The following is a 48,601-nucleotide window of genomic DNA, read 5'->3' as shown; positions in this document are numbered from 1 at the left end:
TACAGTTGGTCAAATATGGGCAACTCTGTTGAAGGTTCTACAGATTTAATGGATTTAAGTGCTGGTATATATACGTTAACTCTTGAGGATGCTAACAACTGTGAGCGTCAATTTGATATAGAGGTTATTGAACCGTCAGCATTAACGGCAAGTTTTTTAGTTCAAGACGTCAAATGTAATGGCAGTGATGATGGCAGTGCAACGGTATCTATAGCTGGAGGAGTATCTCCTTATTCTATAAATTGGCAAGGGGCAGATTCTACATCTTTGTCAGCAGATACTTACGAGGTGTTAATCACTGACGCAAATAACTGCCCTGGATCGATCGAAGTTGAGGTAAATCAGCCAACAGCCGTTGTCGCAAGTTTTAATGCAAACCAAGTTCCATTTACGGCTTCTGCAACTGGAGGCACACCGCCTTACACTTTTGAATGGTTGTATTTTGGAAATTACCAATCAAGTGGAACTACTTTCACACCTACTCAAGATGGAGAGTACACTTTAGTAGCTATTGACAACAATGATTGTGAAGGACGATTGGAAGAAATGTACAATAAGGTTGGGGTTTCAGAATTAGATGGTTTAGAAGTGTTAGTTTACCCTAATCCAGTTGAAGACCATTTTGTTGTCGAAGTAATATCTGATAATAACTCTGAAGATTTTAATTTCAAACTATTGGATACACGAGGTAGGGTTTTGAGAGATGGAAATTTCAAAAAACGAGTTAAAATTGATAGGCGTGATTTAGCTTCAGGTGTATATTTTATTCACTTGCATTCCGACTCACAATTTATGCAGCGTAAAATTATTTTTTCAGAAAAAAAATAGGGCTGAAATTATAAATAATATAGTCTAGTGGCACCCATATTTAATTGTATGGGTGTTTTTTTTTGTAAAAAAGCTGTAAATACTATTTGATAGTTAATAAAAATGATTAGATTTGCGCCCCCAAAATAGGGTAGAAACACAATAAAAAAAGAGAAATAGTATGCCAACTATTCAACAATTAGTAAGAAAAGGAAGGACTAAGATTACCAAAAAGTCCAAGTCAATTGCTCTAGCAAGTTGCCCTCAAAGAAGAGGCGTTTGTACAAGAGTTTATACAACAACACCAAAAAAACCAAACTCAGCGATGAGAAAGGTAGCTAGGGTGAGGTTGACCAATGGTAATGAAGTGAACGCCTATATTGGAGGTGAAGGACACAATCTACAAGAACACTCTATTGTTCTTGTTAGAGGTGGTAGGGTAAAAGATTTGCCAGGTGTTCGTTATCACATTGTGAGAGGAGCTTTAGACACTGCTGGTGTTGATGGCAGAACTCAAAGAAGATCTAAGTATGGTACTAAACAACCTAAAAAATAATTTTAGCTTAAGTATATAGAACAATGAGAAAAAGTCCAGCTAAAAAAAGAAGATTATTGCCTGATGCTAAGTTTAACGATACTATGGTAACACAGTTCGTTAATAATATGATGTATGATGGTAAAAAATCAACCGCTTTTAAAATATTCTATGACGCTCTAGAGATTGTTGAATCTCGTGTCGAAGACACTTCAGCCTTAGACGTATGGAGAAAAGCCGTTCAAAATATAACTCCAGCTGTCGAGGTTAGAAGCCGAAGAATAGGTGGAGCAACTTTTCAGATTCCTCAACCAATTAGAGATGCCCGTAAATTATCTATGGCAATGAAATGGATGATTGGTTATGCAAGAAAAAGAAACGATAAAAACATGAGTCACAAGTTGGCTGCTGAAATCGTTGCCGCTTTCAAAGAGGAAGGAGCTGCATACAAGAAAAAACAAGATACTCACAGAATGGCTGAAGCCAACAAAGCATTCTCTCACTTTAGATTCTAATAAAAATGGCAAAAAGAGATTTAACATTTACAAGAAATATTGGTATTGCAGCGCATATTGATGCTGGAAAAACAACTACCACAGAAAGAATCCTTTATTATGGTGGAGTAAGCCATAAAATTGGTGAGGTACACGATGGTGCAGCTACAATGGACTGGATGGAGCAGGAGCAAGAAAGAGGTATTACTATTACTTCAGCAGCTACTACTTTGAATTGGAATTACAGAGATAAAGATTATCATGTAAATATTATCGATACACCAGGTCACGTAGATTTTACCGTTGAAGTAAATCGTTCTCTTAGAGTATTAGATGGTTTAGTATTCTTGTTTAGTGCTGTAGATGGTGTTGAGCCACAGTCAGAAACAAACTGGAGATTAGCTGATAATTATAATGTGCCTAGAATTGGATTCGTTAATAAGATGGATCGTCAAGGTGCAGATTTCTTAAATGTATGTCAGCAAGTAAAAGATATGTTAGGAAGTCACGCACTTCCGCTTCAAATTCCTATTGGAAGTGAAGATAAATTTAGAGGAGTTGTTGACCTTATCAATTTCAAAGGCATTGTTTGGAATGAGGATGATATGGGAATGACTTACGAAGAGGTTGAGATTCCAGCTGATATTATTGATGAAGCAAGAGACTACAGAGGAAAGCTTCTTGAAGCAGTAGCTGAATTCGATGATAACCTACTTGAAAAATACTTCGAGGACGAAAACTCTCTTACTGAAAGAGAAATTCTTGATGCATTAAGACAGGCAACAATAGGTGGTAAAGTAATCCCTATGATGTGTGGTTCTGCATTTAAAAATAAAGGTGTTCAAGCTATGCTTGATATGGTAATGGAAATTCTTCCATCTCCAATTGATACTGAAGCTATTAAAGGTACTAACCCAAGAACTGATGCTGAAGAAAGTAGAAAGCCTTCAATAGATGAGCCTTTTGCTAGTTTAGCATTTAAGATTGCTACTGACCCTTATGTAGGTAGATTATGCTTTACAAGAGCTTATTCAGGTGTTCTTGATTCAGGTTCTTATGTTTTGAATACACGTACCAACAAGAAAGAGCGTATTTCTAGAATATTCCAGATGCACGCTAACAAGCAAAACCAAATTGAAAGTTTACAAGCTGGAGATATTGCTGCACTTGCTGGTTTTAAAGACATTAGAACTGGAGATACTTTGTGTTCTGAGAGTTCGCCAATAGTGTTGGAATCTATGGATTTTCCAGATCCAGTAATTGGAATTGCTATTGAGCCTAAAACTCAAAAAGATATGGATAAATTAGGCGTAGCTTTAGGTAAGCTAGCCGAAGAAGATCCAACATTTACAGTAAAAACAGACGAAGATTCAGGTCAAACAATTATCTCAGGAATGGGTGAGCTACACTTGGATATTATTGTTGATCGTTTAAAAAGAGAATTTGGAGTAGAATGTAACCAAGGTGCACCAAAAGTAGCATACAAAGAAGCTATTACATCACCTGTTTCTACTCGTGAAACATACAAAAAACAATCTGGTGGACGTGGTAAGTTCGCTGATATTCAATTCGAAATGTCTCCTGTTGATGAAGATTTCGAAGGAGAAGGATTGCAATTTGTAGATCAAATTAAAGGTGGATCTATTCCAAAAGAATTTATTCCATCTGTTGAAAAAGGATTTAAACAAGCAATGCAGAATGGTATTTTGGCTGGTTTTGAAGTGGATTCATTAAAAGTTAGACTTTTTGATGGTTCTTTCCACGATGTCGATTCAGACCAATTATCATTTGAGATATGTGCTAAGTTAGCATTTAAAAATGCTTGTAAAGAAGCATCTCCTGTACTTCTTGAACCTATTATGAAAGTTGAAGTTGTTACTCCAGAGCAAAATATGGGTGATGTAGTAGCTGACCTTAACAGAAGAAGAGGTATCATGCAAGGAATGGATTCAAGAAATGGTGCAGAAGTGGTAAAGGCACATGTGCCGCTTTCTGAAATGTTCGGTTATGTTACAACATTGAGAACAATTACTTCTGGTAGAGCAACTTCTACTATGGAATTTTCTCACTTTGCAGAATGCCCTAAAAACGTTTCTGATGCAGTAATTACCGAAGTAAAAGGATTAAAACAAGCATAAATTCATTAAAGTAATGAGTCAAAAAATAAGAATCAAGCTTCAATCGTATGATCACAATCTAGTAGACAAGTCTGCTGAGAAGATTGTAAAAACTGTAAAATCAGCTGGTGCTGTTGTTAGTGGTCCTATACCACTACCTACTCACAAGCGAATTTATACTGTTCTTCGTTCTCCTCACGTAAACAAAAAGTCTAGAGAGCAATTTCAATTGTGCGCTCATAAGAGATTGATGGATATTTATTCTACATCTTCTAACACCATCGATGCATTGATGAAGTTAGAGCTTCCAAGTGGAGTTGATGTTGAAATAAAAGTGTGATAGTTTAATTATAAAACTAAAAGACAAATAAAATGTCAGGAATAATTGGAAAAAAAGTAGGTATGACAAGCTTTTACGATGACAACGGAAAAAACATTCCTTGTACCGTAATCGAAGCTGGACCATGCGTAATTACTCAGGTTAAGACGCCTGAGACGGATGGTTATAATGCACTACAACTTGGTTTCGAAGACCAAAAAGAAAGTAGAGTGAACAAACCTAAAATGGGTCACTTTAAAAAAGCTAAAGTCTCACCAAAGAAAAAATTGGTTGAGTTTAGAGATTTTGAAGGTGAATTTAATTTAGGAGATTCAGTAACGGTTGAAATCTTTGAAGAAGGCGAATACGTTGATGTTGTTGGGACTTCTAAAGGTAAAGGTTTTCAAGGTGTTGTTAAAAGATACAACTTTAGAGGTGTAGGTGATGCTACACACGGTCAGCACAACAGAATGCGTGCCCCTGGTTCTATTGGTGCCGCTTCATACCCTGCTCGTGTATTCAAAGGAATGAGAATGGCAGGTCAAATGGGAAATAAGAGAGTTAAAGAAACTAACTTACAAGTAATGAAAGTTTTCCCTGAGAAAAACATAATAGTAGTGAAAGGTGCTATTCCCGGAGCTAAGAACTCATTTGTAATTGTAGAGAAATAATGGAATTAGCAGTATACAATATAAGCGGAAAGAAGACTTCTAAGAAAGTCAAGCTTAATAAGAAAGTTTTTGGTGTAGAGCCCAATAACCATGCTATCTATTTAGATGTAAAACAGTATTTGGCTAATCAGCGTCAAGGTACTCACAAATCTAAAGAGCGTGGAGAAATTACAGGTTCAACTAGAAAAATTAAAAAGCAAAAAGGTACTGGTACAGCTCGTGCTGGTTCTATCAAGAATCCATTATTTAGAAGTGGTGGTCGCGTTTTTGGACCACAGCCAAGAGATTATGGTTTTAAATTAAATAAAAAGGTCAAAAGAGTGGCACGTGCTTCAGCACTTACTCTAATGGCAAAAGATAAAAATATTACGGTATTAGAAGACTTTAACTTCGATGCTCCTAAGACAAAGCAATATCTTGAGATATTAGCTAATTTAGAGTTAAGCGGTAAAAAAACCCTACTAATATTAAATGAGCCAAATCAAAATATCTATTTATCTGCTAGAAATTTAGATAGAACAAATGTTGCCACATCTGCTAATTTGAATACGTATCAAATTATGAATGCAGGTAATATTTTAATGGTGGAGAGTTCAGTCAAAGAAATTGAAAACACTTTAAGTTAAGACGATGAGTATTTTAATAAAACCAATAATAACTGAGAAAATGACTGCTGCTAGCGAGGAGTTTAATCGCTATGGATTTGTTGTTGACAGAAATGCTAACAAAATCCAAATTAAGGGAGCCGTTGAAGAAGCCTATGGTGTAACCGTAGATTCAGTTAGAACAATGAATTACGCTGGTAAATCTAAGAGTCGTTTCACAAAAGCTGGAGTGATTAGTGGAAGAACAAGTCATTTTAAAAAGGCTATTGTTCAATTAGCAGAAGGAGATACAATTGATTTTTATAGCAACATCTAATTTTTAGAAAGATGGGATTAAGAAAACTAAAACCAACAACACCAGGACAACGTTTCAAAGTCGTAAATGATTTTGAACAATTAACAACGGGCAATAACCCTGTTAAGTCGCTTATTTTGAAGAAGTCAAAATCTGGTGGTAGAAATAACACTGGTAAAATGACAATGCGCCACACTGGTGGTGGTCATAAGAAAAGATACAGAGTTATCGACTTTAAAAGAAATAAGTTCGGTATCCCTGCAGTAGTAAGCACTGTAGAGTATGATCCAAACAGAACAGCTTTTATTGCTCTTTTGAACTATGCAGATGGTGAGAAACGATATATTATCTGTCCTAACGGATTAAAAGTTGGTCAGACTATAGTATCTGGAAAAGATGCAACACCTGAAGTTGGTAATGCATTATACCTTGCAGATATTCCGCTAGGAGCTACTATCCATAATATTGAATTAAGACCTGGTCAAGGTGGAGTTATGGTTAGAAGTGCGGGTGCTTATGCACAACTTATGGCGCGAGACGGCAAGTATGCTATCGTTAAATTAGCTTCAGGTGAAGTAAGAATGATTTTACAAACGTGTTTAGCTACAATAGGTACTGTTTCAAATTCGGAACACAGTTTACAAAACTCAGGTAAGGCTGGTAGAAGTCGTTGGTTGGGTAGAAGACCAAGAACAAGACCAGTAGCGATGAACCCTGTTGATCACCCAATGGGTGGTGGTGAAGGTAGAGCATCTGGTGGTCATCCAAGATCAAGAAATGGTATACCTGCTAAAGGCTACAAGACACGTGCTAAAAAGAATAATTCTAATATATACATTGTCGAAAGACGTAAGAAATAAGAATAAATTATGGCTAGATCATTAAAGAAAGGTCCATTTATACACTTTAAACTTCAAAAGAAAGTTGAAAGTAACATTGCTTCTGGTAAAAATAACGTAATCAAAACGTGGTCTCGTGCCTCAATGATTTCACCAGAATTTGTTGGACAAACTATTGCAGTTCATAATGGAAGACAATTTATCCCTGTTTTTATCACTGAAAACATGGTAGGTCACAAATTAGGCGAATTTTCTCCAACTCGTACCTTTAGAGGTCACGGTGGTAACAAGAAAAAATAATAACAAATGGGAGTTAGAAAAAGAAATACTGCTGAAGCATTAAAAGAGGCTCGTAAAAATATAGCCTTTGCAAAACTTAACAATTGTCCTACATCTCCAAGAAAAATGAGATTAGTAGCCGATATTATCAGAGGCTTAGATGTTGAGAAAGCACTCAATATTTTGAAGTTTAATTCGAAAGAAGCATCAGGTAGGTTAGAGAAATTATTACTTTCTGCTATTGCAAATTGGGAATCTAAAAATGAAGGTTCTAAAATTGAGGATAGTAATATATATGTAAAAGAAATCACTGTGGATAGTGGAAGAATGCTTAAACGCGTTCAACCAGCTCCTCAAGGTAGAGCTCACAGAATTAGAAAAAGATCTAATCATGTAACAATTGTATTAGGTAGTAGAACACAAGAAAACCAAGATTCATAATGGGACAAAAAACAAATCCAATAGGTAATAGATTAGGATACATCAAAGGATGGGATTCTAACTGGTATGGTGGAAGAAATTATGGTGACAAAATTGCTGAAGACAGTAAAATACGTCAATACATTGGTGTTAGGCTTTCTAATGCAAGTGTAGCAAGAGTTGTCATTGAAAGAACTCTTAAGATGGTAACCATTACTATTCATACTGCAAGACCAGGTATTATTATCGGAAAGGGTGGCCAAGAAGTTGACAAATTAAGAGAAGAACTTAAGAAAATTACTAAGAAAGAAGTTCAAATCAACATCTTTGAAGTAAAACGTCCTGAGTTAGATGCCAATCTTGTTGCTGCTAGTATTGCACGTCAAATTGAAGGCAGAATTTCTTTCCGTCGTGCTATTAAGATGGCTATTGCTAGTACTATGAGAATGGGTGCTGAAGGAATTAAAGTTAAAATCTCTGGCCGTTTGAATGGTGCTGAGATGGCACGTTCTGAACTCTTTAAAGATGGAAGAACTCCACTACATACTTTCAGAGCTGATATAGATTATGCTTTGGAAGAAGCTCACACCACCTATGGAAGAATTGGTGTTAAGGTGTGGATTTGTAAAGGTGAAGTATATGGTGCACGTGATTTATCACCAAATGTTGGTTTAGGCAATAAGCCTAACGGACCAAAAGGCGGAGGTAAGTTTAAAAGAAAAAGAAAGTAATTAGTTAAGATAAAAGCGTAATAAAGATATGTTACAGCCAAAGAAGACAAAGTTTAGAAAAATGCAAAAGGGCAAAATGAAAGGTTATGCCCAAAGAGGTAGCCAATTATCTTTTGGTTCTTTCGGAATAAAAGCATTAGAAGAAACCTGGATTACTGCTCGTCAGATTGAAGCTGCTCGTATTGCGGTAACTCGTTATATGAAAAGACAGGGGCAAGTATGGATACGCATTTTTCCAGATAAACCTGTTACATCTAAACCTGCCGAAGTAAGAATGGGTAAAGGTAAAGGTGCTCCTGAATATTGGGCTGCAGTTGTCAGACCCGGTAGAATGCTTTTTGAATGCGACGGTGTTTCTAAAGAAGTAGCACAAGAAGCACTGCGTTTAGCAGCTCAAAAGTTACCAATTAAAACAAAATTTGTCGTTCGTAGAGACTACGTTGAGGCTTAATAGTATAGAATTATGAAACAGTCAGTTATCAAAGAAATGGCAACTAATGAGCTTGAAGCTCTTCTTGAAACAGAGCAAGCTCGTTTAGAAAAAATGAAAGTAAACCATATGGTATCTCCATTAGAGAATCCTAAGCAACTTACTTTCGCTAGGAAAACAATAGCTAGAATTAATACAGAATTGAGATCTAGAGAATTAATTGAAGCACAAAATTAGGAACGAAATGAGAAACCTAAGAAAAGAAAGAATCGGTGTTGTAACAAGTAACAAAATGGATAAGTCCATAGTTGTTTCTGTTGTAAGAAAAGAAAAACACCCACTATATGGAAAGTTTGTTATGAAGACTAGTAAGTTTACTGCTCATGACGAAAAAAATGACTGTAATAGTGGTGATACCGTTAAAATTATGGAAACTCGTCCAATCAGTAAGAACAAATGTTGGAGATTAGTTGAAATTATAGAAAGAGCTAAATAAGATGATACAACAAGAAAGTAGATTAAAAGTAGCCGATAACTCCGGAGCCAAAGAAGTTCTTTGTATTAAAGTTCTTGGTGGCACAAAAAGAAGATATGCTTCTATTGGTGATACTATTGTAGTCACAGTAAAAGATGCTATTCCTTCAGGAAATATCAAAAAAGGAACAGTAGCTAAGGCCGTTGTCGTTAGAACAAGAAAAGAAACACGTCGACCAGACGGTTCATACATACGTTTTGATGACAATGCGTGTGTATTATTGAACCCAACAGGAGAGATGAGAGGTACTCGTATTTTCGGGCCTGTTTCAAGAGAATTGAGAGATAAACAATTCATGAAAATTGTATCATTAGCACCTGAGGTGCTTTAATATAAATAGTATTATGTCGAAGTTACACATAAAAAAAGGAGATACTGTAAAGGTTATTGCTGGAAACTCAAAAGGTCAAGAGGGAAAAGTAATAGAAGTAATTATTTCTAAGTCTAGAGCACTAGTTGAAGGAGTAAATATGGTATCTAAACATACGAAGCCCAACGCTGCAAGTCCACAAGGTGGAATTATCAAGAAAGAGGCTTCTATTCATATTTCTAACCTTATGCTTGTTGATCCTAAATCGGGAGATGCAACTCGAGTAGGTAGAAAGATGGATGATAAAACAGGAAAATTAACACGTTATTCTAAAAAATCAGGGGAGGTAATTAAGTAATGTATACACCTAGATTAAAAACAAAATATTCAGAGGAAATTGTAGCAAGGCTACAAGAAAAGTACTCTTACAAGTCAATAATGCAAGTGCCAAAGCTCCAAAAGATTTGTTTAAATCAAGGTTTAGGTGACGCTGTTACTGATAAGAAAATGGTTGAGCATGCTTGTGATGAGATGACTTTAATCACTGGTCAGAAAGCAGTTTCAACGAAATCTAAAAAGGATATCTCTAACTTTAAATTAAGAAAGGGAATGCCTATCGGTGCTCGTGTAACATTAAGAGGTGATAAAATGTATGAATTTTTAGATCGTTTTATTACATCTTCTCTTCCTAGAGTACGTGATTTTAGAGGTATTAATCCAACTGGATTTGATGGACGAGGAAATTATAATTTGGGAATTAAAGAGCAAATTATATTTCCAGAAATCGACATCGATAAAGTGAATAAAATTACGGGTATGGATATTACATTTGTAACATCGGCACCTACGGATGAAGAAGCAAAGAGTCTATTAACAGAATTTGGTTTACCATTTAAAAAATAAGTTATGGCTAAAGAATCAATGAAGGCAAGAGAGGTTAAGCGTCAAAAACTTGTCGAAAAATACGCAGAAAAAAGAGCAGCTTTAAAAGCAGCAGGTGACTATGAGGCTTTACAAAAGCTTCCTAAAAACGCTTCTCCTGTACGTTTGCATAATAGATGTAAACTAACTGGTCGTCCAAAAGGATATATGCGTCAGTTTGGTATCTCTAGGGTAACCTTTAGAGAAATGGCTAATCAAGGCCTTATACCAGGAGTTAAAAAAGCAAGTTGGTAATTAGAGAAAATTAAAAAATGTACACAGACCCAATAGCAGATTATTTGACGCGTATTAGAAACGCAGCAAAAGCAGGACACAAAGTTGTTATGATTCCTTCTTCGAATACAAAGAAGGAAATGACAAAGATCTTAAAAGACAAAGGTTATATTTTAAACTATAAGTTTGAAGAAGATAACAAACAAGGTATGATTAAAATAGCCTTAAAATATAACGGTTCTACTCCTGCGTTTAAGAAAATTGAACGAATCAGTAAGCCTGGTTTAAGAAAATATGCTAATAAAGCGACTATGCCTAGAGTTCTTAATGGTTTAGGTATTGCAATTCTTTCAACTTCAAAAGGTGTTATTACTGATAAAGAAGCTAAGAATTTAAATGTTGGTGGCGAAGTATTGTGCTACGTTTATTAATAACAGAATAATTAAGATAAGAAATGTCTAGAATAGGAAATAACCCAATCGAATTACCTCAAGGAGTAACTATTACTGTAGGAGATAACAATTCAGTTCTTGTTAAGGGTAAACTTGGTGAATTATCAAAAACTTTTCATGCAGATTTGACCATGAAAGTTGAAGAAAATTCTGTTGCCGTTGAACGTCCTTCTAATAGTAAAGAACACAAATCTTTTCATGGACTTACAAGATCTTTACTAAACAATATGATTATTGGAGTTAATGAAGGTTTCAAAAAAGAATTAGAGTTAGTTGGGGTAGGATACCGTGCAAGTAACTCAGGGCAAAAATTAGAGTTAGCCTTAGGGTTTTCACACAATGTTATATTTGAAATACCTACAGAAGTAAAAGTAGTAACACTTTCAGAAAAAGGTAAAAATCCAATCATCACATTAACTTCTATGGATAACCAATTATTAGGAGCTGTTGCTGCCAAAATTCGTTCCCTAAGAAAGCCTGAGCCTTACAAAGGAAAAGGAATAAAATATGTAGGTGAGCAATTAAGAAGAAAAGCTGGTAAAACTGCTGCTAAATAAAAATTAAAAAGTTTATAGAAACATGGCGTTTTCAAAAGAATCAAGAAGAAATAAAATTAGAACAAGAGTAAGAGCTGCTATTTCTGGAACACCAGAAATGCCAAGGCTTGCCGTTTTCAGAAGTAATAAAGAAATCTACGTGCAGCTAATCAATGATATTGATGGTAAAACTATTGCAGCAGCTTCTTCTAAAGACATTAAAGGAACAAAAATTGAACAAGCGGGTGCTGTAGGTAAGGCTATTGCTGAAAAATGTATTGCTGCTGGTGTATCAAAAGTTGTTTTTGATAGAGGTGGCTACCTTTACCATGGTAGAGTTAAGGCTTTAGCAGAAGGTGCTCGTGAATCAGGATTAAAATTTTAAGAAATAATATATGTCAGACATTAAAAGAGTAAAAGCAAGCGACATTGAGTTAACGGATAGACTCGTTGGAATACAACGTGTAACTAAGGTAACTAAAGGTGGTCGTACATTTAGTTTTTCTGCAATTGTTGTTGTAGGTGACGGTAATGGTATTGTTGGTCATGGTTTAGGAAAATCTCAAGAGGTTACTGTGGCCATCAGTAAAGCGATTGATTCTGCTAAGAAAAATTTGGTTAAAGTACCTGTTCAACACGGTACAATACCACACGAGCAAGAGGCTAAATATTCGGGCTCTCAAGTCCTTATCAAACCAGCATCAAATGGTACTGGTGTTAAGGCCGGAGGTGCAATGCGTGCTGTATTGGAGAGTGCTGGTGTTCATGATGTACTAGCGAAATCAAAAGGCTCGTCAAACCCTCACAACTTAGTTAAAGCAACAATGAAAGCTTTAACTGAACTAAGAGATGCTAAACAAGTTGCTTCACAAAGAGGAGTTAACTTAGAAACAGTTTTTAACGGATAAAAATTATACTGATGGCTAAAATCAGAGTTACGCAAGTAAAAAGTAAAATAGGCAGACCTGAAAGACAAAAGCGAACAATGTTAGCTTTAGGGTTGAAAAAAATGAACCAAACAATTGAGCATGAGGCAACTCCTCAAGTGTTAGGTATGGTAAAAAAAGTAGCGCACCTTTTGAAGGTCGAAGAAGTAAAATAAATTAAAGATGGATTTAAGTAATCTTACTCCTGCAAAAGGATCAGTAAAAAATAGAAAAAGAATCGCAAGAGGTGAAGGTTCTAAAAAAGGTGGCACTTCTACAAGAGGTCACAAAGGAGCTAAATCACGTTCTGGATATTCTAGAAAAGTAGGTTTTGAAGGTGGTCAAATGCCACTTCAAAGGAGAGTCCCTAAATTTGGATTCACTAACCCTAATAGAAAAGAGTTTAGAGGTGTAAATTTACATACCCTTCAAACTTTAGTTGATAATAAGAAAGTAAAAGACTCAATAGATTTAGAAGTTCTTATCTCTAACGGATTGGCACACAAAAACGACCTTGTGAAAATCTTAGGAAGAGGTGAACTTAAAGCTAAGCTGAATGTAACTGTTCATAGCTTTTCGGCAACTGCTAAATCTGCTATTGAATCTGCTGGTGGTACAGCTACCACACTGTAAAATACAATTATGAAGAATCTAATCACTACATTAAAAAATATTTGGAAGATAGAAGAATTGAGAACTAGAATCCTAGTGACTTTAGGTTTCATTCTTATATATCGTCTAGGAGCACAGGTTCCATTGCCAGGTATTGATGCTAGCGTACTTGCTGCTGCCAATCAAGCTAGTGGTGGTCCTGATGGATTATTAGGATTATTAAACTTGTTTACGGGTGGAGCATTCGCACAAGCTTCTATTTTTGCTCTAGGTATAATGCCATACATTTCAGCATCGATTGTTATTCAATTGATGGGTATAGCTGTTCCATATTTCCAGAAACTACAAAGAGAAGGAGAAAGCGGAAGAAGAAAAATAAATAACATCACTCGTTATTTAACAATACTAATCACAGGTTTTCAAGCACCTGGATTCATTGCGAATCTTAAAAGTCAGTGGTTGAATAAACCTATCGAACTTGCAGATGGTACTTTTGGATATGTATTTGCTAATAACGAAGCATCTTTCATGTTTACAATAATGTCTATACTTGTATTAGTTACAGGTACTATGTTTGTAATGTGGTTAGGTGAAAAAATTACCGACAGAGGTATTGGAAACGGTATATCTTTAATCATTATGATTGGTATTATCGCTGCTTTACCAGGATCATTGTTTGCCGAATTTGCAGCTGCTTTAGAAAGTCAAGGCGGCGGTTTAGTGATATTCTTAGTTGAAATATTAGCTCTTATGCTTGTTATATTAGTAAGTATATTACTAGTACAGGGAACAAGAAGAATTCCAGTTAACTTTGCTAAAAGAGTAGTAGGTAACAAGCAATATGGAGGTGTACGTCAGTATATTCCATTAAAAGTTAACGCATCAGGTGTAATGCCAATTATCTTTGCACAAGCAATTATGTTTGTGCCGATAACTTTAGTTGGATTTTCAGAATCAGAAACTTTACAAGGGTTTGCAGCAGCATTTACAGATTTTGCTGGATTCTGGTACAACTTAGTATTCTTTTTGATGATTGTAATATTTACATACTTTTATACTGCTATTACAGTTAATCCAAAGCAAATGGCAGATGATATGAAGAAAAATGGCGGTTTCATTCCAGGAGTTAAGCCAGGTCGTAAGACTGCTGAGTTCCTTGATGATGCAATGTCAAAAATCACTCTACCAGGTTCTTTATTCTTAGCATTTGTGGCTATTCTTCCCGCATTCGCTATGCAATTTGGAGTTAATCAAGGTTTTGCTCAATTTTACGGAGGAACATCTTTATTAATTATGGTAGGTGTAGTGTTGGATACACTACAACAAATTGAAAGTCACTTATTAATGCGTCATTATGATGGATTAACAAGTACAGGAAGGATAAAAGGAAAGTCATCAGGAATGATGGGACAATAAAACGGATTCGATGATTTTTATTAAGACCGACGAAGAAGTTGAATTGATAAGAAAAAGTTCTTTACTTGTTGCAAAGGCACACGCTGAAGTTGCCAAAATGATTGAACCGGGAGTTAACACTCTCCAATTAGATCAACGTGCTGAAGAGTACATACGAGACAACGGAGGCGTACCAGCTTTTAAAGGATACAATGGGTTTCCAAATTCATTGTGTATGTCACCAGACAGTCAAGTGGTGCATGGTGTTCCGAACAACGAACCTCTTGTAGAAGGATCGATACTTTCGGTAGACTGTGGCGTTTTGATGAATGGTTTTTATGGTGACTCTGCTTTTACTTACCCTATTGGTAATATAGATGCAGAAACCCAAAAGCTTTTAGATGTGACCAAAGAAAGTTTGTACAAAGGAATTGAACAAGCTATTGTAGGAAACCGAGTTGGAGATATAAGTTATGCTGTTCAACAACATGCAGAATCTCATAATTACGGAGTTGTACGAGAATTAGTTGGTCATGGTGTGGGTGAACATTTACATGAGAGCCCAGAAGTGCCAAATTATGGTAAAAGAGGACATGGTCCGAAGTTACAAAATGGATTAGTCATAGCTATTGAGCCAATGATTAATATGGGAGTAAAAAATATTCGTCAGCATTCTGACGGATGGACAATTACAACCGCTGATAACAAACCTTCAGCACATTTTGAGCACACCATTGTTGTAAGACAAGGAAAAGCTGATATCTTATCAAGTTTTGAATGGATAGAAAAAGAATTGAATAAAAAGTAAATATGGCCAAACAGGCACACATAGAACAAGATGGAGTAATTACTCAAGCACTCTCTAACGCAATGTTTAGAGTAGAGCTAGAAAATGGGCACATCATAACAGCTCATATTTCAGGAAAAATGAGAAAATTTTACATCAAACTATTGCCTGGGGATAAAGTAAAATTAGAAATGTCGCCATACGATTTAACAAAAGGAAGAATAACTTACAGATACTAAGAAAATGAAAGTTAGAGCATCATTAAAAAAGAGAAGTGAAGATTGCAAAATCGTTCGAAGAAAAGGACGCTTATATGTAATTAATAAAAAGAATCCTAAGTTTAAACAACGTCAAGGTTAATTTTAAAAAATAGTAAATGGCTAGAATTGCAGGTATCGATTTACCAAAAAACAAAAGAGGCGTAATAGGTCTTACATACATCTACGGTATAGGATCAAGTGTCGCTAAGAACATCTTAGATAAAGCTGGGATTGACCACAGCGTAAAAGTTCAGGATTGGAACGATAAACAACTTTCTGACATTCGTCAAATCATTGGTGATGATGTCAAAGTTGAAGGTGAGTTGCGTTCTGAAACACAAATGAATATCAAGCGATTGATGGATATCGGTTGTAACCGTGGTATTCGTCATCGTGTAGGTTTACCGCTTAGAGGTCAGCGTACTAAGAATAATTCCAGAACTCGTAAAGGAAGAAGAAAAACAGTTGCTAACAAGAAGAAAGCTACTAAATAATAAAAACTGAGATATGGCTAAATCAAATCAGAAAAAAAGAACCGTTAAGGTTGAGGCAGTAGGACAAGCACACATCCAAGCTACCTTCAACAATATCATTATTTCTTTGACTAATAACCAAGGACAAGTAATTTCTTGGTCATCAGCAGGAAAAATGGGTTTTAGAGGTTCTAAGAAAAATACTCCATATGCTGCTCAAACAGCTGCTGAAGATTGCGCAGCAAGAGCACACGAAGCAGGACTAAGAAAAGTCAAAGTATTCGTTAAAGGGCCAGGTTCAGGTAGAGAGTCGGCGATAAGAACGTTACACAATAACGGTATTGTCGTTACTGAAATAGTAGATATTACTCCAATACCACATAATGGCTGTCGTCCTCCTAAAAGACGTAGAGTATAATTTTTTTTTAAAAGAAAATAAGATAAACAAATAAGAAATGGCAAGATACAGAGGTCCACAATCAAAAATTGCAAGACGATTTAACGAACCGATTTTCGGTCCTGATAAGGCTTTAGAAAGAAAAAACTATGGTCCAGGACAACACGGAAATAACAGAAGATCTAAGAAATCAGAATATGCTGGGCAGTTAGCTGAAAAGCAAAAAGCTAAGTATACCTACGGTATCTTAGAAAAGCAATTTTCTAACTTATTTAAAGAAGCTTCTAGAAGAAAAGGTATTACCGGTGAAATCCTTTTACAGCTTTGTGAAGCTCGTTTAGACAATATAGTTTACAGATTAGGAATTGCACCTACTCGTAGAGCATCAAGACAATTAGTTACGCACAGACACATTACTGTTAATGGAAGAATAATGAATATTCCTTCATATTCTGTAAATGTCGGCGATATTATCGCTGTGCGTGAGAAATCAAAATCATTGGAGGTAATAACAAGCTCCTTAATTAATTCAACTGAAAGTTGTGAGTATGTAGAATGGAATCCGGACATTATGTCTGGTAAGCTAGTAGCTATTCCACAAAGAGAGCAAATTGCTGAAAACATCAAAGAACAATTAATCGTTGAATTATATTCTAAATAATAACTAAATCACCCTATTGATATGTCAATATTAGATTTTCAAAGACCAGACAAAGTTTACATGATAGAGTCGACAGACTTTCATGGTAACTTCGAATTCAGACCACTAGAACCAGGATACGGTTTAACTATTGGAAATGCTCTAAGAAGAGTACTACTTTCTTCTTTGGAAGGATTCGCTATCACATCAATCAAAATTGAAGGTGTAGAGCACGAGTTTTCATCAATCAAAGGTGTTGTAGAAGATGTTACAGAAATTATTCTTAATCTAAAACAAATTCGCCTTAAGCAACAAATTGAAGATGATAACTCTGAAAAAGTCCAAGTTAAAATTGGTGGTAAAGAACAGCTTACTGCAGGTGATATAGGAAAGAGTTTAACTTCTTTTCAGATTCTTAATCCTGATTTAGTAATCTGTAATTTAGATAAATCAGTTGAGATTGAAATGGAACTTACCATTGAAAAAGGTAGAGGTTACATTCCTTCAGAAGAAAACAAAAAAGTTACTGCTCCTCTAGGAACAATTTTTATAGATTCAATTTTTACTCCTATTAAAAATGTAAAATTTGGAGTTGAAAACTTCCGTGTCGAGCAAAAAACAGATTATGAAAAATTAGTTTTTGAAATCTCTACAGATGGTTCTATCCATCCTAAAGATGCACTTACAGAGGCTGCTAAAATCTTAATCCAACACTTTATGTTGTTCGCTGACGAAAATGTTACTTTTGAACAAACTGAGGCGGACAGTACGCATGAGTTTGATGAAGATACATTACACATGCGTCAATTATTAAAAACAAAATTAACTGATCTAGAATTATCAGTTAGAGCATTAAATTGCTTGAAAACTGCTGAAGTAGAAACTTTAGGAGAATTAGTATCTTTCAATAAGTCTGATCTATTGAAGTTTAGAAACTTTGGCAAAAAATCATTGACTGAATTAGAAGAAATGGTTCTTGTTAAAGGGTTGAACTTTGGAATGGATGTAGCTAAATTTAATTTAGATAAGGAATAGTAAAAATGAGACACGGAAAGAAATTTAACCATTTAGGTAGAAAAACAGCGCATAGAAAGGCTATGCTATCAAATATGGCTTGTTCATTAATCGAACACAAGCGTATTAAAACTACTGTTGCAAAAGCTAAAGCGCTTAGAAAATTTGTTGAGCCTTTAATCACAAAGTCTAAAACAGATACTACTCATTCTAGAAGAATTGTATTTAGTCATCTTAGACAAAAAGAAGTTGTAACAGAACTGTTTGGTGACGTTGCTTCTAAAGTAGCTACTAGAGACGGTGGTTACACTAGAATTTTAAGAACAGGAAATCGTTTAGGTGATAACGCTGAAATGTGTTTAATAGAACTTGTTGATTACAACGATACTTATACAACGGATAAACCAAAGAAAATGGCTAAGTCTACAAGACGTTCAGGCGGTGCTAAAAAGACTGCTACACCTGCAATTGAAGAGGCTGTAGTTGTTGAAGAAGCAGTATCTGAAACAAAAGCTGAAGAGGTAGTTGAGGAAACACCTGCTACTGATGTTGCTGTTGAAGCAACAGCAGAATCTACAGAGGCTCCCGAAGATAAGGAAGAAACTAAAGAAGAAAACAACGCCAAAGATAATGAGACAAAGAGTGAGTAAGCTCACATATCTGTCTTAAATATTAAATCAAGGGATAGGCGTTAGCGTTTTATCCCTTTTTTTTTTATTTTTTTATGAAAATGAAATACAAAAGTAAATCAGATGCTGTTCTACTACTAGAAGATGGAACAGTATTTTATGGAAAGTCTGCTGGTATGACCGGAACTGCTACCGGTGAGATTTGCTTTAATACTGGTATGACAGGATATCAAGAAATTTTTACAGACCCATCTTATTTTGGGCAAATAATGCTTACCACAAATGCTCATATTGGTAATTATGGTATTCATGCTGAAGAAGTAGAATCGGATAAAATGAAAATTTCTGGACTGATATGTAAAAACTACAATATTAGTTATTCAAGACCAGACGCAAAGGAATCAATTCAGGATTATTATGAATCTGAAGAGATGGTAGCAATTTCAGATGTTGACACTAGAGCATTAGTAAGACACATTCGTGATAAAGGTGCTATGAACGGCATTATTTCATCTGAAACCACAGACATAGACGTTCTCAAGGAAAAATTAAATCAAGTGCCTTCAATGGAAGGATTGCAGTTGTGCGATAAAGTTTCTACCACTTCTCCTTATTTCTTTGGAGAAGAAAACGCTAAATTTAAAGTAGCAGTACTTGACTTTGGTGTTAAAAGAAATATTTTGAGATGCTTATCTGACAGAGGATGCTATATGAAAGTATTCCCTTATAACGCTCCATTTGAGGAATTAGAATCTTGGAATCCAGATGGCTATTTCTTATCCAATGGACCGGGTGACCCTTCTGTTATGCCAGAAGTAATAGAAAACGTTAAAAAGATTACTAAAACAATGTACCCTGTTTTTGGTATTTGCTTAGGTCATCAAGCTTTAGCAATTTCTGAAGGTATTTCTACCTACAAAATGCACAATGGTCATCGAGGAATTAATCATCCTGTTCAAAATTTAGCTTCAGGAAAATGCGAGGTTACATCTCAAAATCATGGATTTGGGATAAAGGCTGAAGATGTAGAAAAACATCCTAACGTAGAAGCAACTCACATCAATTTAAATGATAAAACAGTTGAAGGCATTAAAGTTAATGATAAAAACGCTTTTTCTGTTCAATATCACCCTGAATCATCGCCTGGTCCACATGACTCAAGATATTTGTTTGACCACTTTATTAACCTTATACAAGAACACAAAAAATAATGAGTAGAATAGTTGCAATAAATGCAAGACAAATTTTAGATTCAAGAGGAAATCCAACTGTTGAAGCAGATGTAATAACAGAAAATGGTGTAATGGGTAGAGCTGCAGTTCCATCTGGAGCATCAACAGGTAAGCACGAGGCTGTAGAGCTTAGAGATGGTGACAAAGGGGTTTATGTAGGTAAAGGTGTATTAAAAGCCGTTAATAATGTAAATACAGCCATTGCTGAAGAGTTAAACGGAATGTATGTTAGTGATCAAGCCTCAATTGATGCGGCAATGATTCGTTTAGATGGAACAGAAAATAAGGCTAATTTAGGAGCTAACGCTATGCTTGCTGTTTCTATGGCTGTAGCCAAAGCAGCAGCCCAAGAAAGTGGTCAATTGCTTTTCAATTACATCGGCGGAATGAATGCTAGAACATTACCGATTCCAATGATGAATATTTTAAACGGAGGATCTCATGCCGATAACAGCATAGACTTTCAAGAATTTATGGTGATGCCTGTTGGAGCTAATTCTTTTAGTGAAGCTTTGAGAATGGGTACAGAAGTGTTTCATAATTTGAAAGAAGTACTCAAATCTAAAGGGTTCTCTACTAATGTTGGTGACGAAGGTGGATTTGCTCCAAACTTAGGATCTAATGTTGAAGCTGTAGAAACTGTTTTGACTGCTATAGAGAAAGCGGGTTATAAACCTGGAGACGATATGTATATAGCTATGGATGCAGCTGCCTCAGAGTTTTATAATGCTGAAGAGAATGTGTATCATTTCCATCAATCCACAGGAGATAAATTAACACCATCTGAGATGGTAAGCTATTGGAAAGAGTGGTCTGAAAAATACCCTATCCTTTCCATTGAAGATGGTTTGGATGAAGATGATTGGGACGGTTGGAAAGAATTGACTGACGCTATTGGCGATAAAGTACAATTGGTTGGTGATGATTTGTTTGTGACTAATGTAAATCGATTATCTAAAGGAATTGAAAATGGTATTGCAAATTCAATCCTTGTTAAAGTCAATCAGATTGGAACCTTAACAGAAACAATTGAAGCCGTTCAAATGGCACAAACTAATTCATATACTTCTGTTATGAGTCACCGTTCAGGAGAAACAGAAGACACTACAATTGCTGATTTAGCAGTTGCATTGAGTACAGGGCAAATAAAAACTGGTTCTGCATCTCGTTCAGATAGGATGGCAAAATACAATCAGTTGTTGAGAATAGAAGAAGTATTGGGTGAAGAAGCTAAATATTTAGGTAAGTCATTTAAGTTTTTAAAATAAATAATATATGTCAGAAAAAGCCGAATTACATTACAAAGGAAATGTGTACCAAATACCAGTTGTAGAAGGTACCCAACAAGAAAAAGCCTTAGATATTAGTAGACTTAGAGGTGAGTCTGGTCTTATAACTTTGGATAAAGGATTTAAAAATACAGGCTCTACTGAAAGTGCAATTACTTTTCTTAATGGGGAAGAGGGTATATTAAAATACCGTGGTTATTCCATTGAAGAGTTAGCAGATAAATCTAGCTTTGTTGAAGTGTCTTATCTACTTATTTATGGTGAATTGCCTACAGCTGAGCAATTAGAGTCGTTTAAATCAGAAATAACGAGTCATACATTAGTGCATGAGGATGTAAAATCAATCTTAGATGGTTTTCCATCTAAATCACATCCAATGGGAGTTTTATCTTCTTTAGTTTCTTCTTTAACGGCTTTTTACCCTATGTCATTAGATCCAAATCGATCGGCTAGTGAAGTAAACGGTACTATAATTCGTTTGTTGGCTAAATTACCAACATTAGCAGCATGGAGTTATAAAAACAGAATGCGTCAACCAGTTGTATATCCAAATAACAGCTTGGATTATTGTTCTAACTTCTTGAGAATGATGTTTGCTTTACCTACTGAGGAGTATAAAATCAATCCAGTAGTAGCTAAGGCCTTAGATAAACTTTTGATTTTACATGCTGACCACGAACAAAACTGTTCTGCATCAACTGTTAGAATTGTTGGTTCATCGCACGCAAGTTTATACACATCCGTATCAGCAGGTATTGCAGCCCTTTGGGGCCCGCTACATGGTGGAGCCAATCAAGCTGTGATAGAAATGCTAGAAGATATAAAGAAAGATGGTGGAGATGTAGAGAAATACGTTGCTAGAGCTAAGGACAAATCTGATTCTTTCCGATTAATGGGATTTGGTCATAGAGTTTACAAAAACTTTGACCCTAGAGCAACTATCATTAAGAAGGCTGCCGATGATGTCTTAAAAGAATTAGGTGTTGATGATCCTGTGTTAGATATCGCTAAAAAATTAGAAGAAATAGCCTTAAACGATGAATATTTTGTTGCTAGAGGGCTTTACCCTAACGTAGATTTCTATTCGGGAATTATATACCGTGCTTTAGGAATTCCTACTGATATGTTTACTGTAATGTTTGCTATTGGAAGGCTTCCAGGTTGGATAGCGCAATGGAAAGAAATGAGAGAAAACAACGAGCCTATAGGCCGACCTCGTCAAGTATATACTGGTTATACCTCAAGAGATTATGTTTCTATTGATAAGCGTTAAAAATTGATTAATAATAACTATTAAAAAAGGTCGTCAAATAAGGCGACCTTTTTTTATTTTTGTACCATGGCATACAAATCAATAAACGATTGTGTTTTAGACTTAGAGAAAAGGGGTATGCTCATCCGTATAAAAGAGGAGGTAGACCCTAATTTAGAAATGTCAGCTATTCATCAGTTGGTATTTAAAAATCACAAAAAAGCAGTGTTATTTGAAAATGTAAAGGGTAGTCGATATTCTGCTGTTTCTAACTTATTTGCCACTTTAGAACAAAGTCAATTTATTTTTCGAAATTCATTAAAAGCTGTCAAAGGTCTAGTTTCACTAAAAGCTAATCCTACAAACTTTTTCAAAACGCCATTGGCTTTATTAGATTCTGTTGTGCAAGCACCTTATGCTTTGCCATTAAAAAAGTGGTCACATAATTTTGAAGAAATCCAAATTGAAGATATCCCTCAAATAAAATGTTGGCCTATGGATGGCGGTGCATTCGTCACTTTGCCACAAGTATATTCGGAAGATATCGACAAGCCAGGGATAATGAATTCTAATCTTGGAATGTATCGAATTCAACTTGGCGGAAATGATTACGTTAAGAATAAAGAGATAGGCTTACACTATCAAATACATCGAGGTATTGGTGTACACCAATCCAAAGCAAATGCAAAGGGACAGCCTCTTAAAGTGAGTATTTTCATAGGAGGACCTCCTGCACATAGTTTAGCCGCTGTAATGCCATTGCCAGAGGGTATGAGTGAAATGACTTTTGCTGGAATAATGAGCGGAAGAAACTTTAGATACACGATTAGAGATGGTTATACCTTGTCCAATGACGCAGATTTTGTTATTTGTGGAGAAATAAATGCTGGCGATGTTAAGCCCGAAGGTCCTTTTGGTGATCACCTTGGGTATTACAGCTTGACTCACGATTTTCCAGTTATGAGGGTTCACAAGGTTTATGCTAAAAAAGATGCTATTTGGCCATTTACCGTTGTCGGAAGACCACCACAAGAAGATAGTCAGTTTGGTGCATTAATACATGATATTACAGACGGAATAATTCCTACCGAGATACCGGGATTAAAAGCGGTAAACGCTGTTGACGAAGCTGGTGTTCACCCTTTGCTATTGGCTATTGGCAGTGAACGTTATACTCCATATCAAAAGATTAGAAGACCTCAAGAGTTGCTAACCATTGCAAACCATATCTTGGGCAAAGGACAATTAAGTTTAGCCAAATATTTATTTATTGTAGCTCAAGAAGACGATGCTAATTTAGATGTTCAGAACGAATACGATTTCTTTCAACACTTATTTTCAAGAGTTGATTGGAGCAGAGATTTACATTTTCAAACCAAGACTACTATGGACACTTTAGACTATAGTAGTACTGGAGAAATTAATGAAGGATCCAAAGTTGTTTGTGCTGCAGTAGGACAGAAGAAGAGAGATTTATGTTCTGATTTAACAGCTTTATCTATTCCAAGTAATTTGAAGCCAAAATTAGTTATGCCAGCTGTTCTCATAGTTGAAGCTAATGATATCCAATCAGTAAAGGATCAATTAGAGTCATTGAATTTGGAAGGCATTGCATTAATAACTTTAGTGGATGATTCAGCTTTTGTTGCAGCAAACATTAGTAATTGGTTGTGGATTACTTTTACTAGATCTAATCCAGCTGAGGACATTTTTGGATTAGAAGAAGCTACACAAAACAAACACTGGTCTTGCAGAATACCAATAATCGATGCACGAGTAAAGCCTCATCACGCACCTGCTATGCAAATGCCTGATGAAATTATACAAATGGCACAACAAAAGATAAATAATGCTTTATGAGAAACAAGATTTTACTTTTAGGTTCAGGTGAGTTGGGTAAAGAATTAGTCATAGCCTTGCAACGTCTTGGTCAATACATTATCGCAGTCGATAACTATGAAAATGCTCCTGCTATGCAGGTAGCTCACGAATACGAAATTATTGATATGCTTGATGGTGATGCTCTTGATGCTTTAGTAGAAAAACACCAACCTGATTTAATAGTGCCTGAAGTAGAGTCAATTCGTACCGAACGATTTTACGAATATGAAAAACAAGGCTTCAAAGTAATACCATCTGCCAAGGCGGCTAACTTCACCATGAATAGAAAGGCAATCAGAGATTTAGCGGCTATAGAACTTGGTGTTAAAACAGCTCAATATCGCTATGCTACTAGCTATGAAGAGCTTAAGGCAGGTGTTGAGATATGTGGTATGCCATGTGTAGTAAAGCCTTTGATGTCTAGCTCGGGTAAAGGTCAATCTGTTATAAAGACAGAAGCTGATATCCAAACAGCTTGGGATTATGCTATGGAGGGTTCAAGGGGTGACTTGAAAGAAGTTATTGTTGAAGAATTTATTGATTTCGATTTTGAAATTACGTTACTAACCCTCACTCAGAATAATGGCAATACCTTATTTTGTCCTCCAATAGGACATAGACAAGAAAGAGGCGACTATCAAGAAAGTTGGCAACCTATGGCTATGAGCGATGCTCACTTATCTGAAGCACAAGAAATGGCCCAAAAAGTGACTACATCTTTAAAAGGTTCAGGAATTTGGGGTGTTGAATTTTTTATTGGAAAGAGTGGAGTTTATTTTTCTGAGTTATCACCTCGCCCACACGATACAGGAATGGTTACATTAGCTAATACTCAAAATTTCTCTGAATTTGAGTTACATGCTAGAGCTATTTTAGGAATTCCGGTTAAAGAAATTACGTTATTAAAAAATGGTGCTAGCGCTGTTATATTAGCTGATAAGGATAATACTTCCTTACCCATTTTCTCAGGCCTAGAACAAGCGTCACTTTTTTCAAATTCAGATTTTAAGATTTTTGGAAAACCCACTTCTCGTCCGTACAGAAGGATGGCAGTAGCTTTGAGTTATGGAGTGAATGAAAACACTGATAGTTTGGTAGAAAGAGCAAAACAAGTAGCAAATACTATTTCTGTTAGTTAGTCAAAATACAGGTTTATTTTCTTATATTTAAACAAACTATTAACGAGTTGGAAAATATATTAGAAAATTTAATAGTATTTCTGACTTTCATTCCTGTGTTTTTCACCCTTTATGGTCTTATTACTAAGAGTAGAGTTTTCTTTTTAATAGGGTATACTATTTTCGCTTTTTTTATTATAGTTTCTGAATATTTATTTTACTGTTTAGAAAATGATTTTATGCATGTTATAATATCAATTCTTTTTTTATACAATTGATTGTTTCTTACCCTACTATTTTACGTTTTGATGGGTCTCGCGTATTCAAGTCTTTTATATTAAAATCATGTGTGTTATTTTTTTTACAAATACAGTTGGAATATTTGTAGTGTATAACAATCCTCTAATCAATAATTTTGGAATTTTATTTCATAGCTTTTTTATTGTGGCTGCTATTATTTACTACTTCATAATTCTATCAAATAGCATATTGTTATATGATAGTGATAGGAATTATACTTTTAGGGATACTCAATAATGTTGAGTGTTGTTTTTATGTTAATGGTTGAATTTATTTACCAACTTTTGAATACATGGAGTCTGTCGCTACTTTTTTACCTATAATACCTGTTCTTCTAACTGCTTTTGGTGTGCTTAAAAAGAAACGTTTTTTCTTTTTATTAGGATACACACTTTATTCTTTAATGGTAGTGACTGCGGAGTTATATTCTTATGCTTCTTCTGGAGATTTTTCTCATTTTATGATAGCTTCTTTATTTTTCCCTCAACTTATAATAGCTTTTCCTAATAAATTAATCGACGACGGTTCTAAGGTGTTTAAGTTGTTTACTATCAAATTGTTTCTATGTTTAGTCGTAATAAATATCATAGGTGTATTAGTTGTTTTAAATGATCCGATAGTTAATGATATATGTGCGTATTATTATGCTTTACTTGCATTTTTACCAATAGTTGTCATCTTCTTAATGTTAATTAATAGAATTCCTGTTCAAGAAAATAAGTAATAGGTTTTTAGTTTTAAAAAAACCCTCTTAAAATTTTAGGAGGGCTTTTTTATTAGTTTGATTTTGGCTACTTCGTTTTTCCTAATACATAGCCAATAACTCCACCCATAATAGCTGCAGTGATACTGCCAATAACAAGGTCAGTAAAAAAGTGTTCTAGGTTAAATGCTTTCGATGAATACATAAAAAAGTTCATGCTAAGACTGTTGAGGAAGCCTAAAATAAGCCCAGCAATAGCTCCACCTTTTAAAGTACTTATACTTGCCCATTGCTTATAGATGTAGGTGTAAAGGAAAGCATAAACAAAACAACCAATAAAAATAAACGAGATTGCATTTTCGCCTTTACTAGGATAAATTTCTGTGAAAAGAATACCGTAAAATAACCAGCCGAGTAAAAAATAAGTAATTGTTCCTGCGATTGCAGATAGAATAAAAGATTTAGAAGTCATGTTTTTAAAGTTTTAAGTTCTCTCAAATATAGTAAAAACAGTAAATAAATGCTAATTGATCCTTTTAAACTAAAATGGCTTAAGACTTCTTTTTCTTATTTTTAAAGTGTTTTTTGCTTTTAAAATGACGATTTTTAAACTTCTTTTTGCCACCACTTCTTTTATCTGTGTTGTATGCGGGTGCTGGTTCAAAACCGTTTGGCAATGGTGTTTTGTCTAGGGTGCGTTCTATCAGATCTTCTATTTGTTTAAACTTCAAACACTGCTCACCATTAATAAAAGTTATTGCTTCTCCTTTTCTGTCGGCTCTTGCTGTTCTGCCTATACGATGAACGTAATCTTCAGCATCATTAGGCACCTCATAATTAATTACCAACTCTATACCTTTTATATCTATCCCTCTTGAAAGAATATCTGTAGCGACTAGGATTTTCACTTTTTTATTCTTGAAGTCTAAAAGTACTTTTTCTCTTTCTTCTTGGTCTAAGTCCGAATGTATGTCGTGTGCTGGTAATTTAGCTTTTACTAAACTTCGTGTCAATTCCTTAACACTTTTTTTAGTTGAGCAAAATATCAATACATGATTCAAGTCTTTATCTTTATGAATTTCTTTTGTTAAAGCTATTTTTTGCCTGTCATGAACCATGTAGGCTCGTTGTGTGATTCCTGCTGCAGGTTTAGAAATGCTTAAGCTAATACTAACTGGATTAACTAAAATATCACTTGCCAATTTTCTAATCTTTGGCGGCATAGTGGCTGAAAACATTAGGTTTTGTCTTTGCTTAGGTAGTTTTTTAGCGATATCCATAATGTCATCGTAAAAACCCATATCTAACATTCTGTCCGCTTCGTCCAATATAAAGTGTTTAACGCCTGAAGCATCAAAATAATTGAATTTCATATGTGCCAATAATCGACCTGGAGTACATACTAAAATATCAGAGCCATTTTTTATAGCATTTTTTTGAGCATCAAAATCTGAGCCTGTACCTCCTCCATAAATAGGGAATGATGACGCATTAGTAAAATAACTAAAGCCTTCAATTTGACGGTCTATTTGCAAAGCCAACTCTCGAGTAGGCGATACAATGATAGTATTTATCTTAGCGGTATTGCCTTTGCAAAGTTTGTTGAGGATTGGTAATACAAAAGCTGCTGTTTTGCCTGTTCCTGTTTGAGCACAGGCAATCATATCTTTATTTTTTAAAATAGCAGGTATAGCTTGTTCTTGTATGGGTGTGGGTTTTTCAAAACCCATCATATCTAATCCTTCTTGTAGTTGTGGTTCGAATCCTAAGTCGCTAAAAATCATTGTTGTCGTTGTCTTACTGCCTCATATAATATTACACCAGCAGAAACGGAGACATTTAATGAACCGATGGTACCCATCATAGGGATTTTTGTTTTGTGAGTACATAATTTAAGGTACTCTTCAGAAATGCCATCTTCTTCAGAACCCATAATAATGGCAGTAGGTAAGGTGTAGTCGGGGCTATAAATAAGCTCTTCAGTCTTTTCTGTACAAGCTACAACTTGAATCCCACTATTTTTTAAAAAGTCTATAGTAGCTTTCAGATTAAATTCTCTGCAAATAGGTATGCTGCTCAGCGCACCTGCAGAGGTTTTCATAGCATCACCATTAATAGCTGCGCTACCACGTTCAGGAACTATGATGGCATGAACACCGGAGCATTCGGCACTTCTCACAATGGCACCAAAATTCCTTACATCAGTTACTCTATCCAGAACTAGAAATAAAGGCACTTTGCCTTCTTCAAAAAGTTGTGGTATTACATTTTCAGTTCTGTGAAAAGTAATCGGTGAAACAAAGGCAAATACACCTTGATGGTTTTTGCGAGTCAGACGATTTAATTTTTCTACTGGGACATGTTTGTAATTTACACGGTGTTTTTTAACTAATTCCCAAAGCTCTGGAAAGATATCTCCTTTCAATCCTTTTTGTATGAAAAGTGTGTCGATTTCTTGCCCAGCCGTTATTGCTTCTATGATTGGGCGAAGTCCAAAAATAGCATTTTCATATCTAGTTATCTTCATCGTTATTTGCTCGGTCTATAATGTTTTGCGGAAGACTTTTTTTAGTTTTAGCTCCCAAATCTTTTAAATTTTCTATTTTCTTGATGATATTACCTCTACCATCTGTTAGCTTGTTCATTGCGTCTTCATAACTGTCTTTAGAGCTTTTTAAGCTTTTCCCTACCTTTATGAGGTCTTGAACAAAGCCCTCGAATTTATCATACAATAAGCCTCCTTCTTTAGCAATTTCCAAAGCGTTTCTTTTTTGGTCTTCTTGTTTCCATATGGAAGCTACAGTACTAAGTGTGGCTAAAAGAGTAGACGCTGATACCAATACAATATTTTTTTCAAGAGCATTTATGTAAAGATTTTTATCCTCATTGAGTGCTAACATTAGAGCAGGTTCATTGGGGATAAACATCAATACATGATCTGGAGCATTGATTCCGTAAAGGTTTGGATAATCTTTATCGCTTAACTCCATATAGTGTCTTTTGATACTGTCTAAATGTCTTTTTATGGCTTGCTGTTCCGTTATATCATCTTCAGCATTGTAATAGTCTACATAAGCTGTAAGAGAAACTTTTGAATCGATAATAAGGTGTTTATTATCAGGTAAGTAGATGATAAAATCAGGTTTTTTTAATTTGCCCTCGTCATCTTTGTAACCACCTTGAGTGCTAAAGTGAACACCATTGGATAACCCTGACTTTTCAAGTAATAGCTCTAGTCTGTTTTCTCCCCAATCACCTTGAGTTTTGGAGTCACCTTTCAAAGCATTAGTTAAGTTCAAGGCATCCTGACTTAGCTTGTTATTCAATGATTCTAAGCTATTGATTTTTTGCATTAGCATTGCATTTCTTTCAACACCTTTCTCATTGGTGTCTTCAACCTTCTTTTTAAATTTTTCTATTTGCTCGCTAAGTGGGTTAAGAAGGGTGTCAATTTGTTCCTTATTTTGTTTTTTAAATTTTTCAGAATTAAGATCTAGAATTTTGTGAGCTAAATTTTCAAACTCCTTAGTTAGTCTTTCTTCTGTTTCTTCTTTCGATTCTTGAGTTTCTAAAATTTTTTCATTTAAAATTTTGATACGTTCTTCTTTGGCGCTGAGTTCAGACTTTAAATTGATAATTTGCTGAACTAAATCATCATTTTTAGAGTTGTCAAGATCCGATCCTTTGGATTTGTTTTGGTAAGCAATCCAAGCAAAGCCGATAATTAGTAATGCTATTGTTATTATAAATTCCATAAATAGTGTGGCTAATTTAAGCTTAATTATCTAAGATGAGAACTTTTGTTCCAATCTTTGTAGTAGAGTAGAGTTCTATGACATCTTTATTAAGCATTCTAATACAGCCATGTGATGCAGGTGTTCCTATTTTACCTTCTTCTGAGGTGCCGTGTATGTATATGTAGCGTTCAAAAGAATCTACATTGCCTCCTTTGTTGATGTTTTTTTCAGACCCACTTAGCCATAATATTCTAGTAGTAATATCATCTGTTTTTGAAGTGGTTGTGTCTGAATATATTGTAGCTATTTGCCCATAAAAAACCCTACCAATCATTCTACCATTTAGTGGAGTTTTTGCACCATGTTTCTCTCTAATATAATGTAGCCCATGTGGCGTCATATCACTATTCTTGACATTACCAATGCCTTTTTTGGCGGTAGAGACAGGGTATGTTTTTATAATCGAATTTTCAGAAATAACATACATTTTTTGATTTTTCACAGAAACATATATTATCTCGTCGAATGTTTGACCTTTCTTTTTCTCGCAATAGTTATTTACTCTATCTATAATACTTTCGTTAGTAGATAATGAAACTAATAAAGTGATGAAAAGTATTATTTGTCCCATTTAATTTGATTTTTACCTAAACGATTAAGTATTTCGTTGGTTTTTGAAAAATGGTTACATCCAAAAAAACCTGAATGCGCAGAGAATGGAGAGGGGTGAGCTGCGGTTAGGATATGATGTTTTTCACTATCTATCAGTTGTGCTTTATTTTGAGCAAACCGCCCCCAAAGTAAAAAAATAAGATTCTCTTTCTTTTCAGATAATATTCGAATAATGGCGTCTGTAAATTCTTCCCATCCTTTCTTTTGATGCGACCCTGCTTGTCTTGCTCTAACTGTAAGTGTAGCATTCAGCATTAGCACTCCTTGTTCAGCCCAATGCTCGAGATTACCTGACGAAGGGATTTCGAGGCCTAAATCTTGTTTAATTTCTTTAAAGATATTTTGAAGAGATGGTGGAGGTTTTATTCCGTCAGCAACAGAAAAACATAAGCCGTTAGCTTGATTTGGTCCGTGATAAGGGTCTTGTCCAATTATCACAACATTAACGTTGTCGAATGGGCAAAGATTAAATGCTGAAAAGATGTGTTTACCAGCCGGGTAAATGACATGATTTTTCTTTTCTTCTTTGAGAAATTTTATAAGATTAATAAATGATTCAGACTGAAAACTATCATTAAGAATGTCTTTCCAACTTGACTCTATTTGTACGGGTTTATTATTCACTTTTCAAAGATAGCGGATTGAACTAGTTTTCAAAAATAAATTGTGTAAATTTGTACTTGTTAAAGTATTACAATTTTATGCATCTATGAAAAAGATTATTTTAGTTTCTTTCCTGCTTTTTTCCATTACTTTTTGCTTATCATCTTGTGGTGTTACTGAGCCTTGTCCTAATTATTCCAAAGTATCTACCTCTCAAAAAGATATTAGTTAAATGAATTGGATAAGCCTATCTCAATCGTCTGAACTGGACAACATAAAACAAGATTCTTTTCAGAATAGCCAGTATATTTTTAAGCACAGTACTCGTTGTTCTATCAGTAAAATGGTGTTATCTCGTTTTGAATCATCTAATGAAGCAGAGTCTGTATCTGTCTATTTACTTGATTTATTATCATACAGAGATTTGTCAAATCAAATAGCAGAAGATTTTAATGTTATTCATGAGTCACCACAACTCTTAATTATAAAAAATGGAGAATGTTATTCCCATTCTTCACACACATCAATACATCAGCTTAATCTTTTCGAATAAATATAATGAGTGAGCAAAACATTCAAAGAAAGCCAAAATGGCTTAGAGTAAAATTGCCTACCGGCAAAAATTATAAACATGTAAGAAAGCTTGTTTCTGATAACAAACTGCATACTATTTGTGAGAGCGGAAACTGTCCTAATATGGGAGAGTGTTGGGGTGAAGGTACAGCTACTTTCATGATTCTTGGGAATATATGCACACGTTCTTGTGGCTTTTGTGCCGTGGCAACGGGCAGACCTTTGCCAGTAGATTGGGAGGAGCCTGAAAAAGTTGCGGAATCTGTTCGTCTTATGGAAGTAAAACATTGTGTCATTACTTCGGTAGATAGAGATGAATTACCTGATGGAGGCTCATTGATTTGGGTGGAAACTGTAAAGGCAGTAAGAAGAAAAAGCCCAGGCACAACAATGGAAACACTAATACCTGATTTTAAAGGAATTGAAGAACAGGTTCAACGCATTATAGATGTAGCACCTGAAATAGTTTCTCACAATATTGAAACGGTAAGAAGACTTACAAAAGAAGTAAGAATTCAAGCTAAATACGATAGAAGCCTTGCTGTTCTGAAACAATTGAAAGAAGGCGGAATGCGAACTAAGTCTGGAATAATGCTTGGTTTAGGCGAGACAGAAGATGAAGTTATCCAAACTATGGATGATTTACGTTCCGTAGGTGTTGATATTATGACCATTGGCCAATACTTGCAGCCAACTCCTAAGCATTTGCCAGTTAAAGAGTTTGTTACTCCAGAGCAATTTGAAAAATATAAGCAAATAGGATTGAGCAAGGGTTTCCGATTCGTTGAGAGTTCGCCACTAGTAAGGTCTTCGTATCGAGCAGAAAAACATATGGCATAAAATAATTTTCAGTCTATTACATATGATAGAAATAATTTGTAAATTTAACCCTCTAAAATTAAATCAATAAAGAATGAAAAATATTATCATATCTTCAATTTCATTAGTTCTCTTAACTTTCTTATTTGTTGATATTTCTCAACAAGACAAACAAAGTTATATCCCTATTAATGAAAGAATCACAGAACCTACTTATGGTGCTAAAGGGGCATTGGAATACTTACACCGTTTAAAAGCTAATGCAGATGGAGAAATTCCAGTCGAAGCTGTTTTAAAAGCCCGTGAGCAAGTTCAAGCTAGAAAAGGTTCAAGAAGTGCTGCTTCTAATACTACTTTATTATGGACAGAAATGGGGCCGGATAATGTAGGGGGTAGAACTCGTGCAATTCTTATTGATAAAGATAATTCTGATTTAATCTACGCTGGTGGTGTTTCTGGTGGATTATGGAAGTCGACCAATGGTGGTTTGTCTTGGAAAATTATTCCTGGTACAGATCAACTCGAATTTTCTGGTGTAGTAAGTATATGTCAAACAACCAATGGTGATATTTATTTCGGAACAGGCGAAGGAGCTACTTCAAATATGGGTGGTGCGTCTAATGGCGCTTCTGCTTTTATTGGTGGGGGTATCTACAAATCTACAGATGGTATAACTTTCACTCAATTGGAATCTACTGCTCCTAGTAATCTTATTTCTTCTAGCTTTGATTTTGCATCTGTTACAGAAATGGCGGCACACAAGACTGATCCTAACACTGTATATGCTGCAACAAGACGAGGTGTCAAGGTAAGTACTGACGGAGGTCAATCTTGGCAAGCAGGCGTAGTTAGTGCAGCAGAATTTTTGGATGTAGAGGTAGCTATTGATGGTTCTGTATTTGCTAGTACTGCCAACGCAATTTTTTATTCTGAAGATGGAACTGCAGGAAGTTTTAACCAACTTACTTCTGTAGGAGCTGCTTTTGGTGGTGGATCAGGAAGAATTGAAATGGCTTTATCTCCTTCAGATGTAAATTACATATACGCTGTTTTCTCAAATCAAGGTGGTTTAGGAAGATATAAAGGGATTTTCCGCTCTACTGACAAAGGTGAAACGTGGGAAATGATTTTACCAGGTTGGTCGGGAACAACTGCTCCAACCTACAATATTTTTAATCAACAAGCTAATTATGCTATGTCAATAGCTGTTGACCCTCAAAATAAAGATAGAATACTTGTAGGTGGTTTAGATTTATGGGAATACGAATACGGTGTTGGTATAGAGCCTATTTCGTATTGGGCAATTTCTGAATCTGTACCTTTCTACGTTCATGCTGATCATCACGAAATATTATTTGATGAAAACAACCCTGGACGTATTTTCTTTGGACATGACGGCGGAGTATCTAGATCTGATGACAATGCTGAATCTTTTGTAACGGCGAACCGTGGATACGGTGTTACTCAGTTTTATACTGTTGATTACTCCAAAGATGGAAAAGTAATTGGTGGAACTCAAGATAACGGTACACAATACATTAGTTTTTTCAATAATATTTCTGAAAAGAACGCTATAGAAATCGCTGGTGGTGATGGTGGTTATACTCAAATCTCATACATTAATCCTGATGTTATATTTTCAGAAAGTCAAAATGGAACAGCTAGACGTTCTGCTGATGCTGGATTAACTAACGGAACTATTGAGAACTTCCTCGGAGACACTCTTGCAGGTTTAGAAGAAACTGCTGATGATGAAGGCAATAATGGTTTGTTTGCTACCTTCATAAACCCTATGCATTTATGGGAAGAAGTGGATGCAGATGGAAACCCTATTGATACAAGTATGTTCTTTGCAGCAACAACAGAAATTACTACATCGGGATCTGATTATTGTGTCTATATGACTAAACAAGCTTTAGACTTTAGTATTACCCCAAGATGGTTTCAAGTGACTCCAAGATATTCTTCTCCTATTGAAAGGATATCAGTAACTGCGGATGGAAACAATATGTTTTTCTCTGTAGGTAATAGCCTTTACAGAACAGATAATCTCAACCTGAATGTTGACACTATTAAAGACAACTATAAATTTTTAGATGTTGGTGATACTAACGATGACCCTAACGGTGATAATCCTAATGCAGTAGTAAATACAATTAAATTAAATACCACTTTCCAATATACTGTTACTGACGTTGCAGTAGATCCTAACGACAAAAATAATATTGTAGTAACGGTTGGTGGATACGGATCACATGATCATGTTTATAAGTCAACTAATGCTATGTCTGATAACCCTACATTTACTGCTATACAAGGTAACCTGCCAGATATGCCAGTTTACTCGGCTGTAATTGATGTTAACAATGCTAGTAACATTGTTATTGGTTCAGAATTTGGCGTTTGGTCTACTACAAATGGTAGTACTTGGACACTAGAGGATGATGGTTTACCAATTGTTCCTTGTCATATGTTACGTCAGCAATACTTACCAGGGGTAAATAAAGGCGTTATATATGTAGGTACGCATGGACGTGGTTTATTCAAATCTAGTAATACATCTTCTGTTTTCGATTATACTTCAGACCAAACGATTGATGTTAATTTACTATCAATCTATCCTAACCCTGCTGAGTCGTTCATAAATATTGATATGAGCTCCGATGCAAGAATTTTCGATGTTCAAATCATTGATTTAATGGGTAAAGAAGTGTATAACACGGATAATTTATCAACAAATAAAATTGATATTTCATCTTTTGAAACGGGTAACTACATTATAGTTGTCAATTCTGATGCTGGAAAACAATTAGGTAAATTTGTTAAAACAAAATAAGATGTAAATCTTTTTGGAAAAGCTCTACATTTAGTAGAGCTTTTTTTTTCTATACTTTATGAAAATAAGAGTAGCAATAAATGGTTTTGGAAGGATTGGTAGAATCTTTCTTCGTTCGGTTTTAAATCATCCATATGTTGAGGTAGTAGCGATTAATGATTTATCCTCTTCTAAAACGATGTCACACCTTTTTAAATATGATTCTATTCACAGAACGTTTGAAGGTCAAGTTTCTTGTAATGAAAATTCAATTATTGTTAACGATCAAAGTATTCATTATAGTTCAATTTCAAATCCTGAAAAATTACCTTGGAATGAATTAAATATAGATATTGTTATTGAATGTACTGGACTATTTAAATCTAAAGAATTAGCATCTCAACATTTAAAGGCTGGAGCAAAAAAGGTTATCATTTCAGCACCGCCATTAGATAGTGGTATTAAAACTATTGTTATGGGCGTTAACGATAATTTGATTGATGGTACTGAAACAATCATTTCAAATGCTTCGTGTACGACAAATAGTGCTGCTCCGATGATTCAATTAATAAATCATCATATGGGTATTGAGAGTGCTTATATCACAACTATTCATTCATATACTACGGATCAGAGATTACACGATTCACCTCATAATGATTTAAGAAGAGCTAGAGCAGGAGCGACCTCTATTGTTCCTACCACAACAGGTGCTGCTAAAGCTATTACAAAAATTTTTCCTGAATTGGTTGGTAAAATGGGTGGTTGTGGTATTAGAGTACCTGTTCCTGATGGCTCACTAACAGATATTACATGTATAGTGAGCAAAAACACTTCAGTCGCTGAGATTAACAATTTGTTTAAGAACTCAGCTAAAGGGTCGTTAAATGGAATTCTCAGTTTTATAGAAGACCCTATTGTTTCTGTTGATATTTTAGGCAATAAACACTCTTGTGTTTTTGATTCCCAATTAACGTCCGTAATTGGTAAAATGGTAAAGGTTGTAGGCTGGTACGATAATGAAGTGGGTTATTCTAATCGATTGATTGACTTGGTTACTAAAATTAGTAACGCTTAAGCTCTAATTTTTCTCCGTCAAAAACAGCATAGCTATTATAATTCACCCACTCTCCTAAATTGATATATGAGGTGTTATCACCTAGGTCTTCTTCTAATGGAAGATGTCTGTGTCCAAAAACAAAGTAATCTACTTCAATAGTCTTCTTTTTTTCTTTGCAGAATTGGGTTAACCACTCTTTTTCACCATGATAGGTTTCATCTTTTTGACCGTTTGCAATTCTGCTTTTCTTGGACCAATATTCTGCTATTGAAATGCCTAAATTTGGATGAATTCTCTCAAATAGCCATTGACATATCTTATTTTCAAATATTTTTTTAATGATTTTGTAGCCTTTATCGCCAGGGCCTAAACCATCGCCATGACCAATAAAAAATCGCTTCCCTTTTAAAGACACTTCAATAGGTTCTCTGTAAATAGTAGCGTTTATCTCTTCTTCTAAATAGTCAAAAAGCCACATATCATGATTGCCAGTAAAAATATGAATAGGGATACCTGAGTCGCTTATTTCGGCTAATTTACCTAGTAAACGTACATAGCCTTTTGGAACAGCTTTTTTGTATTCAAACCAAAAATCAAATATATCTCCTACTAGAAAAATGGCTTCAGCATCAGCTTTAATTTCGTTTAACCATTGTACAAAGAGTCTTTCACGTTCTAAACTTTTTTCTTTGTTAGGAACGCCTAAATGTAGGTCTGATGCGAAATATATTTTACTCAAAGATTTCTTTTAATTTATTAGCTAATATAGTACCTCTTAAATTACGAGCAATGATTACACCGTTTTTATCAATTAAAAAGGTAGATGGTATACTTGAAATACCATATTCTTCACAAACAGATGATTCAAAACCTTGTAATTCGCTGACTTGTCTCCATTCTAAACCATCTTGTTCAATAGCTTTTATCCAATCTGATTTAGCATCTATTTTTTGTGTTGTATCATCTAGTGAAATGCCTATAATTTCTAAGCCCTTTGTATTATAAGTTTTGTACAATTCAACAACTAATGGGTTTTCTCTTCTGCAAGGTACACACCATGAAGCCCAAAAATCTAGAAGTACATAAGAACCTCTCAAAGAGGACAATTCAAATTGTTGACCATTACTATCTTTAATAGAAAAGTTAGGTGCTTGTACGCCAATAGCCGTGTTTTGCTCACTTAAGACTTTATCTTTTACATCCTTTATCCATAAATTATCTGGATATATGGAGTCTAATTTTGTAGATACTTTTTTATAATACTCAAAATTTTCAGCGACATCACCTAACTGCTGTAAAGCGATAAGGTTAATGAATAAATTGGTGTTATTATCGATAAATAGTTTGATGTCTTCTTTTTGTTGAAGCATGATATCGTCGTATTTTTCTCGTATTCTTTCCAGTACTATTTCTTCTTCAACCGTACCAACAGACTTTTGATAAATGATTCTTAATGAATCCGTTTTTGGCTGAATAGAGTTTATAATTTCAACTAATCTTTCATTACCTTCCACTTCTGCAGATCCACTTGCGTTAAAGTTAACTAGATTTGAAGCATCGGCATTAAATACAATAGTGTCTCCTAATTGCAAGGCTATCAAAGCATAGTTTTTATCAGAAAGTGATATACGATAAAAGTTTATGGAATCGGCTCTATATTGAAATGAGAAGCTTTCGTTATTGATTTGACATGAATCTACTTTTTGAATATCTTTAAGAGATAGTTTTTCCAAAAACACCCATTCTCCATCTTTTGCATTTGTAATAGTCCCGCTTACGGTATCGTCAATTACAGAACATGCAGATAAGATGGCTATGCTTAGAAATAGTATTAAATTCTTAATCATTGCTTATTCTTCTAATGCTTCTCTTACGAGTTGGTTAGCTACTTTTGGGTCTGCTTTTCCCCTAGATAGTTTCATAACTTCACCCATAAACAGACCAATAAGTCCTTTTTTACCACCTTTATATTCTTCAACCTTTTCGGGGTATTTTTCTAGTGCTTGTTGAACAAAAGCTTGTAAAGTATCGGTGTTACTTTCTTGAATCCAATTGTTTTCCTTGGCGATTTCTTCTGGCGACAAATCATTTTCAAGAAGTTTGCCAAAGACTTTTTGTGTCGCTACAGAGTTACTTATTTTACCATCATCAACCATTTTTATTAGTTGGGATAGTCGTTTAGCAGATATGCTAAATTGACTCATTTCGATAGCATTTTCATTGAGGTAGGACTTAACACTACCATTTACAAAATTGGCTGCTGCTTTGTAATTTTTTGTGTGTTGACATAAATCATTAAAGTACAATGCGATTTCTTTCTCTTCAATAATAACATTGGTATCGTATTCGGAAAGACCAAATTCGTTAGTGAATTTTGAAAATAACTCTTTTGGCAATGGAGGTAGGGTGCTTTTGATTTCCTCAATATAATCTTGGGTAACCATTATTGGTTGTAAATCTGGTTCAGGAAAATACCTATAATCGTTGGCATCTTCTTTGCTTCTCATTAAAGATGTTGTTCCTGTATTGGCATTAAAACTTCGTGTTTGTTGCTCGACTACACCGCCATTTTCCAAAATGTCTATCTGACGATCCATCTCGTGTTCAATGGCTCTTTTAACATTTCTTAAAGAGTTCATATTTTTTACTTCGGCTCTATTGCCAAAGGTTTTACTTCCTTTGAGCATAACCGAAATATTAGCATCACATCTCAAGCTACCTTCTTCCAAATTACCATCGCAAATATCCAAATAGCGAACGAGTTTTCTGACTTCAGCAAGGTATTGGTAAGCTTCATCTGAAGAACGAATATCGGGTTCAGAAACTATTTCAATAAGAGCTACGCCAGCTCTATTTAAATCTACTAATGAATTGAAAGGGTCAAGGTCGTGGATACTTTTACCTGCATCTTCCTCCATATGTATTCGGGTGATGTTAATTGTTTTGTTATTACCTTCAGCATCTTTAACATTTATACTACCGCCGTTACATATTGGGGTTGTGTCTTGAGTAATTTGATATCCTTTTGGTAAATCAGGGTAGAAGTAATTTTTACGAGCATATTCATTACGTTCTCTAATTGATGAGCCACAAGCAATACCCATCTTTACTGCGTATTCAATAACTTTTTTGTTGCTTTTGGGTAGGGTGCCAGGGTGTCCCAATGTAACGGGGCTAGTTTGAGTATTTGGTCCAGCACCATATTCCGTAGAATCGTTACAATAGGCTTTTGTATTAGTAGAAAGCTGTGCATGAACTTCTAGTCCAACAACTAGTTCGTATTTATCTCTCAGACTGCTCATCGCTTAATTTTGTGTAAATATAATTAAAGTAATTCTTCTAATGTTTGTTCGATTGCTACTATAGTTTCATCCAGCAATTCTTTGGTGTGTGTGGTTGATAAAAATAAAGTTTCGAAGGCAGAGGGGGCAAAATAGACACCTCTTTGTAACACACCATGAAACAGCTTTTTGAAAAAATCGGCATTAGCTTGACAGGCATCATCAAAGTTATTTACTTTTTTAACATCAAAATGAAAACTGATCATTGAGCCGACTCTGTTTATTGTATAGCTTAGTTTTTTATTTTCAAAAACTCGTCTTAATTCTTTTTCAAAGTATGCTGTGTTTTCTTCTAATAGTTTATAAATATCTGGGTTTTCATTTAACTCTTTGAGTAGCGTGTAACCACAACCCATAGCAATAGGATTACCACTTAATGTTCCGGCTTGATATACCGGTCCAACAGGGGCGACCATATTCATAATTTCTTTTTTACCCCCAAACGCTCCTACAGGCAAGCCACCTCCAATTATTTTGCCAAGGGTTACCATATCTGGCGTTACGCTGTAGTATTCACTTGCTCCACCTTTGGCTAATCTGAAACCTGTCATTACCTCATCAAAAATGAGGACGATTTGGTGTTGATCGCATAAATCTCTCAAACCTTCTAAAAAGCCTTTTTTAGGAGGGATACAACCCATATTGCCTGCTACTGGCTCAAGTATTATGGCAGCTATTTCGTTTGGGTTTTGTTCTATAATTTTTTCTACAGCTTTCAAGTCATTATAAGGAGCGAGTAGGGTGTCTTGAGCCGTCCCTTTAGTTACGCCTGGACTATTAGGTACACCTAAAGTAATAGCCCCACTTCCAGCTTTTATTAGAAAAGCATCAGCATGTCCGTGATAATTACCTTCAAATTTGATAAACTTTTCTTTGTTGGTATATCCTCGTGCTACACGAATGGCACTCATACACGCTTCTGTTCCTGAATTAGTCATTCTAACTTTTTCAACAGCTGGAACCATGTCACAAATCAGTTCTGCAATATCAGCTTCTAATTCTGTTGGTGCACCAAATGAGGTGGTGTTATTAGTAGCTTCTTTTAGCGTTTTTACTATGGGATCGTGACAGTGTCCTAAAATCATTGGTCCCCAAGAACCGATATAGTCTATGTACTCTTTTCCATCAACATCTGTGAGAATAGATCCTTTAGCTGATTTGAAAAATAAAGGAGTGCCACCAACAGATCGAAAAGCTCTCACTGGTGAGTTTACCCCACCTGGTATATATAATTGTGCTCTTTCAAAGAGTAATTCGCTTTTATTCATTATTTAAAAGTTTAGCGGCTTCTTTAGCAAAGTAGGTAGCAATGAGTTTTGCTCCTGCTCTTTTGAAACCTATTAGCGATTCCATCATGACTTTTTCGTGGTCTAGCCAACCTTTTTGGCTAGCTGCTTTTATCATAGCGTATTCGCCCGATACTTGATAAACACTTACAGGCACATCAAATTGATTGCTGATTTGTTTAACCATATCCAAATAAGGCATACCTGGCTTAACCATTATAATATCAGCACCTTCATCAATATCGTTATCTACCTCTGCCATAGCTTCTGATGCATTTGCTGAATTCATCTGATAGGTTTTTTTGTCTCCAAAACCTGGTGCTGAGTCTAAAGCATCTCTGAAAGGTCCGTAAAATGATGAAGCGTATTTTACGCTATAGGACATTATACCAACATTAGGATATCCTTCATCCTCTAGTTTTTCTCTTATCGCACCAATACGTCCGTCCATCATGTCAGATGGAGCAACCATATCAACACCTGCTTCGGCGTGTGTTAAGGCCATTTCTGCTAGAACTTCAATGGTTTGGTCATTGACTATTTCTTGACCATCAACAATACCATCGTGACCGTGCATAGAGTAGGGGTCTAGAGCAACGTCACTCATAAGATACATCATTGGCACTTCAGATTTAAGAAGTCGAATTGCTCTTTGCATTAACCCATCTGTGTTTATGGCTTCTTTGCCTTCATTATCTTTGAGAGAGTCTTCAATTTTAGCAAAGAGTAGGGCCGAACGTATGCCTAATTCATAACAGTCTTTAGCCTCTTTGATTAGTAAGTCTAATGTATAGCGAAAATAGCCCGGCATAGAGGCTATTTCTTCTTTTTTATTTTCTCCTTCCATAAAGAAAAGTGGAACAATAAAATTGCTAGGGTGAAGTCTGTTTTCTTGTACCATTTCTCTTATGGCACTATTTTTTCTCAATCGTCTATTTCTATTTTCTGGAAACATAGTATTTGAATTAGATCCAATCTTTGGGATTTTTTAATACTTCAATTAGTTTTTCTTCTGGACTATTTTTTTCAGGCTGATGGTTGTATTCCCACCTTACGGTAGAGGGTAAGCTCATAAGTATAGATTCTGTTCTTCCTTTTGTCTTAATGCCGAAATGGGTACCTCTATCATGTAATAAGTTAAATTCAACATATCGACCTCTACGTATCTCTTGCCAAACTTTTTCTTTTTCGCTGTAACTTTCGTTTTTATGTTTTTCTACTATGGGTAAGTATGCGTCTAAAAAGGCATTACCTGAGTCTATGCTGAAATTCATGATTTCTTCCATAGTGGTGTGCTCGTCTTCTTTTTGATAATCGAAGAAAATACCTCCTATACCTCTGCATTCATCTCTGTGCGAGTTGTAGAAATAAGTGTCGCATTCTTTTTTAAATCTAGGGTAATAACTTGTATCGTACTTGTCACAAACACTTTTATTAATTTGATGAAAATGTACAGCATCATTTTCGTCAAGGTAGTAGGGAGTAAGATCTGTGCCACCACCGAACCAGGCTGTTTTTATTGCACCCGATTGGTCGTACATCTCAAAATACCGCCAATTAGCGTGTACTGTAGGTACTTTAGGACTAATTGGGTGAATAACCAATGATAGACCACAGGCGTAAAATGTAGCTTCATCAACTTTAAATTTTTCTTTGAATAGTTGAGGTAAATCGCCGTGAACAACAGATACATTTACACCACCTTTTTCGATGACTTTTCCATTATTGAGAATACGGGTTTTGCCACCTCCACCACCTTCTCTTTCCCATTTATCTTCAACAAACCTACCTAATCCATCAGATTGTTCTAAGCCATTACATATTCGATTTTGCAAATCAAAAATATGAGCTTCGAATATTTCTTTAGTTGGCATTAGGCGGAATAGTTTTTTATTGCGTTTATAAACACTTTAGCGTTTTCCACTGGCACATTTGGAAGTATTCCATGTCCAAGGTTAGCAATGTATTTATTTTTACCAAATCCATCGACCATCTCTTTAGCTAATCGTTCTATTTCATCATGTGGAGCAAATAACCATGCTGGGTCGAAGTTTCCTTGTAATGTAATATTTGGACCAGCTAATTTTCTAGCCTCTTGTGGAGTTAATGCCCAATCAACGCCTATGGCATTTGAGCCTAAGTTAACTAGGTCTTTGATAGCATACCATGCGCCTTTTGCAAATACTATTGTTGGCGCACCACTAATATTATCTACTATTTGTTTAATGTAGGGAAGAGCAAATTCTTGGAAATCTTTGGGCGACAACAGACCAGCCCATGAATCAAATATTTGAACAGCCTGTGCACCAGCTTGAATTTGTGCGTTTAGGTAGGCTATTGTTGTATCTGTAATTTTTTGAAGTAAGAGGTGTGCAGCATCTCTTTCAGCGTGGCAAAAAGCTTTGGCTTGAGAAAAATCCTTAGAACCCTGGCCTTGTACCATGTAGCATAATATGGTAAATGGAGCTCCTGCAAAACCAATAAGAGGCACTTTTCCATTTAGGTCTTTTCTGGTTAGAGTTACAGCATCCATAACATAGCCTAACTTTTCGTGTACATTAGGAACTTCAATAGCCTGAGCGTCTTTGAGGTTATTTACTGTTTGTGGTAGAAATGGACCTTTTCCGGCTATCATTTGTACTTCATAACCCAATGCTTGTGGTACAACAAGAATGTCAGAAAACAATATCGCTGCATCAGTACCTACTTGATCGATAGGCATGATTGTGATTTCTGATACTAGCTCTGGTGTTTCACAACGCTCGAAGAAAGAATATTTCTCTCTCAAAATACGGTAGTCTGGTAGAAAACGACCAGCTTGTCGCATCATCCATACAGGTGGTCTTTCAACATTTTCACCATTCAATGCTCTCAGTAATAAATCGTTCTGTAGTTCTGGAAAATTATGTTTCATTTATTTTAAATAGTGTTTTGCGATATCTACTAAGCTTTCGGCATTTGTAGTTTTACTAATCATACATTTTTGACCTTCATCTTTTAGTGCTTTTGCTGTTGTTGTGCCAATTGCAAAACAGGGTAAATTGTTAAAGCCGCCGTTTTGAGCTAATGAATGAACAGCACTTGGACTCATAAAAGCTAATCCGTCAATGCCCTGCAAATTTACGGTTTTATTAAGATTTTCAGTCTGATATACGGTGACTTCTTTAACTTTAATTCCATGGGATAGCAATTTTGATGGTAGGTCGTCACGTCTTTTGTTCCCACAAATAAAAATCACTTCTTTTTCTTGTGACTTGATAATGAGTTCGGCTAAATCAATCGCAGAAGCTTTTTGTGGGGTAATTGCTGAAGGAATTAAATCGGCAGTCTTTTGACCAATAGCGTAACTTTTCTTTGAAAAAGAAATATTGTTTTCTATTAATGTTTCTACAGCTTTTCTACTAGTGAAAACCCATGTTTTCATTACATCTAAATCATTGTGATTAAAAGCAATTGCTGAGGTTTTTATTAGTGGTTGAGCAGTTACTTTGATGGATTTGTCATAATTTAATTTCTCAAGTGTTTGCTTTGATAAATCATTAAGAAAAAGAAGATGTTTAGCTGTATTTTTCATCCTTTGCTGATTCAATCAGTTTTAGTGCGCCTTTTGATAGAGCAATATCTGCAGCTTTTTGACCTAATTTTTTTGCATTTTCTACTTTATCTTCTAAAGATATTTCAATTTTCTCCTTACCGTCAGTGCTGAGGACGATGCCATTAAAAAACAGGGTGTTTTTTGAAATAGTAACATATGCACCGACAGGAGCGGAACAGCCACCGCTTAGTGCATTTAGGAAAGATCTTTCAGTAGTTGTGCAAATAGCGGTGTCTTTGTCGTTAAGCTCAGAGATAATCTCTTTAATTGCTTCATTTTGCGAGTAACAAACGATGGCTACTGCACCTTGTGCCGGTGCTGATAACATCCAATCTATTTCTTTGTCAATCTCGTTTTCTAGTCCTAGTCGAATAAGTCCTGCGCTAGCCAAAATTGTGGCATCCCATGGGCTGTCTTTTAGTTTTTGAATTCTGGTGGGTACATTACCTCTAATATCCACCATAGTGTGATGTGGGTATTTACTCAGCCATTGAGCTTTTCTTCTATTACTACTCGTTGCAATAATTGCGGATTCCTTGTTTAAAAAATCTAAACCTTTTCGGCTAATTAAAGCGTCGCTAGGATTTTCTCTTTTCAGTATGGCGCAAATTTCCAAATTAGCTTCTAAATCGGTAGGCACATCTTTGAATGAGTGTACGGCTATGTCGATAGTTTTGTTTAAAATCACTTCATCTAAAGCCTTAGTAAAAACACCTTTTCCTCCCATAAGTGGTAGTGGTGTATCAAGGACTTTGTCGCCTTCTGACTCAATGAGTATAAGCTCATAAGTATGCCCAAGTTGCGAAAGTCTTTCGGCAACATGATTTGTTTGCCAAAGAGCTAATTTACTTTTACGACTGCCAATTTTTATATGCATCTAGTTGATTTTATACATTTCACGCATGACTTCTAGTATTTCTTCATCAATGCGATATCTCTTGCGGAGATATTCTATGTTTTTGCTAGAGATTTTTTTGACGATACTATCTATCAAAGGCTTTATACGTTCTAATTCATCTTTTTGATATTGCCCTTTGTATTTCTCTATTTCTGAGTTTTTTATATCCTCAAATGAAAGCTTCAGATTTTTGATTGTTGGTCCAAGTGTATGTAGCTTAGACCAATCTTCAAATTCTAATTTGTATAAATTGATTATGGTCTTTGCTTTTGGGATATCTTTTTTTCTTTTTTCGAGAGTTTTGTCTGCCTCAGAATTAAGTTGATCCATATCTACTAACTCAACATTTTTGTTTGAAGAAATTTCAGGATCAATATTTCTTGGAACAGAAAGATCTATAAATAGGCTTTCTGAACTCAAATTGCTAATGTGTTCACTCGTAAGGGTATAGCTTTTGGATGCAGTAGCTACTACAATTACATCGGACTTGGAAATTTCTTGACTAAGTTGTTCAAGTGGAGCATAATTAACCTTTAAAACTTCAGCTAATTCCTTAGCTTTTTCTTCAGTTCTGTTGATAATTGTAATTTCTGCTTTAGTTTGACTGTTTAAGTTTTCTAATGTTCGCTGACCAATCTCTCCAGTACCAAAAACTAATATTTTTTTCTTTTGTAGGTGTTCTGTTTTTTGTCTGATTTTAAGTACGGCAGCATGGGCTACTGATGCTGCTCCTTTGCTTATTGTAGTAAATGATTGAACTTCTTTATTTGCTTGAAATACAAATTGCAATAGCCTGTCCATATGGCTGTTTATACAGCCATTATTTTTTGCTAAGTCAACCCCTTCTTTTACTTGTGAAAAGATTTGTAAATCGCCTAATATTTGAGAATCTATACCAGTACTTACTTCAAATAAATTTTGAATTGCTTCATGGTCTTCAAGAACAAAGCCATATTTTTCAAAATTATCAGTTTGGTTTCCACTATGTTTTATAAACTTTTCTTTGAGCTGATGGACGTTTATGTTATGAGCAAATACCTGTGTACGGTTGCAGGTCGATACACTAAAGGCTGAACCTCCAAGAGATTTCAATTCCTTGATGAAATCAATGGATTGTTGTTTGTCAATTCCGAACCTTTCTCTAATTTCAAGAGGGCAATTCCAGTGACTAATTCCGATGCTATAAAATGAGTCTATCATTGATTAAATACTTCGTTTCAAAATCATTTCTTTCAGACCATTTACAAAAGTGTCTGAAGAGTTTAGGCTCTCTACGAGTTGCACCTTTTCACCTCCAAATTCTTCGAATAGCTCTTGATATTCATCACCGATTTCTATTGTTGTTTCCAGACAGTCTGCAACAAATGCTGGTGAGAAAACAAGTAATTTTTTAGCACCTTTCTTAGCTAAATCTTCAATAATCTTATCAGAAAAAGGCTCTATCCACCCTCTGCCTAGTCTTGATTGAAAGCCTACGCTGTAGTCAGATTCTTTGAGATTAAAGCGTTTGGCAAGTTGAATAGCTGTTTCGTAGCAGGTCGCTTTATAGCAAAATTGATTTGCCTCTGTAACGCCTTGTTCGCATTCGTTGTCTTGGCATAAGCCCTCATCATAAACTTTATCCACATGACGTTCTGGCAAACCATGAAAACTAAACAATACGTGATCGTATTCTTCAAAGTTATGTTTGTTGCCTTGCTCTTCAAAACCTTTCAAATAAAATTCGTGATCATAAAATTGAGAGACAAAACTGATTTCTGGAATAACCCACCATTTTTTAAAAACGTTCATTGACTCCTCTATAACTGAACCATTTGTGGCAGAAGCATAGTGGGGAAATAGGGGTAAGATGATGATTTGTTCAAAGTTTTTACCTTCCCAGCTCTTGAGGGTCTTTTTAAGAGAAGGGTTTTTATATCTCATGGCATATTCTACGTGATAACCATCTCCTAGTTCTTGTTTTAGTTTATTCGTCAAGTCTTCGGTATGATAGATGATTGGTGAACCCCTGTCTGTCCATAACTCTTTGTATACCTTTGCAGACTTTGGCGCTCTGAAAGGAACGATAATGCCATTGACAAGAATTTTTCTTAGTAACCAAGGAATATCAATTACTCTTTTGTCATTTAAAAATTGGAAAAGATAACTTCTTACATCACTTGTTTTTGGGCTGTCTGGAGTGCCGAGATTTACCAATAAAACAGCTTTCTTTTTTTGCATACAAAATGTAGTTTATTCGTCTTGCAAATTTAAGCATTATAAAATTATTATGCCCCTCTAAATTTGCTTTATACAATGATATTTTTTAAATTGAAAGCGAGTATTTGATTTACTTAAATGTTACAATCATTTTCAATTGACGAATGACTGTGATTTTTCCGATGAATCTCCATTAATTATAGATAAGCATCCATATTTAACCGATAAACAAAATCGCTGTTTATTGGCAAAAATTTGTGTTGAGCTTAGATTTGATTTTTTCTCGCTGGAAATAGTTTTTATGAAGTTAAGATTTTTACATCTAGGGAATGATTTTTGGTTTAGGGTGTTGCTTGTTCCTTTCATGGGTTTTTCGGTGCCTTATATTACTTCGGTTATTCCTGATGGTTATACTCACCAAACATTCATTACAACAGTTCCATCTCTATATACTTTGCCTATTATCTTTTTTATCTTTGAATGCAATCGAATTCTCTTAGGATACTACAAGGATAAGTTTAAGAAAAGAAAAAATTTTGATGGTTATTCAGTAGTTCTTGTAAGA

General features: G+C 35.2%; 63 protein-coding genes. 46 read left to right on the top strand and 17 right to left on the bottom strand.

Annotation, left to right across the window (positions count from 1 at the left end; translation table 11 throughout):
• The 40 genes from P8I29_04220 to P8I29_04025 form a co-directional block, all read left to right on the top strand.
• Nucleotides 1–828: T9SS type A sorting domain-containing protein (locus P8I29_04220; GenBank protein ID MDG1917006.1), on the top strand; the 828-nt coding region annotated here is incomplete at its 5' end.
• A gap of 160 nt (nt 829–988) precedes the next feature.
• A complete protein-coding gene (gene rpsL, locus P8I29_04215; protein ID MDG1917005.1) occupies nt 989–1,363 on the top strand; it encodes a 30S ribosomal protein S12 in 375 nt (124 codons plus the stop codon).
• 23 nt (nt 1,364–1,386) lie between these two features.
• Nucleotides 1,387–1,857 carry a 30S ribosomal protein S7 gene (gene rpsG / locus P8I29_04210; GenBank protein MDG1917004.1) on the top strand — a complete coding sequence of 157 codons (471 nt, stop codon included), beginning with the start codon at nt 1,387–1,389 and terminating at the stop codon, nt 1,855–1,857.
• 5 nt (nt 1,858–1,862) lie between these two features.
• Nucleotides 1,863–3,974: an elongation factor G gene (fusA, locus tag P8I29_04205; GenBank protein MDG1917003.1), complete on the top strand. Its 2,112-nt coding sequence runs from the start codon at nt 1,863–1,865 to the stop codon at nt 3,972–3,974.
• A 13-nt stretch (nt 3,975–3,987) separates the two neighbouring features.
• Nucleotides 3,988–4,293, top strand: a complete 306-nt coding sequence (gene rpsJ, locus P8I29_04200) for a 30S ribosomal protein S10 (GenBank protein MDG1917002.1) — start codon at nt 3,988–3,990, stop codon at nt 4,291–4,293.
• A gap of 32 nt (nt 4,294–4,325) precedes the next feature.
• A complete protein-coding gene (gene rplC, locus P8I29_04195; protein MDG1917001.1) occupies nt 4,326–4,943 on the top strand; it encodes a 50S ribosomal protein L3 in 618 nt (205 codons plus the stop codon).
• A complete protein-coding gene (gene rplD, locus P8I29_04190) occupies nt 4,943–5,569 on the top strand; it encodes a 50S ribosomal protein L4 (GenBank protein MDG1917000.1) in 627 nt (208 codons plus the stop codon). The genes rplC and rplD overlap by 1 nt, the downstream gene beginning before the upstream one ends.
• Nucleotides 5,570–5,573: 4 nt before the next feature.
• Nucleotides 5,574–5,864: a 50S ribosomal protein L23 gene (gene rplW / locus P8I29_04185; protein MDG1916999.1), complete on the top strand. Its 291-nt coding sequence runs from the start codon at nt 5,574–5,576 to the stop codon at nt 5,862–5,864.
• 11 nt (nt 5,865–5,875) lie between these two features.
• Entirely contained in the window at nt 5,876–6,703 is an 828-nt protein-coding gene (rplB, locus tag P8I29_04180) for a 50S ribosomal protein L2 (GenBank protein MDG1916998.1), read from the top strand.
• A gap of 9 nt (nt 6,704–6,712) precedes the next feature.
• Nucleotides 6,713–6,982: a 30S ribosomal protein S19 gene (gene rpsS, locus P8I29_04175; GenBank protein ID MDG1916997.1), complete on the top strand. Its 270-nt coding sequence runs from the start codon at nt 6,713–6,715 to the stop codon at nt 6,980–6,982.
• Between the two features lie 6 nt (nt 6,983–6,988).
• Complete coding sequence (rplV, locus tag P8I29_04170; protein ID MDG1916996.1) at nt 6,989–7,402, top strand: 50S ribosomal protein L22; 414 nt, start codon at nt 6,989–6,991, stop codon at nt 7,400–7,402.
• Entirely contained in the window at nt 7,402–8,112 is a 711-nt protein-coding gene (rpsC, locus tag P8I29_04165; protein MDG1916995.1) for a 30S ribosomal protein S3, read from the top strand. The genes rplV and rpsC overlap by 1 nt, the downstream gene beginning before the upstream one ends.
• Before the next feature lie 28 nt (nt 8,113–8,140).
• A complete protein-coding gene (gene rplP, locus P8I29_04160) occupies nt 8,141–8,563 on the top strand; it encodes a 50S ribosomal protein L16 (protein ID MDG1916994.1) in 423 nt (140 codons plus the stop codon).
• A gap of 12 nt (nt 8,564–8,575) precedes the next feature.
• Nucleotides 8,576–8,779: a 50S ribosomal protein L29 gene (gene rpmC, locus P8I29_04155; GenBank protein MDG1916993.1), complete on the top strand. Its 204-nt coding sequence runs from the start codon at nt 8,576–8,578 to the stop codon at nt 8,777–8,779.
• A 7-nt stretch (nt 8,780–8,786) separates the two neighbouring features.
• On the top strand, nt 8,787–9,038 hold the full coding sequence (rpsQ, locus tag P8I29_04150) for a 30S ribosomal protein S17 (GenBank protein MDG1916992.1): 252 nt from the start codon (nt 8,787–8,789) through the stop codon (nt 9,036–9,038).
• Nucleotide 9,039: 1 nt separating this feature from the next.
• Nucleotides 9,040–9,408 carry a 50S ribosomal protein L14 gene (rplN, locus tag P8I29_04145; GenBank protein MDG1916991.1) on the top strand — a complete coding sequence of 123 codons (369 nt, stop codon included), beginning with the start codon at nt 9,040–9,042 and terminating at the stop codon, nt 9,406–9,408.
• Between the two features lie 13 nt (nt 9,409–9,421).
• The gene (gene rplX / locus P8I29_04140) at nt 9,422–9,745 is read left to right on the top strand and encodes a 50S ribosomal protein L24 (protein ID MDG1916990.1); all 324 of its coding nucleotides are present in this window, start codon (nt 9,422–9,424) and stop codon (nt 9,743–9,745) included.
• Complete coding sequence (rplE, locus tag P8I29_04135; GenBank protein MDG1916989.1) at nt 9,745–10,290, top strand: 50S ribosomal protein L5; 546 nt, start codon at nt 9,745–9,747, stop codon at nt 10,288–10,290. Before rplX ends, rplE begins: the two co-directional genes overlap by 1 nt.
• Nucleotides 10,291–10,293: 3 nt before the next feature.
• Nucleotides 10,294–10,563, top strand: coding sequence for a 30S ribosomal protein S14 (gene rpsN, locus P8I29_04130; protein ID MDG1916988.1), 270 nt, complete (start codon nt 10,294–10,296; stop codon nt 10,561–10,563).
• 17 nt (nt 10,564–10,580) lie between these two features.
• Nucleotides 10,581–10,973, top strand: a complete 393-nt coding sequence (rpsH, locus tag P8I29_04125) for a 30S ribosomal protein S8 (GenBank protein ID MDG1916987.1) — start codon at nt 10,581–10,583, stop codon at nt 10,971–10,973.
• A 23-nt stretch (nt 10,974–10,996) separates the two neighbouring features.
• Nucleotides 10,997–11,551 carry a 50S ribosomal protein L6 gene (rplF, locus tag P8I29_04120; GenBank protein ID MDG1916986.1) on the top strand — a complete coding sequence of 185 codons (555 nt, stop codon included), beginning with the start codon at nt 10,997–10,999 and terminating at the stop codon, nt 11,549–11,551.
• Nucleotides 11,552–11,573: 22 nt separating this feature from the next.
• On the top strand, nt 11,574–11,915 hold the full coding sequence (rplR, locus tag P8I29_04115; GenBank protein ID MDG1916985.1) for a 50S ribosomal protein L18: 342 nt from the start codon (nt 11,574–11,576) through the stop codon (nt 11,913–11,915).
• A gap of 10 nt (nt 11,916–11,925) precedes the next feature.
• Nucleotides 11,926–12,438 carry a 30S ribosomal protein S5 gene (rpsE, locus tag P8I29_04110; protein MDG1916984.1) on the top strand — a complete coding sequence of 171 codons (513 nt, stop codon included), beginning with the start codon at nt 11,926–11,928 and terminating at the stop codon, nt 12,436–12,438.
• 11 nt (nt 12,439–12,449) lie between these two features.
• Nucleotides 12,450–12,632 (top strand): 50S ribosomal protein L30, encoded by a 183-nt coding sequence (gene rpmD, locus P8I29_04105; protein ID MDG1916983.1) that lies wholly within the window; start codon nt 12,450–12,452, stop codon nt 12,630–12,632.
• Nucleotides 12,633–12,639: 7 nt separating this feature from the next.
• Nucleotides 12,640–13,089, top strand: a complete 450-nt coding sequence (rplO, locus tag P8I29_04100) for a 50S ribosomal protein L15 (GenBank protein ID MDG1916982.1) — start codon at nt 12,640–12,642, stop codon at nt 13,087–13,089.
• 9 nt (nt 13,090–13,098) lie between these two features.
• Nucleotides 13,099–14,484: a preprotein translocase subunit SecY gene (gene secY / locus P8I29_04095; GenBank protein ID MDG1916981.1), complete on the top strand. Its 1,386-nt coding sequence runs from the start codon at nt 13,099–13,101 to the stop codon at nt 14,482–14,484.
• Between the two features lie 10 nt (nt 14,485–14,494).
• Nucleotides 14,495–15,271 (top strand): type I methionyl aminopeptidase, encoded by a 777-nt coding sequence (gene map, locus P8I29_04090; protein MDG1916980.1) that lies wholly within the window; start codon nt 14,495–14,497, stop codon nt 15,269–15,271.
• Nucleotides 15,272–15,273: 2 nt separating this feature from the next.
• Nucleotides 15,274–15,489, top strand: a complete 216-nt coding sequence (infA, locus tag P8I29_04085) for a translation initiation factor IF-1 (protein MDG1916979.1) — start codon at nt 15,274–15,276, stop codon at nt 15,487–15,489.
• A gap of 4 nt (nt 15,490–15,493) precedes the next feature.
• The gene (gene ykgO / locus P8I29_04080) at nt 15,494–15,610 is read left to right on the top strand and encodes a type B 50S ribosomal protein L36 (GenBank protein ID MDG1916978.1); all 117 of its coding nucleotides are present in this window, start codon (nt 15,494–15,496) and stop codon (nt 15,608–15,610) included.
• A 16-nt stretch (nt 15,611–15,626) separates the two neighbouring features.
• Entirely contained in the window at nt 15,627–16,004 is a 378-nt protein-coding gene (gene rpsM / locus P8I29_04075) for a 30S ribosomal protein S13 (GenBank protein ID MDG1916977.1), read from the top strand.
• A gap of 13 nt (nt 16,005–16,017) precedes the next feature.
• On the top strand, nt 16,018–16,401 hold the full coding sequence (gene rpsK, locus P8I29_04070) for a 30S ribosomal protein S11 (GenBank protein ID MDG1916976.1): 384 nt from the start codon (nt 16,018–16,020) through the stop codon (nt 16,399–16,401).
• Between the two features lie 37 nt (nt 16,402–16,438).
• Nucleotides 16,439–17,041, top strand: a complete 603-nt coding sequence (gene rpsD / locus P8I29_04065) for a 30S ribosomal protein S4 (protein ID MDG1916975.1) — start codon at nt 16,439–16,441, stop codon at nt 17,039–17,041.
• Between the two features lie 21 nt (nt 17,042–17,062).
• Nucleotides 17,063–18,055, top strand: coding sequence for a DNA-directed RNA polymerase subunit alpha (locus P8I29_04060; GenBank protein ID MDG1916974.1), 993 nt, complete (start codon nt 17,063–17,065; stop codon nt 18,053–18,055).
• A gap of 5 nt (nt 18,056–18,060) precedes the next feature.
• Entirely contained in the window at nt 18,061–18,684 is a 624-nt protein-coding gene (rplQ, locus tag P8I29_04055; protein ID MDG1916973.1) for a 50S ribosomal protein L17, read from the top strand.
• Between the two features lie 80 nt (nt 18,685–18,764).
• A complete protein-coding gene (gene carA / locus P8I29_04050) occupies nt 18,765–19,874 on the top strand; it encodes a glutamine-hydrolyzing carbamoyl-phosphate synthase small subunit (protein MDG1916972.1) in 1,110 nt (369 codons plus the stop codon).
• The gene (gene eno, locus P8I29_04045) at nt 19,874–21,163 is read left to right on the top strand and encodes a phosphopyruvate hydratase (protein MDG1916971.1); all 1,290 of its coding nucleotides are present in this window, start codon (nt 19,874–19,876) and stop codon (nt 21,161–21,163) included. Before carA ends, eno begins: the two co-directional genes overlap by 1 nt.
• A 7-nt stretch (nt 21,164–21,170) precedes the next feature.
• Nucleotides 21,171–22,457: a citrate synthase gene (locus tag P8I29_04040; GenBank protein ID MDG1916970.1), complete on the top strand. Its 1,287-nt coding sequence runs from the start codon at nt 21,171–21,173 to the stop codon at nt 22,455–22,457.
• Between the two features lie 66 nt (nt 22,458–22,523).
• On the top strand, nt 22,524–24,296 hold the full coding sequence (locus P8I29_04035) for a UbiD family decarboxylase (protein ID MDG1916969.1): 1,773 nt from the start codon (nt 22,524–22,526) through the stop codon (nt 24,294–24,296).
• The gene (gene purT, locus P8I29_04030) at nt 24,293–25,456 is read left to right on the top strand and encodes a formate-dependent phosphoribosylglycinamide formyltransferase (GenBank protein ID MDG1916968.1); all 1,164 of its coding nucleotides are present in this window, start codon (nt 24,293–24,295) and stop codon (nt 25,454–25,456) included. Before P8I29_04035 ends, purT begins: the two co-directional genes overlap by 4 nt.
• A gap of 571 nt (nt 25,457–26,027) precedes the next feature.
• Nucleotides 26,028–26,459 (top strand): hypothetical protein, encoded by a 432-nt coding sequence (locus tag P8I29_04025; GenBank protein MDG1916967.1) that lies wholly within the window; start codon nt 26,028–26,030, stop codon nt 26,457–26,459.
• A 67-nt stretch (nt 26,460–26,526) separates the two neighbouring features.
• Here the strand turns inward: P8I29_04025 and P8I29_04020 are convergent, their stop codons facing one another.
• The 6 genes from P8I29_04020 to ung form a co-directional block, all read right to left on the bottom strand.
• The gene (locus P8I29_04020; GenBank protein MDG1916966.1) at nt 26,527–26,910 is read right to left on the bottom strand and encodes a hypothetical protein; all 384 of its coding nucleotides are present in this window, start codon (nt 26,908–26,910) and stop codon (nt 26,527–26,529) included.
• A 79-nt stretch (nt 26,911–26,989) separates the two neighbouring features.
• Complete coding sequence (locus P8I29_04015; protein MDG1916965.1) at nt 26,990–28,222, bottom strand: DEAD/DEAH box helicase; 1,233 nt, start codon at nt 28,220–28,222, stop codon at nt 26,990–26,992.
• Nucleotides 28,219–28,965: a 23S rRNA (guanosine(2251)-2'-O)-methyltransferase RlmB gene (rlmB, locus tag P8I29_04010; protein ID MDG1916964.1), complete on the bottom strand. Its 747-nt coding sequence runs from the start codon at nt 28,963–28,965 to the stop codon at nt 28,219–28,221. The genes P8I29_04015 and rlmB overlap by 4 nt, the downstream gene beginning before the upstream one ends.
• On the bottom strand, nt 28,952–30,193 hold the full coding sequence (gene rmuC / locus P8I29_04005; protein MDG1916963.1) for a DNA recombination protein RmuC: 1,242 nt from the start codon (nt 30,191–30,193) through the stop codon (nt 28,952–28,954). Before rmuC ends, rlmB begins: the two co-directional genes overlap by 14 nt.
• A 22-nt stretch (nt 30,194–30,215) precedes the next feature.
• Nucleotides 30,216–30,806, bottom strand: a complete 591-nt coding sequence (locus P8I29_04000) for a L,D-transpeptidase (GenBank protein MDG1916962.1) — start codon at nt 30,804–30,806, stop codon at nt 30,216–30,218.
• The gene (gene ung / locus P8I29_03995) at nt 30,794–31,471 is read right to left on the bottom strand and encodes a uracil-DNA glycosylase (GenBank protein MDG1916961.1); all 678 of its coding nucleotides are present in this window, start codon (nt 31,469–31,471) and stop codon (nt 30,794–30,796) included. The genes P8I29_04000 and ung overlap by 13 nt, the downstream gene beginning before the upstream one ends.
• An 85-nt stretch (nt 31,472–31,556) precedes the next feature.
• Between ung and P8I29_03990 the strand changes: the two genes are divergently transcribed.
• The 5 genes from P8I29_03990 (at nt 31,557) to gap (ending at nt 36,735) form a co-directional block, all read left to right on the top strand.
• Nucleotides 31,557–31,682 (top strand): hypothetical protein, encoded by a 126-nt coding sequence (locus P8I29_03990; GenBank protein ID MDG1916960.1) that lies wholly within the window; start codon nt 31,557–31,559, stop codon nt 31,680–31,682.
• On the top strand, nt 31,683–32,003 hold the full coding sequence (ytxJ, locus tag P8I29_03985; GenBank protein ID MDG1916959.1) for a bacillithiol system redox-active protein YtxJ: 321 nt from the start codon (nt 31,683–31,685) through the stop codon (nt 32,001–32,003).
• A gap of 5 nt (nt 32,004–32,008) precedes the next feature.
• Nucleotides 32,009–32,863, top strand: coding sequence for a lipoyl synthase (gene lipA / locus P8I29_03980; protein MDG1916958.1), 855 nt, complete (start codon nt 32,009–32,011; stop codon nt 32,861–32,863).
• Between the two features lie 73 nt (nt 32,864–32,936).
• The gene (locus P8I29_03975) at nt 32,937–35,678 is read left to right on the top strand and encodes a T9SS type A sorting domain-containing protein (protein MDG1916957.1); all 2,742 of its coding nucleotides are present in this window, start codon (nt 32,937–32,939) and stop codon (nt 35,676–35,678) included.
• Nucleotides 35,679–35,736: 58 nt separating this feature from the next.
• On the top strand, nt 35,737–36,735 hold the full coding sequence (gene gap, locus P8I29_03970; GenBank protein ID MDG1916956.1) for a type I glyceraldehyde-3-phosphate dehydrogenase: 999 nt from the start codon (nt 35,737–35,739) through the stop codon (nt 36,733–36,735).
• Here the strand turns inward: gap and P8I29_03965 are convergent.
• From P8I29_03965 to hemH, 11 genes are read right to left on the bottom strand one after another with little or no spacing between them, the layout of a single operon-like run.
• Entirely contained in the window at nt 36,722–37,456 is a 735-nt protein-coding gene (locus tag P8I29_03965; GenBank protein ID MDG1916955.1) for a UDP-2,3-diacylglucosamine diphosphatase, read from the bottom strand. The two genes, gap and P8I29_03965, sit on opposite strands and share 14 nt — an antisense overlap.
• Entirely contained in the window at nt 37,449–38,564 is a 1,116-nt protein-coding gene (locus tag P8I29_03960; GenBank protein MDG1916954.1) for a TlpA disulfide reductase family protein, read from the bottom strand. Before P8I29_03960 ends, P8I29_03965 begins: the two co-directional genes overlap by 8 nt.
• 3 nt (nt 38,565–38,567) lie before the next feature.
• Nucleotides 38,568–40,019 carry an Asp-tRNA(Asn)/Glu-tRNA(Gln) amidotransferase subunit GatB gene (gene gatB / locus P8I29_03955; GenBank protein ID MDG1916953.1) on the bottom strand — a complete coding sequence of 484 codons (1,452 nt, stop codon included), beginning with the start codon at nt 40,017–40,019 and terminating at the stop codon, nt 38,568–38,570.
• Nucleotides 40,020–40,042: 23 nt separating this feature from the next.
• A complete protein-coding gene (hemL, locus tag P8I29_03950; protein MDG1916952.1) occupies nt 40,043–41,326 on the bottom strand; it encodes a glutamate-1-semialdehyde 2,1-aminomutase in 1,284 nt (427 codons plus the stop codon).
• The gene (gene hemB / locus P8I29_03945; protein MDG1916951.1) at nt 41,319–42,299 is read right to left on the bottom strand and encodes a porphobilinogen synthase; all 981 of its coding nucleotides are present in this window, start codon (nt 42,297–42,299) and stop codon (nt 41,319–41,321) included. The genes hemL and hemB overlap by 8 nt, the downstream gene beginning before the upstream one ends.
• 10 nt (nt 42,300–42,309) lie before the next feature.
• Nucleotides 42,310–43,218 (bottom strand): oxygen-dependent coproporphyrinogen oxidase, encoded by a 909-nt coding sequence (gene hemF, locus P8I29_03940; protein MDG1916950.1) that lies wholly within the window; start codon nt 43,216–43,218, stop codon nt 42,310–42,312.
• The gene (gene hemE / locus P8I29_03935) at nt 43,218–44,258 is read right to left on the bottom strand and encodes a uroporphyrinogen decarboxylase (GenBank protein MDG1916949.1); all 1,041 of its coding nucleotides are present in this window, start codon (nt 44,256–44,258) and stop codon (nt 43,218–43,220) included. Before hemE ends, hemF begins: the two co-directional genes overlap by 1 nt.
• Nucleotides 44,259–44,918, bottom strand: a complete 660-nt coding sequence (locus P8I29_03930) for a uroporphyrinogen-III synthase (GenBank protein MDG1916948.1) — start codon at nt 44,916–44,918, stop codon at nt 44,259–44,261.
• A complete protein-coding gene (gene hemC, locus P8I29_03925; protein ID MDG1916947.1) occupies nt 44,902–45,816 on the bottom strand; it encodes a hydroxymethylbilane synthase in 915 nt (304 codons plus the stop codon). Before hemC ends, P8I29_03930 begins: the two co-directional genes overlap by 17 nt.
• A complete protein-coding gene (hemA, locus tag P8I29_03920; protein MDG1916946.1) occupies nt 45,817–47,037 on the bottom strand; it encodes a glutamyl-tRNA reductase in 1,221 nt (406 codons plus the stop codon).
• A gap of 3 nt (nt 47,038–47,040) precedes the next feature.
• On the bottom strand, nt 47,041–48,057 hold the full coding sequence (gene hemH / locus P8I29_03915; protein MDG1916945.1) for a ferrochelatase: 1,017 nt from the start codon (nt 48,055–48,057) through the stop codon (nt 47,041–47,043).
• A 280-nt stretch (nt 48,058–48,337) separates the two neighbouring features.
• Between hemH and P8I29_03910 the strand changes: the two genes are divergently transcribed.
• Nucleotides 48,338–48,601, top strand: a 264-nt coding sequence (locus P8I29_03910) for a hypothetical protein (protein ID MDG1916944.1), incomplete at its 3' end; no start/stop codon positions are given.

The organism is Flavobacteriales bacterium (assembly GCA_029248105.1).
GTDB lineage: Bacteria > Bacteroidota > Bacteroidia > Flavobacteriales > UBA7312 > UBA8444.
This window is presented reverse-complemented; position numbering and strand designations above follow the sequence as displayed.

Bases quoted from the DNA above. Each gene is read 5' to 3' on its own strand.
- rpsL (MDG1917005.1), top strand. From the start codon at position 989: ATGCCAACTATTCAACAATTAGTAAGAAAAGGAAGGACTAAGATTACC.
- rpsG (MDG1917004.1), top strand. From the start codon at position 1,387: ATGAGAAAAAGTCCAGCTAAAAAAAGAAGATTATTGCCTGATGCTAAG.
- fusA (MDG1917003.1), top strand. From the start codon at position 1,863: ATGGCAAAAAGAGATTTAACATTTACAAGAAATATTGGTATTGCAGCG.
- rpsJ (MDG1917002.1), top strand. From the start codon at position 3,988: ATGAGTCAAAAAATAAGAATCAAGCTTCAATCGTATGATCACAATCTA.
- rplC (MDG1917001.1), top strand. From the start codon at position 4,326: ATGTCAGGAATAATTGGAAAAAAAGTAGGTATGACAAGCTTTTACGAT.
- rplD (MDG1917000.1), top strand. From the start codon at position 4,943: ATGGAATTAGCAGTATACAATATAAGCGGAAAGAAGACTTCTAAGAAA.
- rplW (MDG1916999.1), top strand. From the start codon at position 5,574: ATGAGTATTTTAATAAAACCAATAATAACTGAGAAAATGACTGCTGCT.
- rplB (MDG1916998.1), top strand. From the start codon at position 5,876: ATGGGATTAAGAAAACTAAAACCAACAACACCAGGACAACGTTTCAAA.
- rpsS (MDG1916997.1), top strand. From the start codon at position 6,713: ATGGCTAGATCATTAAAGAAAGGTCCATTTATACACTTTAAACTTCAA.
- rplV (MDG1916996.1), top strand. From the start codon at position 6,989: ATGGGAGTTAGAAAAAGAAATACTGCTGAAGCATTAAAAGAGGCTCGT.
- rpsC (MDG1916995.1), top strand. From the start codon at position 7,402: ATGGGACAAAAAACAAATCCAATAGGTAATAGATTAGGATACATCAAA.
- rplP (MDG1916994.1), top strand. From the start codon at position 8,141: ATGTTACAGCCAAAGAAGACAAAGTTTAGAAAAATGCAAAAGGGCAAA.
- rpmC (MDG1916993.1), top strand. From the start codon at position 8,576: ATGAAACAGTCAGTTATCAAAGAAATGGCAACTAATGAGCTTGAAGCT.
- rpsQ (MDG1916992.1), top strand. From the start codon at position 8,787: ATGAGAAACCTAAGAAAAGAAAGAATCGGTGTTGTAACAAGTAACAAA.
- rplN (MDG1916991.1), top strand. From the start codon at position 9,040: ATGATACAACAAGAAAGTAGATTAAAAGTAGCCGATAACTCCGGAGCC.
- rplX (MDG1916990.1), top strand. From the start codon at position 9,422: ATGTCGAAGTTACACATAAAAAAAGGAGATACTGTAAAGGTTATTGCT.
- rplE (MDG1916989.1), top strand. From the start codon at position 9,745: ATGTATACACCTAGATTAAAAACAAAATATTCAGAGGAAATTGTAGCA.
- rpsN (MDG1916988.1), top strand. From the start codon at position 10,294: ATGGCTAAAGAATCAATGAAGGCAAGAGAGGTTAAGCGTCAAAAACTT.
- rpsH (MDG1916987.1), top strand. From the start codon at position 10,581: ATGTACACAGACCCAATAGCAGATTATTTGACGCGTATTAGAAACGCA.
- rplF (MDG1916986.1), top strand. From the start codon at position 10,997: ATGTCTAGAATAGGAAATAACCCAATCGAATTACCTCAAGGAGTAACT.
- rplR (MDG1916985.1), top strand. From the start codon at position 11,574: ATGGCGTTTTCAAAAGAATCAAGAAGAAATAAAATTAGAACAAGAGTA.
- rpsE (MDG1916984.1), top strand. From the start codon at position 11,926: ATGTCAGACATTAAAAGAGTAAAAGCAAGCGACATTGAGTTAACGGAT.
- rpmD (MDG1916983.1), top strand. From the start codon at position 12,450: ATGGCTAAAATCAGAGTTACGCAAGTAAAAAGTAAAATAGGCAGACCT.
- rplO (MDG1916982.1), top strand. From the start codon at position 12,640: ATGGATTTAAGTAATCTTACTCCTGCAAAAGGATCAGTAAAAAATAGA.
- secY (MDG1916981.1), top strand. From the start codon at position 13,099: ATGAAGAATCTAATCACTACATTAAAAAATATTTGGAAGATAGAAGAA.
- map (MDG1916980.1), top strand. From the start codon at position 14,495: ATGATTTTTATTAAGACCGACGAAGAAGTTGAATTGATAAGAAAAAGT.
- infA (MDG1916979.1), top strand. From the start codon at position 15,274: ATGGCCAAACAGGCACACATAGAACAAGATGGAGTAATTACTCAAGCA.
- ykgO (MDG1916978.1), top strand. From the start codon at position 15,494: ATGAAAGTTAGAGCATCATTAAAAAAGAGAAGTGAAGATTGCAAAATC.
- rpsM (MDG1916977.1), top strand. From the start codon at position 15,627: ATGGCTAGAATTGCAGGTATCGATTTACCAAAAAACAAAAGAGGCGTA.
- rpsK (MDG1916976.1), top strand. From the start codon at position 16,018: ATGGCTAAATCAAATCAGAAAAAAAGAACCGTTAAGGTTGAGGCAGTA.
- rpsD (MDG1916975.1), top strand. From the start codon at position 16,439: ATGGCAAGATACAGAGGTCCACAATCAAAAATTGCAAGACGATTTAAC.
- P8I29_04060 (MDG1916974.1), top strand. From the start codon at position 17,063: ATGTCAATATTAGATTTTCAAAGACCAGACAAAGTTTACATGATAGAG.
- rplQ (MDG1916973.1), top strand. From the start codon at position 18,061: ATGAGACACGGAAAGAAATTTAACCATTTAGGTAGAAAAACAGCGCAT.
- carA (MDG1916972.1), top strand. From the start codon at position 18,765: ATGAAATACAAAAGTAAATCAGATGCTGTTCTACTACTAGAAGATGGA.
- eno (MDG1916971.1), top strand. From the start codon at position 19,874: ATGAGTAGAATAGTTGCAATAAATGCAAGACAAATTTTAGATTCAAGA.
- P8I29_04040 (MDG1916970.1), top strand. From the start codon at position 21,171: ATGTCAGAAAAAGCCGAATTACATTACAAAGGAAATGTGTACCAAATA.
- P8I29_04035 (MDG1916969.1), top strand. From the start codon at position 22,524: ATGGCATACAAATCAATAAACGATTGTGTTTTAGACTTAGAGAAAAGG.
- purT (MDG1916968.1), top strand. From the start codon at position 24,293: ATGAGAAACAAGATTTTACTTTTAGGTTCAGGTGAGTTGGGTAAAGAA.
- P8I29_04025 (MDG1916967.1), top strand. From the start codon at position 26,028: ATGGAGTCTGTCGCTACTTTTTTACCTATAATACCTGTTCTTCTAACT.
- P8I29_04020 (MDG1916966.1), bottom strand. From the start codon at position 26,910: ATGACTTCTAAATCTTTTATTCTATCTGCAATCGCAGGAACAATTACT.
- P8I29_04015 (MDG1916965.1), bottom strand. From the start codon at position 28,222: ATGATTTTTAGCGACTTAGGATTCGAACCACAACTACAAGAAGGATTA.
- rlmB (MDG1916964.1), bottom strand. From the start codon at position 28,965: ATGAAGATAACTAGATATGAAAATGCTATTTTTGGACTTCGCCCAATC.
- rmuC (MDG1916963.1), bottom strand. From the start codon at position 30,193: ATGGAATTTATAATAACAATAGCATTACTAATTATCGGCTTTGCTTGG.
- P8I29_04000 (MDG1916962.1), bottom strand. From the start codon at position 30,806: ATGGGACAAATAATACTTTTCATCACTTTATTAGTTTCATTATCTACT.
- P8I29_03990 (MDG1916960.1), top strand. From the start codon at position 31,557: ATGAAAAAGATTATTTTAGTTTCTTTCCTGCTTTTTTCCATTACTTTT.
- ytxJ (MDG1916959.1), top strand. From the start codon at position 31,683: ATGAATTGGATAAGCCTATCTCAATCGTCTGAACTGGACAACATAAAA.
- lipA (MDG1916958.1), top strand. From the start codon at position 32,009: ATGAGTGAGCAAAACATTCAAAGAAAGCCAAAATGGCTTAGAGTAAAA.
- P8I29_03975 (MDG1916957.1), top strand. From the start codon at position 32,937: ATGAAAAATATTATCATATCTTCAATTTCATTAGTTCTCTTAACTTTC.
- gap (MDG1916956.1), top strand. From the start codon at position 35,737: ATGAAAATAAGAGTAGCAATAAATGGTTTTGGAAGGATTGGTAGAATC.
- P8I29_03960 (MDG1916954.1), bottom strand. From the start codon at position 38,564: ATGATTAAGAATTTAATACTATTTCTAAGCATAGCCATCTTATCTGCA.
- gatB (MDG1916953.1), bottom strand. From the start codon at position 40,019: ATGAGCAGTCTGAGAGATAAATACGAACTAGTTGTTGGACTAGAAGTT.
- hemL (MDG1916952.1), bottom strand. From the start codon at position 41,326: ATGAATAAAAGCGAATTACTCTTTGAAAGAGCACAATTATATATACCA.
- hemB (MDG1916951.1), bottom strand. From the start codon at position 42,299: ATGTTTCCAGAAAATAGAAATAGACGATTGAGAAAAAATAGTGCCATA.
- hemF (MDG1916950.1), bottom strand. From the start codon at position 43,218: ATGCCAACTAAAGAAATATTCGAAGCTCATATTTTTGATTTGCAAAAT.
- hemE (MDG1916949.1), bottom strand. From the start codon at position 44,258: ATGAAACATAATTTTCCAGAACTACAGAACGATTTATTACTGAGAGCA.
- P8I29_03930 (MDG1916948.1), bottom strand. From the start codon at position 44,918: ATGAAAAATACAGCTAAACATCTTCTTTTTCTTAATGATTTATCAAAG.
- hemC (MDG1916947.1), bottom strand. From the start codon at position 45,816: ATGCATATAAAAATTGGCAGTCGTAAAAGTAAATTAGCTCTTTGGCAA.
- hemA (MDG1916946.1), bottom strand. From the start codon at position 47,037: ATGATAGACTCATTTTATAGCATCGGAATTAGTCACTGGAATTGCCCT.
- hemH (MDG1916945.1), bottom strand. From the start codon at position 48,057: ATGCAAAAAAAGAAAGCTGTTTTATTGGTAAATCTCGGCACTCCAGAC.